Here is a 57671-nt window from a genome sequence, read left to right as displayed (position 1 = left end):
CTACCCGCTGGATGACGATGGCGTCACCGGCAGCTACCAGAATTTTCTTGAGGATGCGCTCCAGGGTCTGCAACTCGCCGGGCTCCAGGGCACCCGCCAATTCGTTCATCGACTGGGCGCCGATGTACGGCAGCATGTCCGCCAGGCGCTTGCCGTCTTCCGTAAGCACCAACCGCACCTGGCGCCGGTCCTGCTCGGAACGCTGGCGCGCGAGCAAGCCTTTCTGCTCCAGGCGGTCGAGCATGCGGGTCATGGAACCGCTGTCCAGGGACAGGTTGCGGCACAGCTCCGCCGGGGTATCCACGTCGAACTGGGCGATGATGATCAACACCTTGAACTGCGCGGCTGTCACGCCGTGCGGCTCCATATGGGTGTCGATAATGCGGTCCTTGAGCAGCGCCGCCCGGCCCAGGAGAAGGCCGAGGTGGCAGTTGCGAAAGCTGTCAGGGGTGAAGTGGGGCATCGGAAGTCACCTTATTACTGCCTAGGCAGTGAATGTATGACAAGATGTTACTGCTTAGGCAGCGAATGTCAAATGGAATTATTAGCTTGCTTGGTATCTGGCGGATGAGTGGCGGTGTTCTAAGGATCGTCTGATTTTTCCTGCGCTCGGCCACCCCTAGAGTGCCGGGATGAGATTAAAGAGCTACCTGCACCAGATCAGCCCCGTACTATCCACGCCCAATGCCGCGCGTCGCCTGTTGCGCATTTTCGCGTTGGTACTGTTGGTGGGCATCTTGGGCGGTGTGTACAGCTTCCTGCTATTCACCTTCAACAATGAGATCTCCCAGCGGCGCAGCTACATGAGCAGCGCCATTGCCGAGGCGCATACGTTTTTCACCACCCGTGAAGCCGTGCTGGAAAGCCTCAGCCTGTCGGCGACACGCAATGTTAAACTGGACCTGCCGGTCTCCGATGAAGAGATCCGCCTGTTGCTGGGAAACACCCCGGGCAAGCAATGGAGTATCTGGCTGACCGAACGCATGCGTGCCTTCTTGAAGTCCAAGCAGCTCAACCTGCTGTATGTCAGCACGGATGCCCAGGTGCTGCGGCTATACGATGCGACGCCCGTGGCTGCGGATTTTCCCGCGGCCATGCTTGAGCAATTGCACGCCCTCAAGCAGCAGAAAACCCTGCAGGAACTCTGGCTGACCCATGCCACGGACGGACACTCACAGCTGTACATCTTCATTCGCCTGGATGAACGCGACCTGAACTCCGGCTGGCTCGGCCTGGAAATGGACGACCGTGAAGTCTCTAACGCCTTGAGTGACCACAGCGCTGGCGACTTCACTATGTTCAATACCCAGGGTATGCCGCTATTCAGCAACAGCCATAGACCACCACCAGGACAAAATCTGCCGCACCTGCGCCAGCAGGACTTCTTCGGCTTTGTCGGCGATGGCTGGCTGCCCGAGCAAATTGTGCTGCGCAAACAACTGAAGTCTTCGGACTGGCAGCTCACCTACTCCATCGACCTGCGCGCGGTCCTTTGGGCACTCTGGCCGCAGATGCTCGGCGCCCTGCTGTTCTGCCTGCTGACCATCAGCCTGGTGTGCCTGCTGACCCGCCGCTTGGAACACCGCTTCATCACCCCGGCGATCCACCGCATCCAGGCGCTGGTGGAAAGCGAGCTGTTCAGCCGCGACGTGATCCAGACGGCCCCCGTAGCGCTGTGCGTGCTACGTCGCACCGATGGCGCAGAGGTACTGAAAAACACCCTTGCCCAACAATGGCTCGGCGAACGTGGCGCACAACTCGGTCCCGGCTGGATCCGTCAGGCGTTCGACCCCGACGCACCGTCCCTCACCGACTACTTCGAAGCCGCCGACGGCCGCCATCTGTACCTGAGCTGCGCGCCCACCCGCTACAAAGGCGAAGACGTGTTGCTCTGCGCCTTCAGCGATATCAGCGCGCGCACGCAGATCGAAGCGGCGCTGGAACAGGCACGCCAGTCCGCCGACGCAGCCAACGAAGCGAAGACACTGTTCCTGGCCACCATGAGCCATGAAATCCGCACGCCCCTGTACGGCGTACTCGGCACCCTCGAACTGCTCGCCCGCACCCGCCTGGATGCCCAGCAGAAAAGCTACCTGCACGCCATCGAAGGATCGTCTGCGACGCTGCTGCAACTGATCTGCGACGTGCTCGACGTGTCGAAAATCGAAGCCGGACAACTGGCCCTGGAATTAAGCGAGTTCTGTGTGCCGACCCTGGTACAGGAAGTGGTGCAAGGCTATGCGGCAGCGGCACACAGCAAAGGCTTGCAGCTGTATGCCTGCCTCGACCCGCAACTGCCCCGGCGCTTGATCGGCGACGCCAGCCGCGTGCGCCAGATCCTCAACAACCTGCTGAGCAACGCCGTCAAGTTCACCGACTCCGGTCGCGTGGTGCTGCGGGTCAAAAAGCTCGGCCGCGAAGGCGAACGGGTGTGCCTGCAATGGCAAATTTCCGACACCGGCAAAGGCATCGCCCCTGCCGACCAGGCGTTCATCTTTGAACCGTTCTACCAGAGCGAAGGCAACTCCCATGTGATCGCCGGCACCGGCCTGGGCCTGCCAATCTGTCTGCGCCTGACCCACTTGATGAACGGCACACTACGCATGGTCAGCGAGCCGGGACTGGGCAGCAGCTTTTCACTGACCGTGCCACTGGAGCAACCTTCCGGCAACGCGCCGCAGAGCTTGCAGGCACTGGCGCCGGAGATCGTGTATGTGCTGTCGCCGATCCGCGAACTGGCCGACAGTCTCTGCGGCTGGCTGCGCCGCTGGGGCGCGCGCGCGCAGGTCGGTCTGCCGACCAGCACGCAGCTGGCGGGGCACTGTGTATTGCTTGAACTCATGGAACGCCGCCTCGACTTGCCCTGGCAGGGGCCACGGGTACTGGCCAGCAATGACGGAGCCCACGAACCGCAGTTCAACGGCGATGGCTGGCAGGTCAACCTGAACGACCTGGACGCGATCCAACAAGCGGTTCGCCACGCCCAGAACGGCCAAGTCGTGCCACCCCAGACGCGCTGCGAAGCGCGCGACCTGCGCCCCTTGCACCTGCACATCCTGGTGGCCGAAGACAACGTCATCAACCAGTTGATCCTGCGCGACCAGCTTGAGGAACTCGGGTGCAGCGTGGAACTGGCCGGTGATGGAGAAGACGCCTTGGCACGCTGGCACGAAGGCACCTTTGACGTCGTCCTCACCGACGTCAACATGCCTAGGCTCAACGGCTACGAACTGGCCGAAGCACTCCGGCGGCTGGGCTGTACCACCCCGATCATCGGCGCCACCGCCAACGCCCTGCGCGGAGAAGAGGCCTTGTGCCTGGCGGCCGGCATGAATCACTGCCTGGTCAAACCCTTTACGCTGCGAGCCTTGTCCACTGTCCTGGCTCCCTACGAACGAGCCACCCATGAAGCCCTGTAGCATTTTGATTGTCGAAGACCATCCCTTTCAGCACCTGTATTTGCAGAACCTGTTCAGCGAGTTGGGCGATTTCGACCTGGTGTGCGCCAGGGACGGTGAAGAAGCACTGGCCTGCCTGAAACAACGTGATTTCGACCTGGTGCTCACCGACCTGCTGATGCCGGGCATGGACGGCGTGCAATTTATCCAGGGCCTCGCTGCGCAACCGTCACGTCCGGCGCTGGCAATTATGAGCGCCGCGTCGCGGCGCATGCTGATGGGTGCGAGCCTGGTGGCGAGCAACCTGCAAGTGAAGGTGATCGGGCTGATCTCCAAGCCGGTGAATGCCGCCGCTTTGCGCTGCCTGACCGATCAGTTGCAAGCGCTGCGTCAGGTCGCACCGGCAGAGATCCAGCCGGGTATTGATTGCCAAAGCCTGATGAACGCCCTGGTCAATGGTGACCTGCAAGCCTGGTTCCAGCCCAAGAAGGCCCTGAGCAATGGCCGCATCGTCGCGGCCGAAGCCTTGGTGCGCTGGGCCCACCCCGAGCATGGGCTGTTATTGCCCGGTGTGTTCCTGCCGGCATTGATTGCCTGCAACCTGGAGGAACGCCTGTTGTGGTGCGTGCTGAAACAGGCGATGGCCGCCCAAGCCACGTGGCGCCAACAAGGCTACGACATCCCGGTATCGATCAACTTGCCCACTCACCTGCTCAACAGCCACGACCTGCCCGACCGCATCCAGGCGTTCGTGCTGGAACACCAGGGCTTGCCCGCGCGCATCTGTTTCGAGCTGATGGAGTGCTCGGTACCGGATGACATCAGCAACTTCTACGCTGGGGCCTGTCGCTTGCGCATCAAGGGCTTTGGCTTGTCCCAAGATGATTTCGGCAAAGGCTACAGCTCGTACATGAACCTGGTATCGGCGCCTTTCACCGAGTTGAAAATCGACCGTGCACTGGTGCAAGGCTGCAACGCCAACGAGGAACTGGCCCAGGCGCTCACCAGCATCGTCAGCCTGGGACGCCAGCTGGGTTTGATCGTGGTGGCTGAAGGTGTAGAAACCGCGCAAGAACTTGCGCTGTTGCGTAAAATCGACTGCACTCAGGTCCAAGGATTCCTGATCTCCCACGCCGTGTCTGCGGATCAGTTCCAGCAATTGCTGACCCACGACGGTCCGGCGAGCGCCTATTGACCCGCCGGCCGGGTGTGGTCGAACGCCGTTAGCTTGCGAGGTCACCGCGTCATGCATCACCCCAACGCCTTCCTGGAGAAACTTACCAGCAGCTCGCTGCGCCTGAACAAAGGCTTGCTGGTGCTGGGAGCCTTGGTACTGTTGCTGCTGGGCATCAGCTATCTGGGGGTGCAGCGCATGGTTCAGGAGCAGCGCGACACCTTGCAGTTCCACTTCGCCCGGCTGATGGAAAACATCCGCGAGCAGGAAGCGTTCCTCGGCGATATCTCGCGGGGCAGCAGCACGGGTAAGTTCAACCCCTCGGCCATGCTGCCGCCCTACGTGCAAAAACACCTGCCTGAAGAAGGCGCCAATATCTATGAAGGCCGCGGGCTGCCGTTTTCCCTGCCCTATAGCCTGAAGATCAACCCGCAAAAGGTCGCCGTCGACCAATACCCCAAAGTGTTCGCGCTGGGCACCTACCTGTCCGCCTACTACAGTGCCTTCTGGGCGGCATCCCACTACCAATCCCCGCAAGTGGTGGTGGTCAACGGCCCGGACAACTTCGACATCAGCGTGCCCGCCACCGGCCGACTGCGCGATGGCGGCCACGTGCAGATCGGTGCACTGGTGGAGGTGATAACCCAAGTGAACAAGCGCCTGCACCTGCAGAACGCGTCATTGCCAGATCATCCCGTGCGCTGGGAACCCTACCATCCCGCGTCCGATGACAAGGGCGCCCCTGTGCTGCTGGGCTATGTCGACATCAACCTGGCCTCGACCGCGCTGACCATCGACGGCGCCAGTACTTGGGTGGTGGTGGCCTCGTTGCTGGACCTGGCCAAGGTCAATAACATCGAGCGGCTGATGCAATGGTCGATCTACGACGACTTCACCCTGATCACGCCCGCCGGTGTAGTGCTGACCGGTGCGACGAAGCCCGGCCAGGTGCTGAACGAGGGCATAAACTTCACCCGTGATGGCCTGGTGTTCAAGTTGACCAGCCAGGGCGAGCAACACTGGACGGCGATCTATGTGATCAGCGTGCAGCGTTTTCTCGACTATGCGATGTGGCCATTACTGTGCCTGGTGGCCGTGGCGCTGGCGATGCTGGGGTGCAGTCGGGCGTTCACGCGTTGGTACACCGTACGGGTGGTCCTTCCCGCCCATCAGGCCCATGCCAGTATCGCCGAAAGCGAGGCCTTCAGCCGTGCACTCATCGACACGGCCCCGATCGGTTTGTGCGTGATCCGTCGCAGTGATCATCACGTACTCCTGCAGAACCAGCACGCCCTGCAATGGCAAGACGCTCGCCCCTTGTACGACTTGCTCAAGCAACAGCCTCACACCGCACCGGGCCAGGCCGACCTGGAAAGCCGCGGCCGGCATCTGCACGTGGCGTTCGTGCCCACTCGCTATCAGAGCCAGGACGCGTGGTTGTGCGTGGTGCATGACGTGACCCGGCATATCGAAGACGCTGCCGCCCTGGAAGAAGCGCGTCAGGCCGCAGACTCGGCGAGCCAGGCCAAGAGCCGTTTCCTCGCGACTATGAGCCATGAAATTCGCACGCCGTTGTATGGCGTGCTGGGCACCCTGGAGCTGCTTGGCCTGACGTCACTCGCGCCACGCCAGCAGGATTACCTGCAGACCATCCAGCGTTCTTCCACCACCTTGTTCCAGTTGATCAGCGATGTATTGGATGTGTCGAAGATCGAGGCCGGGCAAATGACCCTCGAACTCCAGGATTTCTGCCCCCTGGAAATGACGGAAGACTGCGTGCGCACCTACGGCGCATTCGCCCGCTCCAAGGGCTTGCAGCTGTATGCCTGCATCGACGCGAACCTGCCGGACAGGTTACGCGGTGACCCGCTGCGTATCCGCCAGATCCTCAATAACCTGCTGAGCAATGCGATCAAGTTCACCGATTACGGGCGCGTGGTGCTGCGCCTGCGGGGCCTGGAAACCAGCGATGGGCGGGTCGAGTTGCAGTGGCAAGTCAGCGACTCTGGCGTGGGCATTGCCCAAGCACAACAGCATCAACTATTCGACCCGTTCTACCAGGCCGAAGATGCCACCCGACAGGCCGGCGCCGGCCTGGGCCTGGCCATCTGCAAATGGCTGTGCGAGTTGATGCACGGCCAACTGAACGTGGTCAGCGAACCCGGCCTGGGCAGCAGCTTTACCCTGCAAGTCGCGCTGGAGTCCGTGCCCGGCACCTTGGCCGATTGCCCCGTCTTCAGACCCGACACGCCGGCTGTCTACGTGCGCGCGCCGGAAGCGGAGCGGACGCAATGCATGATCGACTGGCTCAAACGCCTGGGGCTCGACAGCCGCGTATGTGCCGCCGACACACCCGCCGCCGCGCTGCTGGTGGATTTCACCCATGACCCGGCATGGCCCGGCACACGCATCATCGCCAGCGCCGGAGGGCCGAGCCCGGCGCAACCGTACGGCAGCGATTGGGCGGTCGACGCCAACGATGTTCGCGCCATCGCCTGGGCGGTCTACCTGGCGCAGCACGGTGCCGAGGCCGACCATCGCCCCGCGCCACCCACCCAGGCACGCCCGCTGAACCTGCAGGTACTGGTGGCCGAGGACAATGTGATCAACGCGGCCATCATCCAGGAGCAACTGGAAGCCCTGGGCTGCTCGGTGGTACTCACCTCCGACGGCGAACAGGCACTGACCCAATGGTTGCCCGGACGCTTCGACCTGGTGCTGACCGACGTGAATATGCCGGTAATGAACGGCTATCAGTTGGCCGAAGCATTGCGCCGACAAGATGCCACGTTGCCGATTATCGGGATAACCGCCAATGCCATGCGCGAAGAAGGCGAACACTGTACGGCTGTTGGCATGAACGGGTGGATGGTCAAGCCGCTGAACCTCGCCACCTTGCGTGCGCAATTGGAAAAACACTGCAAGATCGAAGTGCCCGCCGTCGTCGATATGCCGCCGCTGTCGCCCAAGATGCGCGAACTGTTTGTCACCACGCTGCGTCAGGATGTGCACACCACCCTGGCCGCATTGGACAACCAGGACGCCAGCGGCACGGCGCAACAATTGCACAGCATGGCCGGAGCCCTCGGCGCGGTGCAGCTCGTTGATTTGGCCAACGCCTTTGTCGAACTGGAACTGCGCCTGACCGGCATGGCCATCACGCCCACGCTTGCCCTGGAAGTACGGCGCAACCTGGCTCGCCTCACGGCATTGCTCGACTCCTTTGAATAATTTCACTCTGGATAATCAACCCATGGAAACCCTCAACGTAGTCATTGCAGACGATCACCCCATCGTGCTGGTCGGGGTACGGGAGCTGGTCGAGCGCGACAAGCGTTTTCGCGTGGTGGGCGAAGCCGTGTGCTCCAACGAACTGGTGACGCTACTGGAAAACACTGCAGTGGACCTGGTGATCACCGACTTCAATATGCCGGCGGACTCGCCCTACGGCGATGGCCTGAAGTTAGTGGAATACCTGGTGCGGCATTTCCCCAAGGTACGCGTGCTGGTGCTGACGATGATCTCCAATCCGCTGATCCTCACGCGCTTGCAGGAAGTGGGCGTGCTGGCCGTGATCCAGAAAAACCAACTGCACAATGAGATTCAGGCCGTGCTCAAGGCCATCGCCCGGGGCATCCCGGTACGCAGCAAGGGCCCGCAACCGACCTCGGTACTGGAATCGTCCGATCTCGATGAGCGCTTCACTCGGTTATCCCCAAAGGAACATGAGATCCTGCGTTTGTTTATCTCAGGACAAAGTGTCAATGAAATTGCGCGAGGTTTGAACCGCAGCGCCAAAACCATCAGCACACAAAAAGTCTCGGCCATGCGCAAGTTGGAAGTCGGCAGCGATCAGGACTTGTTGGCTTATTGCATAGAGCGCAACTTGTTCAACTAACACCGGTTTCTAGGGATCGTCTGATGTCCCACTCACCGCTGCAGCCTTATTGTGTTGTTTTAACCCCAACATGGAAAAAACAACATGAAACAGCTGTCTCGCACACTTCTGGCATTGTCGATCTTCGCCGCTGGTAATGCGTTTGCCGCCGACCCACCGGCAACCCCTACCAAAGCCGGTAGCGGCACCATCAACTTCACCGGCAGCATCAACAATGATGCTTGCTCTGTTGAAGGCATCGGTGAGAACAAAACTATCTCGGTCAGCATGGGCGAAGTGTCGATCAAGGACATAGGCACAGCCACCGCACCGAAAGGCAACGGCACCCTGAGCGCCGAGAACTTCGGCATGACGATCAACTGCAACGCTGGCACCAAGGTGGCGATGATCTTCCAACCGACCAAAGGCGCCGGCTCCGGCATCGTGACCGGCACCAAAGTGTTGAAGCTGACCGACGGCCTGGGCGCCGCCAAGAACATCGGTATCGCCCTGCTCGACTCCAATGGCGCGCTGATCGACCTGAGCTCGCCGACCGCCGCGAAGGTCGAGAACACCCTGCAAGACAGCAATACCACGCTGAAATTCTCGGCTGCCTACGTCACCACCGCTGACGCCGCCTCCGCCGTGGCCGGTCGCGCCGATGCCACCCTGCCATTCACCCTGCAGTACGAATAAGCCCAACCTGTTGCGGGGCCTGCGGGCCTCGCATACCTCTCAAACATAGCGGTAGCCATTATGTTTTTTCGCTATTCACTGTCCCTCTGTGCGGGTCTGCTCGGCCTGTTTGCGGTCGGCCAGGCCACAGCCGGCATTTCGTTGAGCAGCACACGCCTGGTGTTCGACGGCCAGCACAAAGAAGCCGGTATCACCGTACGCAACAGCGGCGAGGACATATTGATTCAGTCCTGGGTCGACACGGACGACGCCGACGCAAGCTCCGTACCGTTCGCCGTCACCCCGCCGCTGGCGCGGGTCACCAGCAATGAGCAACAACTGTTGCGGGTGATCTACGAAGGCACGGGCATGCCCACCGACCGCGAGTCCGTCGTTTGGCTCAACGTGCAGGAAATTCCCAAGGCCTCGAAAACCGAGAACACCTTGCAGCTTGCCGTGCGCCAGCGCATCAAGGTGTTCTTTCGCCCAGCCGGCATGAAAAACAACGCCTACCTGGCGCCGACCGAACTGCGCTGGCAACTGGCCGAGCACGGCGGCAAGCCTGTGCTGCGGGTGAGCAACCCTGGGGCTTATCACGTGTCGATTGCCGACATTACCCTGCAGGCCGGTGCCGTCAGCGAACACCCATTCGATACGATGATGATTGCGCCAGGCGAACAAAAAGAGTTCGTCCTCAAACAACTTCCGGTCACTAATACAGCGCACTTGAAGTTCAGCAGTATTAATGACTATGGCGCACAAGATTCCTACAGCGCGCAAATTTCCAACAGCGCTCAAATAAGCGCCAGTTTGAACAAAGAATCACCATAACGCGCCTGCCCTTCGCGCAGCCGCACTTTCACTGTATTTCTCTTCGCTCCGTTAGTTCGTATCGGAGGTGATATAGGGTTCCTGCATGTTTTTATTCAAGCGCGATAGTCTGGCGCCACTTTTGATTGCCGTGGGCTTCAGCTCGGTCTGTCACGCCGACGGCGATGAACACTTCAATACTTCGTTTTTGCAGGGCGCAGCGGCGTCGGTCGATCTGCAGTCGTTGCTCGCCAGCAGCAGCGTGCTCCCCGGCAATTACCGGGTTGACCTGTATGGTAACGACACCCTGGTAGGCCGACGCGATATCGACTTTCGCCGCAACCCTTCGAACGGCCGGGTCGAGGCCTGCCTGACCCTGGAGATGCTGCAACAAGTGGGCGTCGATATCGGCGCCTTACAGGCCAACGGGAAACTCGTCGACACCGATCCCAACGCCTGTCTCGACCTGCCCGCACTGATCGAACACGCCAGCGTTCGCTACGACGTACCGCGCCTGCGCTTGCTGGTCAGTGTGCCGCAACGCGCCATGGAGCGCGGGCGCCGCGGTTATGTCGATCCGGCCCTGTGGGACGATGGCGTACCCGCCGCGTTCATGAACTACCAGTTGAGCAGCAACCGCAGCAGCAACGACGCCAACACCACGCTTTCAAACAACCTGGGCCTGCGCAACGGTATCAACCTCGGGGGCTGGCGCCTGCGCAACGAGTCGAACTTCAGCAGCAGCACCGGCCGCTCCAGCACGTTCAAGAGCAACCGCAGCTACCTGCAACATGACCTGACCGCCTTGAAGGGGCAGTTCAGCGCCGGGGACATTTTTTCGGATGCCGACCTGTTTGACAGCGTGCGCTATCGCGGCCTGAAGATGGCCTCTGATGACGGCATGCGCGCCGACAGCGAGCGCGGCTACGCGCCGATCATCCGGGGCGTTGCGCAGTCCAGCGCCACCGTGGAGATCCGCCAGAACAACTACATCCTCTATACCGCCAACGTGCCGCCGGGGCCGTTCGAAATCAGTGACATTTACCCCAGCGGCTCCAACGGCGACCTTGAAGTGACGGTGATCGAGGCGGACGGCCGTCGCCGGGTCACGGTGCAGGCGTTTTCCAGCTTGCCGATCATGGTGCGTGAAGGCCAGGTGAAATACAGCCTCTCGGCCGGTCAGTACAACAGCAACAGTGACGGGCAGAAAACCCCGCAGTTTGTCAGCAGCACCCTGGCCTATGGCATCAGCAGCAACCTGTCGGGGATCGTCGGGGTACAGGCCACGCAGGACTTCCAGGCGCTGTCGGTCGGGGCCGGGCGCAACACATCGATTGGTGCGGTGTCGCTGGACATGACCCACTCCGCCAGCCGTACCTTCGGCCGGCAGGTCACGGGCAACAGCCTGCGCGCGCTGTATGCCAAGACCTTTACCGGCACCGACACCAACTTCACCCTAGCGGCCTATAGGTACTCGACCGAGGGCTATCGCACCCTCACCGAACATGTCGAGGAATTGAGCAGCGACGGCCGGACACACCTCGGTAACTCGAAAACCCGCACCGACCTGACCGTCAACCAGAGCCTGGGGCGCAACCAGCAGTTCGGCAGTGTGTACCTGAACGCCAGCGACCAGCGCTACTGGGGACGCGGCGGCGCGCAAAGCTTGTCGGCGGGCTACAGCAATTACTGGAGAGACGTGACCTACAACCTCAGCGCCACGCACACCAAGGATGTGGGCAACTACGGGCCGTCGAACAACGACACGTTGATTAACCTGTCACTGTCGTTTCCGCTGGGCTCGAAGCCCCGTGCGCCGAGGGCATTCGTTTCTGCCAGCACGCAAAAAGACAACGACACCACGCAAATGGGCGTCAACGGCTACCTGACGGAAGACAGCAACACCTATTATTCGCTGCAAGCCGGCAACAGCAGCACGGGCGGCAGCACCGGTTCGGCCAACCTCAGCACCCGCACGGCGCTGATGGACATCAGCGGTGGCTACAGCCAGGGCCGTGGGTACAGCGCGCAGAACCTCAATGTGGCCGGGTCAGTGGTGGCCCACGCGGGCGGTATCAACCTGGGACAGACCGTGGGCGAGACCTTTGCGCTGGCGCAAGTCGAAGGCGTGCCCGGTGTGAAGATCAGCAGTTTCTCCGGCGCCAGGACTGGCAGCAACGGCTATGCAGTGATCCCCAATACGCAGCCTTATCGGGTTAACTGGATCAGCCTGGACACCCGCGACCTGGGCGCTGATATCGAAATCGATAACGCCACCCAGCAAGTTGTCCCTCGGCGCGGGGCCGTGGTCTTGGCGCGCTATGCCAGCAAGAGCGGGCGCCGCGTGCAGTTCGCCTTGTTCGACGCCCAACATCGGCCGATCCCGTTTGGCGCGTCGCTGGAAAGCATGGCGGGCAAGCAGATGGCGATCGCCGATCCGAGTGGCAAGGCGTTGGCCTTGGTGGAAGAAGATACGGGTACGCTGGTGATCAAATGGGCCGACCAGCACTGCCAGGCGCCTTATGCGTTGGGCGAACGCAACAAGGCGCTGAACTACGAGCGGGTAGCACTGACCTGCGCGCCGAACCCGTAAGCACCTCGTCAAACACGCTGGCCCAAATCCATGTCGGAGTATGGGCACGCTAAGCCGGGCGAGGTGCCGAGTGGTCGGACTTAAAAGTCGCGCTTGTAGAAGATATCCAGGGAGCTGGCCACACCGCTCGCCACTTCCAGGTACACCTTCTTGCTCAACAGATAACGCAAGGCGATGGTACTCGCCGGTTCGAACACCCCTACGCCGTAACGCAGGCTGAGTTTTTCGGTGATCTTGCCGCTGGCCACGACGGCAGTGTTGTTGCCGCTGCCTTGGGTATCCAGTTCGAAGTCCTGGATGCCCAAGTTCTTCGCCAGGTCCGACGTCACTCCGGCGCTGCCCATCAAACCCAGGCCCAACGCGGCCTGGGCCAGCATATTGTTGTCTTCACCGGTGGTGCTCAGCGGACGCCCCAGCACCAGGTAGGACAGCGCCTGTTCCTGGCTCATGGCCGGCTCCGAGAAGATCTGCGTGGTGGGCTGCTCGGCGCTGCCGCTCAGGCGGATCCCGGCGATCACATCGTCGGTCTTGCGAATCGCTTCGATGTCCAGGTATGGCTGGTCCAGGGGGCCGGCGAACAGCAGTCGCGCACGGCGTACATCAAGCTTCTGCCCGTAGGCGCGGTAACGGCCATCGTTGAGCCACAGCTCGCCACGGGTGTCGAGGTTGTCGCCGATATGCACCTGGCCCTGTACCTTGGCGGTGAGGCCGAAGCCCGAGAAGTTGAGCTTGTCCTCGCCCACCACCACGTCGATGTCCATGGCCATCGCCATCGGCGGCTTGCCCTCTTCGGTCTGGCTGCCGATGATCACCGTGTCATCCGAGACCTTGACGGTGGACGGCGGCAACTCGCGCACCGTGATATCGCCGCGCGGGATGTGCACTTTGCCGGCGACGGCCAGCTTGTCGTTCTTCAGGCTGATTTTCAGATCGGGCGCCACTTCCAGCACCGCGTAGGGCTCCACCGTCACCGGCAGTTGCGAGCCTTGCAGGCTGAGGTCCACCGCCAACGCCTGCCCCCATTCGATCTGGCCTTTGAGGCTGCCCTGCCCGGCCTTGCCACTGCGCCAGCCACCGTTGAGCTGCACGCTCTCGCCGGCAATCACTGCTTGCACGTCCAAACCTTGCAGGCTGATGGGCAGTTCCGGACCGGAAACCTCGCCGCCCACCAGGTTCACGTTGCCGTTGACCTGGGGCGCCAACAGGCCACCAGCAATACGCCCGTTGCCATTGAGCTTGCCGCTGAGGGTTTCCACCATCGGCACAAACGGTCGCGCCACCGCGAGGTCCAGACCGACCAGGCTGAAATTGCCGGTGATCGGTTTGTTCTTCGGCAGCGGGTTGATCTGCGCCTGCACCATCAATTCGCCAAGCTTGCCGCCACGAAAATTCAGCTGCGTGTCGATCCGCTTGGGATTGAGGGTGGTTTCCAGCTTCAAGGTGTCATAGGGGAAGTCCAGCCACTGGTCCTTGTCCCTGACACGCAAGGTGCCGCCACTGGCATCCACCGCGACCACGCCTTTGGGGCCGCTGTCGGGCAAGTCCAGTTGCACGTCGGCGTTGAGCGTGCCCTGCCAGGCGAAATCCTTAGGCAGGAACGCCGCGAGGCTGTCGATGGGGAATTGCTTGAGGTGGTAGCGCAGTTTCGGCTCGGGCATCAGGCGCTGGTCTTCGCCACACAGGCTGGCAGGGCCGGACACCCAGCAGTGCGCGGCAAACGTCAGCTTGCCATCGGCCATGCGTTCGATCTTCGCCGGGGCTTGCAGCTTCCAGTCCTGGCCACCGGCTTGTACATCGCCACTGGCCAGGCGCCCGCGCCAGTTGCCTTTGTCGAGGTTGCCATCCAACGCCAGGGCAAGCTTGACCAGCGGTCCCGCCAGGTCCAGTTGGACTTTCTGGTTTTTGATATCGCCTTGGGCGCTGGCGGTCAGGGTGCCAACCTGGGTGTCGCCGGATTGGATGCCGCTGCCTTTCAAGTCGATCTTGGCGCGCTGGGCACTGTCGAGGGTGGCGTCGAGGGTGAGGCTTTGCAGGCGATTGTCGGCAAACGCCAGTTGTTGGCCCGTGAGGTCGAGTTTGCCCTGGGGAGCCTTGAGGCTGCCGGCCACGTCAAGTCGGCCGTTGACCTGGCCGCGCAATTGCGGCCAGAGCTGGGCCAGGCGCGCCAGCTTGATATCGATCTGCCCGGCCAAACGCTGTTGCAGGCTGCCACTGCCGTTGATGCGGTTGTCACCCAGGCGAATATCCAGGTTGGCCAACGTCCACTGCTCGCCAGCGCCTTCAGCCTTGGCCGCCAACACGGCGGTTTGCCCACGCAGGCGGCCCTTGAGGTCGAGGTCGGCGTTCAGCTTGAGTTGCTCATTCTTGAACTCGCCCTTGCTGCGTAGCGGTCCCGCCAGGGTGCCCGGCAGTTCTGCGACCCAGTACGCCGGGTTCAGCGCCGACAGGTCCAGCGCGGTGTCCCAGGAAATGCCGTCGGCAAATTGCAGGTTCAGGTGGCCTTCAGCCTTGCCCTGGCCGGCGGCGAGTTTCAGCTCGGGCAGGAAGATCTGCTTGAGGTCGCCACTGAAGGGCGTGACCACATTGAACGTGCCCGCCGGGCCGTCGAGGTCGGCCTTGAGATTACCCAGGTAGTTGCCGTCCTTGTAGGAAATCTCGCCGTTGAACGTCCGCAGGGCGACCTGCGGCTCGTCGATCACCGGATAGAGGCGATGCCAGGGGAAATCCAGCCAGTCGATCTTGGCGTCGGCGCTGAAGCCTTGCTGCCAATCCAGTTGGGCCGTCAACTTGAGGCTTTGTTTGTCACCGGCATTCAGGTCCAGGCCAGCGATCTGCGCACCCTTGCCGTCGACCCGGCCTTGCAGCAGCAGATCCACCGGACCTTTTTCCGCCGGCAATACGGCTTTGCCCAGCAGTTGGTAGCCGCGGTTCAAGTCACCTTTGGCGGTGAGGTCCAGTTGATTGAGTTGCAGGGTATCGGGCAGATCGGCGCTCGGTTTGAAGCCGTCGGCAGTGATGTGCAATTGAGCCGGTAGATTTTCCACCAGGGGTTGCAGTTCGCCCGTGAGCTTGGCCGGCAGGTAACCCGTACTGTCAGCGTCAAGCTTGAGGGTCTTGAGCAGGTCGCCGTCGACCTGGAGCGCCACCTTCCACGAAGCGCCGCCCGGCGCGTAAGGCAGGCTCAGGTTACCGGTAGCGTTCAACGGCCAGTCGCCGGTGGGTTGCAGCAGCCCGGTGAGGTCCAGCACCAGGTCATCGCGTTGCAGGTGCACCGAGTCGATCTGCAATCCGGCGGCGGTCCAATGCGCCGCCAATTGCAGGCCCTTGAGTTCCTCACTGCCATTGAACAGCAGGCTGCCGACGCGAACGTCGCCCAACTGGATGGCCAGCGGCAGTTTCAAGTCAGGCAGTTGAATCGGCCCGCTGCTTTCTTCGGTGCTCGGAGGAAATTGCAGGCTGACCTGCTCCACATCCAACGTCTCGATACACAGGGTCATGCGCAATAGGCATGCCGGCGACCAATCAAATGTGGGCGCCTTGAGTTCGACACGGCTGCTGTCCTGCTGCCACAGCACATGGTCGGCGCTCCACTGGCCGCCCAAATGCCCCTGGAAATTTTCCAGGGTCAAACCCGGCACGCGGCCCAACGCCCAGCGGCTGCCCGCCTGGGTGCCGAGCACCGCCCACAGTGCCAGTAACAGCACGGCAAGGATGGCCACCACCGCCAGCCCCGCTATTTTTACACCACGCATCACAGCTCAGGCCCCATGGAAAAGTGCAATCGAATACCGCCCGGGTCTTCCAGGGCATGGGCCAGGTCAAGACGGATCGGACCGACCGGCGAAACCCAGCGGATGCCGACACCCACGCCGGTTTTCAGGCTCGGCAGGTCCAGGTTGTTGAAGGAATTACCCTGGTCGATGAAGGTTGCGATCCGCCATTTCTCGGCAATGGAATATTGGTACTCGGCACTCAGGGCCACCATGTAGCGGCCACCGATGCGGTCGCCACGGTCGTTCTCGGGCGACAGCGTCTGATACTCGTAGCCCCGCACACTCTGGTCACCACCGGCAAAGAAACGCAGTGACGGCGGCACCGATTTATAGCCATTGGTGGCACTGCCACCCACCTGTGCGCGGGCCAGGAAGCGGTGGTTGTCCCACAACGTGGTCAGGCCTTTGACCAGGGCCGTGCCATACAGCAGGTTGGTATCGGAGCCCAGGCCCTCTTTGGCGACCTTGGTGTCGAATTGCAGGCGATAGCCGTTGTGCGGGTCGATGCGATTATCGCTGCGCAGGTAGGAATAGCTGACGCCCGGCATCACCAGGTTACTCAGGCCGGAGTCATTGCCCAGGCGGTATTCCTCACGCTGGTATTTGAGCGAGATCACACGTGTCCAGCCGCTCGGCAACTTGCTATGCCATTCAGGGCCGAGGGTCAGCAATTTACTGACCGTATCGGTGTTGGCGATTTCTTCGTTCTGGTAGCCCCCGGCGAAACGCAGCTTGTCGGTCAACGGCGGGTCGAGCGGGATGTCGTACCACAGGCCGACGTTCTGCCGGGGCGCCGACAGCTCGGCTTCCCAGCCATAACTGTGGCCCTGGGGGTTGACCCAGTGGCGGGTCCAGTTGGCTTTGCCACGCGGACCGACGTCGGTGGAAAACCCCAGGCCGAGCCCCATGGTGCGCGGCTTGCGGGTTTCCAAGCGCACAGCCACCGGAATGATGTCGTTGGTCGAAGCGGCCGGGGCCGCGTCCACGCGCACGCCTTCGAAGAAACCACTGGCTTGCAGGTTCTGGTTGAGTTCGGCGATCAGTTCGGAGTCGTAGGGCGTGCCGCTTTTGAACGGCACCATGCGGTGCAGCAGTTCTTCGTCAAATGGCGTATCGCCGGCAAAGCTCACTTTGCCGAGGGTATAGCGCGGACCGCTGTCGTAGATGAGCTCGATATCGGCGACGCCAGCCTGCGGGTCTACTGCCAATTTCTGACGGGTGAAGCGCCCACTGAAAAAGCCGTAGCGCGAGGCCTGGTTCTGAATCAGACGCTTGGCGTCATCGTAATGGCCGTGATTGAGCACGGCGCCGGACTTGAGGTCGTTGCTGACGGGCACGCGAAAGGCCTTGAGGTCGGCGGCCGGGCCGTCGACCCGAATGGTCACGTTACGCAAATGCACCGGCTCGCCGGGGTCAATGGTGAGGATCAGGCGCGGGTTGTTGCCGCCCTTCACGTCACTCTCGATCCGTGGCTGATAGAAGCCTAGGGCCTGGGCGGCTTTGCGCGCCTGCTCCTCCGCGCCACGGCTGAACCGTAGCAAGGCCTCTTCATCACGATCGCCCACCCCGCCGATATAGCCTTCGATGTTGGCTTTCAACGCGTCGTTTGAAGGTTTGACTCGCACGTCCAATTCGCTTTGCGCCAAGGCGCCGCAGCTTGTGAACAGCAGAATCAAGCCGCTGGTAAATCTTCCTGGAAACTTCATAGGCGCGGATGCTACACGACCTGGGGAGCCTCTTTGAACTCGGAAATGTCTGAATAATTCTGTATTAAGCCGTTGCAGCATGTAACGACTGGGGATTGGGGTGAAAAAACACATGCTCCAGGATGGGGCCTACAGCGACTTCACCGATTTCCTGATAGCCCTGACGCTTATAGAACTCCAGATAGCGCGAGTTGCCCGTGTCCAGTACCACGCCAGACGAATGCGGGTCTTCGGCGCACCAATTGTGCACGGCCTCCAGCAACTGCTCGCCGTAGTGTTTGCCCTGGAATTGCGGGTGAATACCCAACAACGGCAGCACATGCACTGATTCAGTGGGCAGGCACGCCAGCACCGCGTGATGGTAGTCGAGGTAACGTCGCGTACCGCGCACACCCGTGCTCAGCCACATGCGCAGTTGCCAGGCCCAGCTTTCGGTGATGCCCAGGCGCCGCTGCGGCGGTGCGATCAGGGCGATACCGATCAGCCGGTCGTTGACGAACAGGCCGATGGCCGGAAGTTTCTGAAAGAAGTGCTGCTTGACCAGTTCGCGCACGGTGGCGCGTACCCGCTGTTCATAGCCAGGGCGTTCGGCTTCGAAGATGTAGGCGAACGTCGGCTCATGCCGATAAGCCTGGTACAACAAGGAACGGGCTTCGCGTGAATAGCCGCTGTTGAGCAGGCGAATTTCAGCGATTGCAGTTGAAGTGTCCGGCATACCGTCAATCTCCCTGGGCGCCACTGAAAGGATGGCGCTCTTATGGTACGAACCTACACAGCATCAGTCGTTCCCAGACATTAGCAGTGCATCTGTCCTACCGCCACGCTGGCCCCCGTCCGTCTTGTCCGCTAGCATCGCCCTTTTGCCAGGACTGGACTGCCGACCATGAAAATCGTCTCCTTCAATATCAACGGGCTGCGCGCCCGCCCTCATCAGCTGGCGGCGCTGATTGAAAAGCACCAGCCCGATGTGATCGGCCTGCAGGAAACCAAGGTCCACGATGACCAATTCCCACTCGCCGAAGTACAGGCCCTTGGCTACCACGTGTACTACCACGGCCAAAAAGGTCACTACGGTGTCGCCCTGCTCTCGCGCCAGCCGGCGTTGAGCCTGCACAAAGGCTTCGCCAGTGACGAAGAAGATGCCCAGCGCCGCTTTATCTGGGGCACCTTCGCCGACGAGAATGGCCACCCGGTCACCATCATGAACGGTTACTTCCCCCAGGGCGAAAGCCGTGACCACCCCACCAAGTTCCCGGCCAAGCAGCGCTTCTACGAAGACTTGCAGCAACTGCTGGAAAGCCAGTTCAGCAATGACCAGGCACTGGTGGTGATGGGCGACATCAATATTTCCCCGGAAGACATCGACATCGGCATCGGCGCCGACAACGCCAAGCGCTGGCTGAAGACCGGCAAGTGCAGCTTCCTGCCGGAAGAGCGCGAGTGGATGGCGCGCCTGAAGAACTGGGGCCTGGTGGACAGCTTCCGCCACCTCAACCCGGACGTTGCCGATCGTTTCAGTTGGTTCGACTACCGCAGCCGTGGGTTTGAAGACGAGCCCAAGCGCGGCCTGCGCATCGACGTGATCCTGGCCTCCAATGGCCTGCTGTCGCGGGTCAAGGATGCCGGGGTGGACTACGAACTGCGGGGGCTGGAAAAACCGTCGGACCATGCGCCGATCTGGCTTGAATTGAGCTGACACCACCATTCAATGTGGGAGCTGGCTTGCCTGCGATAGCGGTGGGCCAGTGAAAGATTGGTTTGCTGATACACCGCTATCGCAGGCAAGCCAGCTCCCACAATTGGATCCTTGGCTTATCAGTCATATTTCTGCAACCGGCCTGACTTATTCTCGCGGCACTCCCTTTGGCTTAAGAAGGTGCCGGCATGATGCTGCGCGTTCTGTTTCTGCTGGCACTCTTTCCTCTCTACGCTGTTTCCGCCCCCCTACCCGCTCCCGATCAAGGCCCTGCTTTACGCATCCAGGGTTCCAATACCATTGGCGCGGCGTTGGGCCCGGCGCTGGTCAAGGGCTTGATGGAGCATCAGGGTTTGCAGGCGGTGCACGGTGAACCGGCGGAAGGCGCCAATGAACAGCGCGTGATCGGCAAGACCCGCCAAGGCAAGACGGTGATCATCGAAATCGCCGCTCATGGTTCAAGCACCGGTTTCACTGCCCTAAAGAAATCCACTGCCGACCTGGCGGCCTCATCGCGCCCGATAAAGGACAGCGAACTGGTGGACCTCGAACCCCTCGGCGACCTGAAAAGCCCCGAAGCCGAACAGGTGATCGCCATCGATGGCCTGGCCATCATCCTCCACCCGCAAAACCCGCTGAACACCCTGAATACCGAGCAACTGGCGCAGGTCTTCAATGGCGAGATCAGCACCTGGGAGGCATTGGGTGGCGTGGGTGGGCCGATCCACGTGTACGCACGGGATGATCAGTCGGGCACCTATGACACCTTCAAGGAACTGGTACTGCGCCTGCGTGGCAAGTCGCTCGCCTCGGGCGCCACACGTTTCGAGTCCAGCGAGCAGTTGTCCGATGCGGTCAGCCAGGACCCCCAAGGCATCGGCTTTATCGGCCTGCCCTACGTACGCCAGGCCAAGGCGGTGGCGATTGTGGATGGCGACTCGCACCCCATGCTGCCGCTGAACAGCCTGATTGCTACCGAGGATTATCCACTCTCACGTCGACTGTTCTTTTACTTGCCGCCATCCAGTCGCAATCCATGGGCCAAGGCGCTGGTGGACTTCAGCCAGAGCAGCAAGGGCCAGGCGATTGTGGCAACCAACGGCTTTATCGCGCAGCAGGTGCAGGCGATCGCCGTGGAGCCGCGCGCGTCGATGCCTGAGGACTATCAAGCGATCGCACGTGATGCTCAGCGCCTGACGGTGAATTTTCGTTTCGAGGAAGGCAGCGCCAGCCTGGACAACAAGGCACGCCAGGATCTGCAGCGGGTGGTGGCGTATCTCAAAAGCCACGACAAGCTGGATAAACAGGTGACGCTGGTGGGGTTTGGAGATGCCAAGAATGACCCGCAGCGGGCGGCATTGCTGTCGAAACTCAGGGCAATGGCGGTGCGCCGGGAATTGGTCAAGAACGGCGTGTTATTGCGCGATATCCGAGGGTTTGGCGCGCAGATGCCGGTGGCGGCGAATACGGCGGATGAAGGCCGGATCAAGAATCGGCGCGTGGAGGTTTGGGTCTACTGAACCTTGAGCGTTGTGGTGTTCGGGCCGGCCTCATCGCGGGCAAGCCCGGCTCCCACAGTGGATCGAGTCGTTCATGTAAACGCCATCTAATGTGGGAGCCGGGCTTGCCCGTGATGCAGGCGGCTCGGTCTTACTGCCCGCCGCGCATCAGCTCTTTAGGCACATACTTGCCAATCTCGAACTTGCCGATCGCCGCCCGGTGTACTTCGTCCGGGCCATCGGCCAGGCGCAGGGTGCGTTGCATGGCGTACATGTAGGCCAGCGGGAAATCGTTGGAAACACCGGCACCACCATGGATCTGGATCGCGCGGTCGATCACCTTCAAGGCCACATTCGGCGCGACCACCTTGATCTGGGCGATTTCGCTTTTCGCGACTTTGTTACCCACGGTGTCCATCATGTACGCCGCCTTCAAGGTCAGCAGGCGTGCCATATCGATCTCCATGCGTGAGTCGGCGATCTTGTCGATATTGCCGCCCAGGCGCGCCAGTGGCTTGCCGAATGCAGTCCGGCTGACGGAGCGCTTGCACATCAGTTCCAGTGCGCGCTCGGCCATGCCGATGGAGCGCATACAGTGGTGGATACGGCCCGGACCAAGGCGGCCCTGGGCGATCTCAAAGCCCCGCCCCTCACCCAGCAGCACGTTTTCGTAGGGTACCCGCACATTGTCGAACAGCACTTCGGCATGGCCGTGGGGCGCGTCGTCGTAGCCGAACACCGGCAGCGGGCGCACGATCTTCACGCCGGGGGTGTCCACCGGCACCAGGATCATCGAATGTTGCTGGTGGCGCGGTGCGTCCGGGTTGCTCAGGCCCATGAAGATCAGGATTTTGCAGCGCGGGTCGCAGGCGCCGGAGGTCCACCACTTTTTGCCGTTGATCACCCATTCATCGCCCTGGCGCTCGGCGCGGGCGGCCATGTTGGTGGCGTCTGAGGACGCCACATCCGGTTCGGTCATGGCGAAGGCCGAGCGGATCTCGCCGCGCAGCAACGGCTCCAACCAGCGTTGCTTTTGCTCTTCGTTGGCATAGCGCACCAGCACTTCCATGTTACCGGTGTCGGGGGCGGAGCAGTTGAACGGCTCAGGGCCCAACAGCGAACGGCCCATGATTTCAGCCAACGGTGCGTATTCGAGGTTGGTGAGGCCGGCGCCCAGTTCGGACTCCGGCAGGAACAGGTTCCACAGGCCTTCAGCTTTAGCCTTGGCCTTCAGCTCTTCCATGATTGCGGTGGGCTGCCAGCGGTCGCCTTCGCTGACCTGGCGTTCGAATACCGGCTCGGCCGGGTACACGTAAGCGTCCATGAACGCAGTGACGCGTTCACGCAGTTCCTGAACCTTGGGCGAATAGGCGAAATCCATGAGCAGCTCCCTTCTCTGAGAGGTTGTTTAGGTCATGCAATCGATGCTAGAACAGCGTTGATAATTTACCTAGCCTATTCTCGGCGTGTATTAACATTCATCACCGATATATGATCGACGTATGGCCACCTAACAATAAGAGCGCTACGAAATGAATCTGAGCAAGGTCGACCTCAACCTGTTTATCGTCTTTGACGCGATCTACACCGAAGCCAACCTGACCCGCGCCGGGCAGATTGTCGGCATCACCCAGCCGGCGGTGTCCAACGCTCTGGCACGCCTGCGCGAGACCTTCAACGACCCGCTGTTCGTGCGCACCGCCCAAGGCATGGTGCCCACGCCGATGGCGCAGAACATCATCGGCCCGGTGCGCAATGCGTTGTCGTTGCTGCGGGTGTCGGTGCAGGAAAGCCGCATCTTCAACCCGCAACAGGCGGCCAAGACCTACCGCATCAGCATGACCGACCTCACCGAAGCGGTGATCCTGCCGCTGCTGTTTCAGCGTCTGCGCCGCCTGGCGCCTACCGTGGTGATCGAGAGTTTCCTGTCCAAACGCCGCGAAACCACCAAGGAACTGGCCGCCGGGCGCCTGGACTTTGCCGTGGACGCGCCGCTCAACACCGATCCGCAGGTGCGACACGTCAAGCTGATGGAAGACCGCTACGTGTGCGCCATGCGCAAGGGTCATCCGCTGGCGGGCAAGGACAAGCTGACCCTGGATGATTACCTGGGGCTGACCCACATCCATATCTCCAGCCGGCGCAACGGTCTGGGCCATGTGGACCTGGCACTGGGCAAGATGGGCCTGCAGCGCAAGATCGCTCTGCGTTCCCAGCACTACCTGATGGCCTCGCAGGTGCTGCAGCAGACCGACATGGTGATGACCGTGCCCGAGCGCTTCGCCCGCCGCCACGAACTGCATTGGTTCAACCTGCCGGTCAACGACGTGCCGCCGGTGGAAACCCATTTGTATTGGCACGAAAGCACCGACCAGGACCCGGCCAACCGCTGGATGCGTGAGCAGATGATCGAGTTGTGCCAGCAGGTCACGGCGCACGAAAAGAAGCTCGACAAGCAACAACCCTAAGGCTAGCGCCTACAGGGTTGAGCTTGACGCTTACGTCAACCTGCCATTAGCTTAGCGCCAAGACCTTCTTGAGCGCCGCCATGAGCACTACCTACAGCATCTCCGACCTCGCCCGCGAGCTCGACATCACCACCCGCGCCATTCGCTTCTACGAGGAACAAGGCCTGCTGGCTCCGGAACGCCGGGGCCAGGAGCGCATCTACTCGGCGCGGGACAAGGTCAGCCTCAAGCTGATCCTGCGCGGCAAACGGATCGGTTTTTCCCTGGCGGAATGCCGTGAGTTGATCGAACTCTACGACCCCACCAGCGGCAACCATGTGCAACTCAACAGCATGCTCGCAAAAATTGCCGAGCGCCGTGAACAGCTGGAACAGCAACTGCTGGACATCGAACAGATGAAGCTGGAACTGGACACCGCCGAAGAACGCTGCACCCAGGCCCTGGCCCACACCATGCGCCAGGCCGGCCATTGATCAGAAGGTAACTGCCATGTCACTCCCCTCACACGTCCGCCTGGTGGAAGTCGGCCCACGCGACGGTCTGCAAAACGAAGCCCAGCCCATCAGCGTGTCGGACAAGGTCCGGTTGGTGGACGCCCTCAGCGCGGCGGGCCTGAGTTATATCGAAGTCGGCAGTTTTGTATCGCCCAAGTGGGTCCCGCAGATGGCCGGTTCCGCCGAGGTCTTCGCGCAGATCCAGCGCAAGCCTGGCGTGACCTATGGTGCCCTGGCGCCGAACCTGCGCGGTTTCGAGGACGCAGTGTCGGCCGGCGTGAAGGAAGTGGCGGTGTTTGCGGCGGCATCCGAGGCGTTTTCCCAGCGCAATATCAACTGTTCCATCAGCGAAAGCCTGGAGCGCTTCGCGCCGATCATGGCGGCGGCCAAGCAGAATGGGGTCAGCGTGCGGGGTTATGTCTCGTGCGTGCTGGGTTGTCCCTATGAAGGTCAGATCGCGCCAGAGCAAGTGGCGGCGGTCGCACGGGAGTTGTATGCCATGGGCTGCTACGAGGTGTCCCTCGGCGACACCATCGGCACCGGCACAGCGGGCGCCACGCGTCGCCTGTTCGAGGTGGTCGGTGCGCAGGTGCCACGGGACAAGCTGGCGGGGCACTTCCATGACACCTATGGACAGGCCATCGCGAACATCTACGCCAGCCTGCTGGAAGGGATTTCGGTGTTCGACAGCTCTATCGCGGGCCTCGGCGGCTGCCCTTACGCCAAAGGTGCCAGCGGTAACGTCGCCACCGAAGATGTGGTGTACCTGCTCAATGGCCTGGGTATCGAGACCGGTATCGACCTGGAGGCCTTGATCGGCGCGGGCCAGCAAATCAGCAGCGTGCTGGGTAGGCCTACCGGGTCGCGCGTGGCGAAGGCGCGTAACGCCGGTTGAGTAGCTTAGCGGTAAGAATGTGTTACCGCCCTGCTACACATCGAGTAACACGGGAACATATTTTGTCGTATTTGCCGTAGGCCAATCCCTACATAAAAATTATGTTATTGATTTTAAAGCATTTTTAAAAGTTGGCACGGCTTCTGCTATCTCTATGGCATAACAAGAATAAAAAGCGCCAAACCTAATAAAAATAAGACGAAACGACTCTGACATAACAAAAACAACACGGCAGAGACGCAGCTAACAGATTTTTTTGGAGAAGATGTGCTTCGCAGGGTACGGCATGCCGAAACCCGCAACCGGTTAGAGAAAAATAAAACTACCTCAGGTAGCTACCCACTGGTTGGATCGATAACGAAGAAGCAGATCAGCGTTCAAAAAAATACGTTTGCTCTTGACCCCGCATGGGGGTCGCCAAAAACAGCGGTAAAGGGTAACGGTTGCCAAAAACAACAATAGACCGCCCCTCAATAATAAAAAAAGAGCACGCAACGACAAATTAAAGGGGACCCTCGGGTCCCCTTTGTGCTTTCTGGGAATTGATAAACCCTGGCCTGGCACGCGTCAAAAAATGCAGGAGCGGGCTTGCTCGCGAATGCGGTGGTTCAGTCGATACAGGTGGCGACTGAGGCACCCTATTCGCAGCAAGTCCGCTCCACATTGGTAATGCGTCATTAGCTAGAGCGCGTTCTTCAGCTCTTGTATTGAGATCTCGCGCATGCGGAATTTCTGGATCTTGCCCGTTACCGTCATCGGGAACTCCTCCACGAACTTGAAATGCTTGGGCGTCTTGAAGTGCGCAATGCGGCCCTTGCACCAGGTTTGCAGCTCAAGCTCATTGGCCACATGGCCTGGATGGAACTTGACCCAGGCGACGATGGCTTCACCGTAACGCTCATCCGGAATGCCGATGACCTGCACATCCGCCACTGCCGGGTGGGTGAAGAAAAACTCCTCCAGCTCACGCGGGTACACGTTCTCGCCACCACGGATGATCATGTCCTTGTTGCGCCCGGCAATGCACACGTAGCCATGGGCGTCCATGCTCGCCAGGTCGCCGGTGTGCATCCAGCCAGCGTCGTCGATGGCCTCGCGGGTGGCATCGGGGTTGTTCCAGTAGCCAAGCATCACGCTGTAGCCACGGGTGCACAACTCGCCGATCTCGCCTCGCGCCACCGTATTGCCGTCGGCATCGATAATCTTGTTTTCCAACTGCGGCTGGGTGCGCCCGACCGTGGTCACGCGGCGCTCCAGGTCATCATCCGCCCCCGTCTGCAAGGACACCGGACTGGTTTCCGTCATGCCGTAGGCAATCTGCACCTCGCTCATGTGCATCTCGCTGATCACCCGGCGCATCACTTCGATGGGGCACGTGGCGCCGGCCATGATGCCGGTGCGCAGGCTGGACAAGTCAAAGCCGCCCAGCTGTGGATGATCGAGCATAGCGATGAACATGGTGGGCACGCCGTACAGGCCGGTGGCGTGCTCTTCGGCGACGGCGGTGAGCGTCAGCAGCGGGTCGAAGCCGTCATTGGGATAGATCATGGTGGTGCCATGGGTGATGCAGCCCAGGTTACCCATGACCATGCCGAAGCAGTGATACAGCGGTACCGGGATCACCAGGCGGTCTTGCGCGGTCAGGCCCAGGCTTTCGCCGACCAAGTAACCGTTATTGAGGATGTTGTGGTGACTGAGGGTGGCGCCTTTGGGAAAACCGGTGGTGCCGGAGGTGTACTGGATATTCACCGCCTGGTCGAAGTGCAGGCTGGCCTGGCGGCTGTGCAACTGTTCGAGCGGGATGCCTGTCCCGAGCGCGGCCAATTGCGCCCAGGGCAGGAATCCCGGGGGCGGGCTGGGGTCTAGGCTGATCATGCCGCGCAGATCGGGGTTCAGTGCCTGCAGCATCGCGTGGTAGTCGGAGGTCTTGAATGACCCGGCGCACACCAGCCACTGGCAGCCGGACTGCTTGAGCACGTATTCCAGTTCACTGCTGCGGTACGCCGGGTTGATATTGACCAGGATCACGCCGAGCTTGGCGCTGGCGATCTGGCTGATGCACCACTCGGCGCAATTGGGTGCCCAGATACCCAGGCGGTCGCCGGTCTGCATACCCAGGGCGAGAAAGGCACGGGCGTGCAAATCGACCGTTTCGGCCAATTGCCGCCAGGTGTAACGACGCTGCTGGTGTCGCACCACTAGGGCCTCGCCATCGGGGAATTGCGCGACGGTGCGATCAAAGGCTTGGCCAATCGTCATGGCCAGCAAGGTCTTGTCCTGGGAGCCACGGCTGTAGCTCTGGTTCGGTTGATCCATAACGACCCCTGTTTGTCTTTTTTGTAGGTTGACGTAAACGTAAACTACGATTGACACCGCCGTAACGCAAGTTTACGTTAACGTAAAGGTGAGCGCCCTCCCCTGGCGCGCCCTCCACACAAAAACAAAGCTCACATTAAGGTGCCTGTCCATGAGTTACCCGTCCCTGAACTTCGCCCTCGGTGAAACCATCGACATGCTGCGCGACCAGGTGCAGTCCTTCGTGAGCAAGGAAGTCGCGCCGCGCGCGGCACAGATCGACCGTGACAACCTGTTCCCCGCCGACCTGTGGCAGAAATTCGGCGACATGGGCCTGTTGGGCATCACCGTCCCGGAAGAATACGGCGGCGCCGGCCTGGGCTACCTGGCCCACGTGGTGGCGATGGAAGAGATCAGCCGGGGTTCGGCGTCGGTGGCGTTGTCCTACGGCGCGCATTCCAACCTGTGTGTGAATCAGATCAACCGTAACGGCAACCACGAACAGAAACTCAAGTACCTGCCCAAACTCATCAGCGGCGAACACGTCGGCGCCCTGGCCATGAGCGAGCCTAATGCCGGCTCCGATGTGGTCTCGATGAAACTGCGCGCCGACAAACGCGGCGACCATTACGTGCTCAACGGCAGCAAGACCTGGATCACCAACGGCCCCGACGCCAGCACCTATGTGATCTACGCCAAGACTGACCTGGAAAAGGGTCCGCACGGCATCACCGCCTTTATCGTCGAGCGCGACTGGAAAGGCTTCAGCCGCAGTAACAAGTTCGACAAGCTGGGCATGCGCGGCTCCAACACCTGCGAGCTGTTTTTCGATGACGTGGAAGTGCCGGAGGAAAACATCCTCGGCACGCTCAATGGCGGCGTCAAAGTGCTGATGAGCGGCCTGGACTACGAACGCGTGGTGCTGTCCGGCGGCCCTACCGGGATCATGCAGGCGTGCATGGACCTGATCGTGCCCTACATCCACGACCGCAAGCAGTTCGGCCAGAGCATCGGCGAATTCCAGCTGATCCAGGGCAAGGTTGCCGACATGTACACCCAACTCAACGCAAGCCGTGCCTACCTCTACGCAGTGGCCCAGGCCTGCGAGCGCGGCGAGACCACGCGCAAGGATGCGGCCGGGGTGATCCTCTACAGCGCCGAGCGCGCCACGCAAATGGCCCTCGATGCGATTCAGATCCTCGGTGGCAATGGCTATATCAACGAATTCCCGGCCGGGCGCCTGTTGCGCGACGCCAAGCTGTATGAGATCGGCGCCGGCACCAGTGAAATCCGCCGGATGCTGATCGGTCGCGAACTCTTCAACGAAACCCGCTGAAGGAGCGCACCATGGCCACCTTGCATACCCAACTCAACCCGCGCTCGGCGGAGTTTGCCGCCAACAGCGCGGCGATGCGCCAACAGGTCGACGCCCTGCACAGCCTGCTTGCCCACGTGCAACAAGGCGGCGGCGCCAAGGCCCAGGAGCGGCACACCTCACGCGGCAAACTGTTGCCTCGTGAACGTATCAATCGGTTGCTCGATCCCGGCTCGCCGTTTCTTGAACTCAGCCAATTGGCCGCCCATCAGGTGTATGGCGAGGACGTACCCGCCGCCGGAGTGATTGCCGGGATCGGCCGGGTGGAAGGCGTCGAATGCATGATTGTCGCCAACGATGCGACGGTGAAAGGCGGCTCCTACTACCCGCTCACCGTGAAAAAACACCTGCGCGCCCAGACCATCGCTGAGCAGAACCGCCTGCCATGCATCTACCTGGTCGACTCCGGCGGCGCCAATCTGCCGCGTCAGGACGAGGTGTTCCCCGACCGCGAGCACTTCGGGCGGATCTTCTTCAACCAGGCCAACATGAGTGCACAGGGCATTCCGCAGATTGCGGTGGTGATGGGCTCGTGCACCGCCGGTGGCGCCTACGTGCCGGCCATGGCGGATGAAGCGATCATGGTGCGCCAGCAAGCCACCATCTTCCTCGCCGGGCCGCCACTGGTGAAAGCCGCGACCGGTGAAGTCGTGAGTGCCGAAGACCTCGGCGGTGCCGATGTGCACTGCAAGATCTCCGGCGTGGCCGATCACTATGCCGACAGCGATGAACACGCGCTGGCGCTGGCCCGGCGCAGCGTGGCCAACCTCAATTGGCGCAAACAGGGCGGGTTGCTGCAACGTACGCCCGTGGCGCCGCTTTACAGCAGCGAAGAGCTGTACGGCGTGATCCCCGCCGACGCCAAGCAACCCTTTGATGTGCGCGAAGTGATCGCGCGGCTGGTGGACGGTTCGGTGTTCGATGAGTTCAAGGCGCTGTTTGGCACCACGCTGGTATGCGGCTTTGCGCACTTGCACGGCTACCCGATTGCGATCCTGGCCAACAACGGCATCCTGTTTGCCGAAGCCGCGCAAAAAGGCGCGCACTTTATCGAGTTGGCGTGCCAGCGCGGGATTCCCCTGCTGTTCCTGCAGAACATCACCGGCTTCATGGTCGGCCAGAAATACGAAGCCGGTGGCATCGCCAAGCACGGCGCCAAGCTGGTCACCGCAGTGGCCTGCGCCAAGGTGCCAAAGTTCACCGTGATCATCGGCGGCAGCTTTGGCGCCGGTAACTACGGCATGTGTGGCCGCGCCTATGACCCACGCTTCTTGTGGATGTGGCCGAATGCACGCATTGGCGTGATGGGCGCCGAACAGGCCGCCGGCGTGCTGGTGCAGGTCAAGCGTGAGCAGGCTGAGCGCGTCGGCGTGGGTTTCAGCGCCGAAGAAGAAGCCGCGATCAAGCAGCCGATCCTCGACCAGTACGAAACCCAGGGCCACCCCTACTATTCCAGCGCACGCCTGTGGGACGACGGTGTGATTGACCCGCTGCAGACCCGAGACGTGCTGGCCCTGGCCTTGTCCGCTTCGCTGAATGCCCCCATCGAGCCGAGCCGCTTCGGCGTGTTCCGCATGTAACCTGCAGGAGCGAGCTTGCTCGCACCTACAGGAGACCTCTTATCATCATGGAGCTCCCTGCATGAGCGATTTCAATACCCTCGAACTGATCACCGACCGTCGTGGCTTTGCCACGCTGTGGCTCAGTCGCGAAGCCAAGAACAACGCGTTCAACGCCGAAATGATCCGCGAACTGATCATCGCCCTCGACCAGGTGCAAGGTGATTCATCATTGCGTTTTCTGGTGCTGCGCGGGCGCGGCAAACACTTCAGTGCCGGGGCCGACCTGGCCTGGATGCAGCAATCCGCCGAGCTGGATTACCACACCAACCTGGACGATGCGCGCGAACTGGCGGAGTTGATGTACAACCTGGCCAAGCTGAAGATTCCCACCCTCGCGGTGGTGCAAGGCGCGGCCTATGGCGGTGCGCTGGGGTTGATCAGTTGCTGCGACATGGCGATTGGCGCCGACGATGCGCAGTTCTGCCTGTCGGAAGTGCGTATCGGCCTCGCACCGGCGGTGATCAGCCCGTTCGTGGTACAGGCCATCGGCGAGCGTGCAGCACGGCGCTATGCGCTGACCGCTGAGCGCTTTGGCGGCCAGCGGGCACGGGAGATCGGTTTGTTGGCGGAAAGCTATCCAGTCGACGAACTGGATCAACAAGTCGAGCAATGGATCGCCAACCTGCTGCAGAACAGCCCGGCGGCAATGCGCGCCAGCAAGGACCTGCTGCGCGAAGTGGGCCACGGCGCCCTCACCCCGGCCCTGCGCCGCTATTGCGAAAATGCCATTGCGCGCATACGTGTCAGCCCTGAAGGCCAGGAAGGCCTGCGTGCCTTCCTGCAAAAACGTCCACCCAGCTGGCAATCCCAGGAGCCGCGTTCATGAGCACGTTGACAACTCTGCTGGTGGCCAACCGTGGCGAGATTGCTTGCCGGGTAATGCGCACCGCCAAGGCCATGGGCCTGACCACCGTGGCGGTGCACAGCGCCATCGACCGCGATGCGCGCCACAGCCGTGAAGCGGATATCCGTGTCGACCTGGGCGGCAGCAAGGCCACTGATAGCTACCTGCAAATCGACAAACTGATCGCCGCAGCCCAGGCCAGCGGCGCCCAGGCGATTCATCCGGGTTACGGCTTTTTGTCGGAGAACGCCGGTTTTGCCCGCGCGATTGAAGCGGCTGGTTTGATCTTCCTCGGCCCGCCCGCCTCAGCCATCGACGCCATGGGCAGCAAATCGGCCGCCAAAGCACTGATGGAAACCGCCGGCGTACCCCTGGTGCCGGGTTACCACGGCGAAGCCCAAGACCTGGAAACCTTCCGCGCAGCCTGCGAGCGCATCGGCTACCCCGTGCTGCTCAAGGCCACGGCCGGTGGTGGCGGCAAGGGCATGAAGGTGGTCGAGGATGTCAGCCAGTTGGCCGAGGCCCTGGCCTCGGCACAGCGCGAGGCGCTGTCGTCCTTCGGCAACGGGCAGATGTTGGTGGAAAAGTACCTGCTCAAGCCACGTCACGTGGAGATCCAGGTGTTTGCCGATCAGCACGGGCATTGCCTGTATCTCAATGAGCGAGACTGCTCGATCCAGCGTCGCCACCAGAAGGTCGTCGAAGAAGCCCCGGCACCGGGATTGAGTGTTGAACAACGCAAGGCCATGGGCGAAGCCGCCGTACGCGCGGCCCAGGCCATCGGCTATGTCGGCGCAGGCACCGTGGAGTTCTTGCTGGACGCGCGTGGCGGATTCTTCTTTATGGAGATGAACACGCGCCTGCAGGTGGAGCACCCGGTGACCGAGGCGATCACCGGCCTGGACTTGGTGGCCTGGCAGATCCGTGTCGCCCAGGGCGAGGCGTTGCCGATCACTCAAGAGCAAGTGCCGCTGATGGGCCATGCAATCGAAGTGAGGCTGTATGCCGAAGACCCGACCAATGACTTCCTGCCCGCCACCGGACGCCTGGCGCTGTACCGCGAATCCGCACCGGGGCCGGGGCGTCGTGTAGACAGCGGTGTCGAACAAGGCGACAGCGTGTCGCCATTCTACGATCCCATGCTCGGCAAGCTGATTGCCTGGGGCGAAGACCGTGAGCAGGCGCGATTGCGGTTGCTGGCCATGCTGGATGAGTTTGCCATCGGCGGACTCAAGACCAACCTGGGCTTTTTGCGGCGCATTATCGGGCATCCAGCGTTTGCGGCAGCCGAATTGGATACCGGGTTTATTCCGCGCTATCAGGAGGAGTTGCTGCCGGCCCCAGGGGACTTGAGTGATGAATTCTGGCAGGCGGCCGGATCGGCATTCATACAGAGTTTGCCGCCGGAAGATGGGCCTTGGGGGGATAAGCGCGGATTTCGTGCTGGGTTACCTGCCGAGGTGTCGTTGCACTTGAGCTGCACTGGCCAGGATCGATTGGTGACGCTGGCCGCGGATGCGCCGCCATTGCGCGGCGAGCAGCTGCTGATCGAGCGACAGGGCGTGCGTCGCAGCCACCTGGCAGTGCGCAGCGAAGGCAGTGTGTTTTTGCGCTGGGACGGCGAGATGCACGGCGTGACGCTGTTCGACCCGATTGCGGCCGTTGAGGCCAACCAGTCGCACCAGGGCGGCCTGACAGCACCGATGAACGGCAGCATCGTGCGTGTGCTGGTGGAGGTGGGCCAACACGTCGACGCCGGCACGCAACTGGTGGTGCTGGAGGCCATGAAGATGGAGCACAGCATTCGCGCGCCCCAGACTGGAGTGGTCAAGGCGTTGTTCTGCCAGGAAGGTGAAATGGTTGCAGAAGGTTGCGCGCTGGTGGAACTCGAACCGGCCGGTTAGAACTTTGCCATGGCCTGAACCACGACGCCAAGGATGTGGCAGTCGTCAGTGAAGGGCTGCTTTGGGTAGGTGGGATTGAGCGGCACCAGGTAGAGCTGGCCGCTTTCTTCCAGCAACTGGCGGAAAGTCGCGTGGGGGTTCGCAGCCCCTTGGGCGACCACCAGTTTACCGGGCTCGGCCTTGATGGCCGGGTCGACCAGGATCATCATGCCCGCGCTGACGCTCAGGCCGCTGGGCGCGGTCATGGCGTCGCCTGTGACCGGCAGCCAGAAAGCGTCGCCCTGGGCATGATAATCGCTCAATTCGAAACGGGCCGCGCCATAGGTCGCCCGCTCTTCGCGGACCTCGCACAGCCCTTTCCAATCGCTGACCGGGTAGCGGAAATACGGGTTGTAGTTTTTCTCAGGAAGCGCTTCTTCGGCCCGCTCGCGAATATCCAGCGCAACTTCCAGGTACCCCAGCCCCAGCGCCGTCAGTACCCGGTTCATGTCCGTCAGGTTCGGCGCACGGCGCTTGTTGAGCCAGTGGCCAACGCCGCCCTGGGACATGCCCAGGCGTTCAGCCAATTCACCCTGCGTGACCTTGCGGTCTTCCATGTTGGCCTTGACCAACGCTATCCAGTTATCCATGGAGCTGACAATACGTCATGCAGTGTTCAGGGCAATAAACAGTTTGTAGTAATCCATAAAACGACACAAATACGATACGTACTATCATCGAACATAAGGTTTTCGACACCCACAACAGAGTACCGCCCCTTATGACGACCAGCCCGTATCTGCTACCCGAAACCCCAGAAGAACACGACCTGCACGTGCTACGCAGCAGCGGTGCCGCCCGGCGCGCATTGGACTTTTACTTGAAAGAGGAGATGTCGGCAGCAGCCCCTGACGACGCCCTGTTCGCCATCAAGCCAGGCATCAGCCAGGAGGAAGCCCTGGTGCACGCCTCGGACTTGTTGCGCAGTGCCGCAGCTACGGCCTATGAATCAGCGAACAACCATCAGGGCAATCATCGCGACCTGGCGTTTTCGGTGGTGTATTTGATTGATATGGCGAAGGCGATGGTGGAGCGGTCGTTGCAAGTGCCAGCGGCTCACGCGAACGGATAACAGGCACAGAGAAAAATATTTCTATCTGACGGATAAAAACATTTGACTTGCAAATGATAATGATTATTATTGGACCTAGCTGATCGCGAGATCAGTCGATAGACCAAGGGACCTTAGGTCGGACTCTTGGAATATCTCCTCATCAGGCTAATCACGGTTTTTGACCCGGCTCTTTGGCCGGGTCTTTTTTTTGCCAGTTTCCCTGGCATGGCTTCAGGCTAATGAAGACTGTGTGTTGCTTGATGACGCGCATGGTAGCAAAAGACCATCGTCAAAAGAAAGCCAGTCGACCGCTCTAGCCCAGATCTTTGCGAAATAGCGCTTGAGAATCAATCTCATAGATTCTAAGCTGCTGCGGCGTCAAGGATGACGCCCCCTCCCCCCGTGCAACAATTTTGCATCCAGTCTTTACCGGACTCCTGTGTAATATAGCCGCCACAACACTCATAATCAGGCAACCAGACTATGACCGTGGCCTTGACCTCCATCAAGATCAGCACCGACTTCGACAGTGGCAATATCCAGGTACTGGATGCCCACGATTCCCATCAGTTGTTGCTGGCAATCAAACCCGACACCCGTAGCCAACATTACCAATGGTTCCACTTCAAGGCCGAAGGCATGCACGTGGGCCACACCCACACGTTTCGCCTGAGCAATGCGGGCAAGTCGTCCTACCCGCACGCGTGGAGCGGCTACAACGCCGTGGCCTCCTACGACAATATCAACTGGTTTCGGGTGCCCTCGCGCTTTGATGGGGAAATCCTGCATATCAGCCTTGAGACCCGCGAGAAGCACGCCTGGATTGCCTATTTTGAACCCTACAGCCGTGAGCGCCACGACTGGCTGATCGAGCAGGCCCTGACTCGCGCCGGCACCCAATTGCTGGCGACCGGTAAAAGTGTCGAAGGTCGTGATATCCAACTGCTGCGTCGCGGCAAAGGCGGCAAAGGCCGTCGCAAGGTCTGGATCATCGCCCAACAGCACCCCGGCGAACACATGGCCGAATGGTTTATGGAAGGCATCATCGAACGCCTGCAACAGGACGGTGACGCCGAGCTGAAAAAACTGCTGAAAGTCGCCGACCTGTACCTGGTACCCAATATGAATCCGGACGGGGCGTTCCATGGCCACCTGCGCACCAACGCCGCGGGCCAGGACCTCAACCGTGCGTGGCAAAGCGCCAGCCAGGAGATCAGCCCGGAAGTGTTGTTCGTGCAACAACAGATGGAGAAATACGGCGTAGACCTGTTCCTCGATATCCACGGCGACGAGGAAATCCCCTACGTTTTCACCGCCGGATGCGAAGGCAACCCCGGCTACACGCCGCGCATCGAGACGCTGGAAAAACACTTCCGCAGCCACTTGAGCAGCCTGACCCGCGACTTCCAGACCACCTACGGCTACACCCGCGACCTGCCGGGCGAAGCCAACATGACCCTGGCGTGCAATGCAGTCGGTCAGCAGTACGACTGCCTGTCCCTGACCCTGGAAATGCCCTTCAAGGACAACGACGACGCCCCCAACCTGCTCACCGGTTGGTCAGGTAAACGTTCGATGCAACTGGGCAAGGATGTGTTGAGCAGCGTAGCCGATATCGTCGACGTCTTACGCTAAACCGAGTCGGCGGGCACCCGCCGACAATCCTCGGGCCCCAGCAAGCGCCCATCCGCCGAGCGCAACTCCAGCGCTCGCAGCGGCTCGCCGTTGGCGCGGTCCACCATCACCGAATGCTTCTCCTCTGCCCCATAGAAAAATCCCTCGCCCCACTGCCGCAATCCGATGATTACATGGAACAGGCCTCGACCCTTTTCCGTCAGGGCGTACTCCTGATACGCACTGCCATCCGACGCCGGCACGATCTCCAGCACCCCATGGGCGACCAGGCTGCGCAAGCGCGTGGACAAGATGTTCTTGGCCATTCCGAGGCTGCGCTGAAACTCACCAAAACGGCAAATCCCGTCGAATGCATCGCGAATGATCAGCAGCGACCAGCCATCGCCAATTGCGTCCAACGAGCGCGCCACCGGGCATTCGGCGCTTTCAAAGCGGGTGAGCTTGACCATCGGGCTGCCTGTCGTCGACCAGTTATGTAGTTGCAATATAAAACCAGAATCCTTACCGTACAACGAGTTTCATTTTGAAACCACACAAGGATTATTCGCATGTCGTCATCCCCTTTGAGCGGCGCCGTAGTATTGCTGCTCGCCGTCGCCTGTGGCCTGTCGGTGGCCAATGTCTACTACGCCCAGCCGCTGCTCGACGCCATGGCTGAAACCTTTGCCATGGACCACGCCACTGTCGGCATCATCATCGCCCTCACCCAGGTTGGCTATGGGGTGGGCCTGTTGTTGCTGGTGCCACTGGGGGACCTGCTCAACCGGCGCAGACTGATCGTCAGCCAACTGCTGCTTTCCACCCTGGCCGTGCTGATGGTGGGATTGTCGTCAAGCAGTTTCTGGCTGCTGGCCGGCATGGCACTGACCGGGCTGCTGGCAGTGGTCGCCCAGGTGCTGGTGGCACTGGCCGCTCATCTGGCATCGCCTGAACAGCGCGGCCATGTGGTGGGGTTGGTCACCAGCGGTATCGTGGTCGGTTTGTTGCTGGCCCGCTCGGTTTCCGGCGCGATGGCCGACCTGGCGGGATGGCGCTCGGTCTACCTGTTGTCGGCAGGCCTGACACTCTTGATGGCGATCTTGCTGTGGCGTGTATTGCCAAGCACCGAGCCACCGCGCGCCAGCGGCACTTATGGCGCATTGATCCGCTCGGTGTTCAGCTTGTTCAAGGAGGAGAAAGTCCTGCGTGACCGCGCCGTGCTGGCGATGTTGATTTTCGCCGCCGGCACTGTCTTGTGGACGCCGCTGGTACTGCCCCTGAGCACCCCGCCGTTGTCGCTTTCCCACACGCAAATCGGCCTGTTCGGACTCGCCGGCGCCGCCGGAGCCTTAGGTGCCGCCCGCGCCGGGCGCCTGGCCGACCAAGGGCTGGCCCAATGGACCAGTGGCACAGCCCTGCTGCTGATGCTGCTGTCATGGGTCGCAATCGGCTTCACCCAATCCTCGTTGTGGGCCTTGTTGCTCGGCGTGATTGTATTCGACCTGGGCCTGCAAGCCGTGCATGTCACCAGCCAGAGCCTGATCTACGCCGTGCGCCCCAATGCCCAGAGTCGGCTGGTGGCCGGATATATGCTGTTTTACTCGGTGGGCAGTGCGCTGGGCTCCATCAGCGCAACGGCCATGTATGCCTGGGGCGGCTGGATCGGGGTGTGTGTCCTCGGCGCAGCCATCAACCTGCTGGCGCTGGTCTACTGGCTGGCCACACTGCCCCCGAAACCTGTTTCAGTCCTGGCTGCCGGTCATGCTTTGCAACACGCCGTCACGACGGATCAACCCGTGGAACAAGGCCGCCGCCAGGTGCAACAGCACCGTCAGGAATAGCAGATAGGCCAGGAACCCATGGGCCCTGCGCAGCACCGCGAACAGTGGCGCGTTCGCTCCCACCAGCGCTGGCAACTGCACCGAACTGCTGAGCATCACTGGATCACCCGCCGCCGAGATCATCGCCCAGCCCAGCAGCGGCAAGACCAGCATCAGGGCATACAACACCAGGTGGGAGGCCTTGGCCGCCAGCACTTGCCACAGCGGCAAGTCGGCAGGCAACGGCGGTTGGCGAGTAGAAAAGCGCACCACCAAGCGCACGATCACCAATACCAGAATCGCGATACCCAACGGCTTGTGCAGGTGGATCAGCCACTCATGCCGCTGCGAAACAGAAGCCGCCAGCCCCGCGCCGATAAACAGCATGGCGATGACCATCAGCGCCATCAGCCAATGCAGCAGGCGCGCCAGGGGGGCAAAAAACCGTGGTTGGACATTCATGGCTTCAACTCCTGAGGGGCGCTGTGCAACGGGCTGACTTCACCGGCGCGACGCAGGTACGAGCTGGCGTACGCCGCCGAACGTGCCGCCAGCAACGGGTCATTGGAGGCTTCAATGCCGCTGGGCAGAATCAGTGGATCAAAGTTGATATCGCGACAATCCCCGTCCGCTTGCGGCTGGCTGCTTTGCAACACCAGGGTGCCGGCGTTGATGACTTTATGCTCGCCGGTCCAGGCTTTGCTTGCATCGTCCAAAGGATCGCCGGGATTGGCCAGGGTCATGTTCAACTGCCAGCGCAACGGACCGGTAGCGAGGCGCTGTACCAGGTCCTTTTCCAGGAAATCACTGCCGGCAGGCGCAGTATCGCCCGCTGCGTCCTGACTCTGCGGCACTACGCCCCAACGCACGGCCTGGCGCTTGCCATCGGCCCCCACCAGGAAGAACGCGTTGATGCCGTTGTAGGTTTCGGTCGCATAGCTGGCCGAAGGCTTGGCGGATTTGACCCACGCCAGGAACGGCGCGGTCTCGGGATGGGCGGCAAAGAATGCCGGCATGCTCGCCGGGTCCGGTTTGCCGGTGGAGGGCTGCGGCGCACCGGCCTTGAGCAGTTGGTAGAACGCCTCAGGCGTGCCCACTGGGAACACCGGCATGCTGTTCATGCCGGTGCGCCACTGTTGGCCGTTGGCCTGGCTGAACTGCACGGCAAAACTGCGGATCGGTACACTGCTGTCCGGCGCATAGGGGTTGCCGCTGGGCAGCGCAAATCGGCCAATCAGTGGGGTCTTGGCCTCACTGAACACCTGGGCACTGGAGTAGGCACGGGCTTCGGGGCTGCTCTGGAAATACCCGGCCACGCACACGCCCTTGGCGTGGTTACGGCGGAACCCAGGGTGCACGCCATTGTTGGTTTCCAAGGCATTGACCAGGGTTTTAGGGCGCAGGCGCTGCGGGTCGAGGCTGCCATTGACGTAGGCAAAAGCCCCCGCCACAACCGCAACCACGGCACCGATACCCGCCAGGCGCGCGATCAGGCTCGCAGTGCTCAGCGGAGGACGGGGCGGTGATGAGTGATCTACCATGAAGGAACTCCAGGGCCAAAGGCCTTAGGGATGAACATAAGGTCGGAGCATTAAGACGAACGCCGATCGGCTCTATTCCCTGGCCTCGGATTTATTTCCTGGCACGCGGAATAATCGTCAACGCCGCACGTCTCTCTAGTCCCAGCGTAGTGACCAGCCAGATACCCATGCATGAACTCGACGAACAGTTACGTGAACTCATCCCCAGGCTGCGGCGCTTTGCCGTGTCCCTGACCCGTAACGCCAGCAGCGCCGACGATCTGGTGCAGTCGACCCTGGAACGGGCAATCATCAGTTGGGCCGACAAACGCGTCGAAGGCGATTTGCGCGCCTGGCTGTTTTCGATCCTCTACCGGCAGTTCCTCGATGCCCACCGCCGTACCCGGCGCTACGCTCGCATGCTCGAATTTTTCACCGGACGCGACGATGCGCAGCCGTCGGTGGAACGTACGGTGATCGCCCAGTCGACCCTGCAAGCCTTCGATCAACTCAACACCGAGCAGCGTGCGCTGCTGCTGTGGGTCTCGGTCGAAGGCCTGAGCTACAAGGAAATCGCCGAGATCCTTGAGGTGCCCATCGGCACCGTGATGTCGCGCCTGTCCCGTGCGCGCCAAGCCCTGCGTCTACTCAGTGATGGCGAAATTGCCAGCCCTTCCCTGCGGATACTCAAATGATCAGCCTGCCCCCCAGCGAACGCGATTTGCATGCCTACGTCGATCACCAACTGCTGGAGAGTGATCGCCGCGTGCTTGAGACCTATTTGGCGGCGCACCCGGACGTCGCCGCGCAGGTCCATGCCTGGCAACACGACGCGCAGTTGCTGCGTGCAGCGCTGGGCGGCGCCCTGCAGCAGCCGGCCAACCCGGACCTGGACCCGGCCCTGATCCGCCAGCGCATGAAGCGCCAATCGCGTCGACAGTTTGCTACGGCCGCCGTGCTGCTTCTCGCCGTCAGCCTCGGCGGTATCGGCGGCTGGCACGCCCGTGAAGCCACCCAGCCCGCCCAACTGCCCATGGCCGATGCCATGCAGGCGTTCCGCTTGTTTGCCCAGGACGGCATCATGCCCGCCGACTACAAGGTGCAGGGCGGCGGCACGATGCAGGCCTGGCTCGATCGCTACTTCAACCAGGCACACCGCCTGCCGGACTTGAGCACCTCCGGGTTCACTCCGGTCAGCGGGCGCCTGCTCACCACCGAGCAAGGCGCCGCCGCCATGGTGTTGTACGAGGACCCGCAAGGCCGGCGCATCAGTTTCTATATCCGCCCGCCAGGCCCGGAAAACGGCTTCCTGCCTCGGGGCAGCCGCAGCGCCGATGGTTTGCAAGCGCAATACTGGTCCGGTGCCGGCTATAACTATGCGCTGGTCAGCCCGGTGGATCAGCCCGGCCCGCCGCTGCTGAAATTCTAGAAGCCGACGTCGAGCACCACGTTGTCCAGGTAGGTGCCCGCGGGCGGGGTGGGCTGGTCGGTGTAGATCCGGGCGTTATAGTTGAACACCTGGCTGCCAATGCCCAGGCCATTGCCGGGGTTGATCTCGGCGGTGGAGCTGTCGCGACGCGCAGCGCCGACACTGCCCCAGCGCGTGGTACCGGCGCTTTTGAAGAGGTCATAGGCCAAGTAGTTGCTGCCTGAGACCATCCGGCGTCGCCCGCCCACACTGACGGCGTTCTGGCCATCGCTCAAACCTACGCTGTAAGCACTGCCCTTGGTGCAGGAAATGCTGATGGTCTGGCCGGTGACCGGGGTAAAGCCGCTGATGACGGGCGCGCTGCCAAAACTGATATTGGGTGCAGTGATCTGGCAGTCGTTGGTGACGGTCATGCTCACGGTCAGGAGCTTGACTTGGGGGGTGAGGTTCTTGTCACGCAATATGCACAAGTTGCCAACGCCCAGGCCGATGCAATAATCCCAGGTCCACGCGACGCTCAAGACTTCGGTATACACCCCGGCCGCTACATTCGTCCCAGTAATACTGCCCACGTAAAGCGGCAGGTTCTTGCTGCCCGGCCCCGTCAAAAGCCCCGCGCTGGTCGCAATGCCATTGGGACCGAAATCGAACTGGATCCCCCGGTTAATCGGGAACGTGGTGGTGTTATTGCCATAAATCGTATAACCGATCACATCCCCCGTGGGGCCGACCATGCCGCTGGTGGTTGAAGTGATCGTGGCATAGAAGTGGTCATTGGTGCCGAGGGCGATCAATGAGGCCGTGCAGCTCAAACCGCCATTGAGGGTCGAACTGTTTTGCGTCGCGGTGCGCACGTTGATCGAACTCACCGAGCCAAAACTCACCGGAGCAGTCGCCACCGTCGAACACAGCGCCATCGCCTGCCCCGAACACAACAGCCCGATGAGCGACAGCCATCCCAAGCCTCTCATTGGCACACCAACGGCCCGATCAACGGCACGCCCTGCTGCTGCTCGTCGATATCGAATCGCGCTTGACACGTGCGCCCGTCCCCCAGTGTGACCTGCAAGGTGTTATGCGCCGAGAGGTTTTCCAGGTACACCAGGCCATCCCAGCCGACCACCGCCTGCTGGTTGCTTTGCTCGTGCACCAGCAGGCTGCCCAGGGGTAATTCCTGGTGCTGGGTGTCCACCAGCGTGACGCTGGCCGCAAGCACCCGGCGCAGCGGGAACTCCAGCAGATAACCGCTGCCGCGCCGCACGGATACACGCTGCTCCACATTCGGGCTCTGCACGTTGAGCGGCAGGTTCAGCGGATCGATTTCATACTTGGCGCGGTAATACGCGCTGCTCCACGGCACCAGCAGATGACCGTTGCGGTCGGTTTCACCCACCAGTTGGTTTTCATAGCGCACCGGAATCCCGGCGAAGCCCTGAGTACTCACCACCACAAAGGCATCATTGATACGGTTGGCTGCAAAAGTGTCGCCGCCCATCCACACCAGCGAGCCACTGGCATCCGCCCAACGCGTCTCGGCGTCGCTGCTGCCGTACACACCGGCCTGCAACTGCACCGACTGCAAGCGCCAGGTCAGATCGGCCTGCCGGTACGCCGGGCCATCACCCTGGGCATAACCGAGGTTGTAACCCACCCCGCCCTCGCTGGGCACCGCGCTGCTGTAGTTGAGGCGCTGGCGACTGGCGCCATCCTTGCTGCGCTCGGTGCTCAAGGCCAGGCTGCCGTTGAGATCAAACGGAATCACCAGCTGCGCCTGCATCGCCCAGTTGCTGTCGCCGATCTCACGGTTGGCCGACAGGTAGAAGCTGGTGTTGCGCCACAGCGGCTTGCTCCAGCTGAGGTTGAGCAAGCGCGTTCGAGAATCGTCCGCTGCCTGCACGTCAAAGTAACCTACGCCCAGGCTGCCGAAGCGCTCAAGGTTAAGGCTCAAGGTCACTTGCTCGCTGCGTTTGCTGAGGCTGGCATAGGGCGTGTCGACTAGGGTCAGGTCGGCGTACTCGTCGCGCCGCTCGACCCGCTGGTACGACAGGCTGTAGCGCATGCTGTTGTATTGATAGCCCAGGCTCATTTGCTGGCCGCCGCGGCCTTCGAACTGGCTTTGGCTGACGGCGGTATTGAGCACGCCGAAGTTGCCCAGCCGCAGGTTGCCACCCAGTCCGCCGAGGGTCAGGTCACTGGACGCTTCGGCGTGACTTTCCAGGGTCAGGTTGTCGGAATAACCATAACGAAAGGTACCGCTGGCAACGCCAGGCCCGTAGGCGAAATCTTTCAAGGTGTATTCCCGGCGCAAGGAACCAGCAGCCACCGAGAAATCCGTCAGGCCTTTTTGCAGCAGCGTACTCGTCACATAAAACGGCACCGTGGTCGACACCTGGCGGCCCAGGGCGTCGGTGGTCACCACGACCGCTTCGCCTGCACCGTTGATGAACGGGACGTTGGTCAGGGTGTAAGGCCCCGGTTGCAGCAGCGCACTGTCGGATTTGTAGCCGTTGATGAACAGGTCAACCGACGACGGCACCGCGGCTTCACCGGCAAATTGCGGCAACGGGTAGGTCACCAGGTCCGGGCGTACGGCAAAGTCACGGGAAAACTGCACCCCCCCCAGGCGCACCGAACTGCTCCAGGGCAAGGCGCCGCTGATCACGTCACCGGCCTCGTAGGTCAGCAGCCGTTCGTCATCGGAGAAACGCCAGGTGGTGTCATAGCGCCGATAGCCGTTGTTGAACGTACTGCTGCTCACGCCATCGGCCAGGGTCTGGCGATACTGGCCGGTATTGGACAAGGTGCCCCAGTTGTCGAACAGCCGTACTTCGTTCCAGGCGGCGAGGTAGCTGCCGCCTTCGTCGGTGTCGCTGAAATACAGATCATAGTTGAGCAAGGCGCCGAAACTGCTCATCGCCTGGGTGCGCGGATAGGCGTTGCGGTTACCGATGAACTGCTCTTTCAACCACGCAGGCGGCACATCCAACAGCAGGCGCTGAGCGTTGCTGTCGTAGTCACTGTGCAGACCCGGGATCGTGTCCAACGCCACGCTGCCACTCAGTTCACCGGGCAGTTTCATGCCCACATCCTGCAGCGCACTGGCCGGCACATAGAGCTGCCCGGCCCGTTGATCGACCGCGATGACGCGGCCGGTGTCCATCTGGTTGACCACCAGTTCCAGAAACAACTGTGCATCGGCGACAGCCTCCATACTGCTCGGGGGCGGTGGCAGGTCGCCAGCCACGCCCTGCGGCGCAATCATTGCGCCCCATAGCCCGCTTACCATTGCTACCGACGGCCATAGACCTCGAGTCCAACCACGACTCACACATGGCGTTGTGTCCTTCAATGGACATCTCCATCCGTTTAAATCCCGGAGCTTCCCGCCCCGTTACACCCGGTTACCGTTTCGGCGCAAGGTTCTCCAACTGCTGCGCGCCGTTGATCCTGACCTGCAGGGGCTGGTCAGCCGACAGCCCATCCGGCACCGGCCAGCGCATGGTCGCGCCCGGCAAGACATAGCCAAGCAAACCGTCCACCAAGGGCCGTGTCTGCCCGCCCTGCTTGAATGAGGCATCGGTGAGGCGCGCATGCACGGCGCCCTGGTTGCGTACTTCGAGGTAATTGCGCCCCGCCACCGTGACTTTCTGCCAACTCAAGTCCGGCTTGCCGGCGCCCTTGGGATCACGCTGACGTGTGCTGTCTTCCTTGCTCCACAGGCCCGCGCCGTAGGCAAACAGCGGTACCGAGTAACGCATCTGGAAGCGAATAGCCGCCGCCGTATTCTTGCCCTCTGGCGGCGCTGGCACCTGCAGCGGCGAAGGGATTTCATCAATGATGATGCGGTAGGCCAACTCTTGTCCCGGCGGCACTTCGCGGGTGCGGGTCAGGCGCACCAGTTGTTTTTGCCCTGGCTCGATTCGCGCCACCGGCGGGCTGCCGATCACATCGCGCTGGTTCTGGTATTGCTCATCGAAGCCGCTCTGGCTCCACGCGAACACGCGTATCTGCAGGCTCGCGGTTTCGGTCCCACGGTTTTCCAGCCACAGCGCGCTGGCCTGTTGGTCGGCCTCCAGCACTGGATCGATGGGCCAGATCAGCACCGAGCTGGCCGCCTGCACGACCCCCGCCGTGCACACCGCACTCAAGGCAATACCCGCGGCCCACAACCGCCGGGAAGGTGAACGCATAACCCCACTCCTTATACCGATAGCCTTACCACGTCAGCTGCACCTGCAGCGTGTCGCTGTATGTCCCCCCAGGCTGATTGCCCGGCAATTGCACCCGCCCGTAGATGGGCAGGTTGATGTTATTCGCGTCGCTGTAGGCCACGTTGACGCTCTGGCCAATCCCCAGGCTCTGGCTGAACGCCGCATCCCGAAACAACTGGTAAGCCACTCGCGCGCTGCCGCTGTTGAGCTGCAAATTGCGCCCGGTGCCGCTGTGCAGGCCGCCGTTGACGCTCATGCTCAGCGTCACCCCAGGCGTGCATTGCAAAGTCACACCCCCCGTCAGCGCCGCCGTGACCGTGCTGGTAGCCAGGGCCGAGTAACTGCCGTAGGTCAGCGCGCCATAATTGGAGCCTGCGCCCACAACCAGGCAACCTGGTGTGATAGTCGCGCTCACCTGGAAGCTTTGGCTGGTCACCGCCGATAACGGCAGCGGCACCGCCAGCCCACAGGCCAGCAACGCTCTGAGCCACATCGCTAGAACGTCAGTTCCACGGCCACGGTGTCGGTGTAGGTGCCGGCTGGCAGCCCCGCCTTGCCCACCGCTCGACCGTAGAGGTTGACGGTCTGCGCTACGCCGGTACTGGTGGCGAGTGTGATCACGTCGTCAATCGCCAACAGCGCGGAGTGGCCGCTGTCGGTATAGAAGTCGTAGGGCACGAAGTTGCCTGCACCGTCGGCCAACGCACGACTGCCACCCGGAGACGCACCGTCATGGGCACCGGCGCGCACCTTGACCGCTGGGGTGGTGCCACTGGAGCACAGAATCGACAGCGCCCCACCGGTGCCGGTGCCGCCGAGCAACTGGGCATCGGCGTTGGTGAACAGACTGTTGGTGGTGCCGAAGTTCAAGCTACCAAAGTTAAGGCCGCTGGCGGCTCCAGAGCCGTTGACCTGGCAGCTGGCGATCAATATCAGGCTGGACGTGATCTGCCCGGTCACGGTGGTCGCCGCGTTGAGGCTGGAGGCCATGGCCAGGCCCAGTGCACAGACACCTAATCGCGAAACAAGTACATGCATGGTTTTCATCCTCTTGAGTTACCAGTCCAGTGTCACCGTCAACGTGTCGGTGTAGATCCCTGCCGGTAAGGCACTGGTATTTGCCACCACGGAGCCAAACACCGGAATCGGTATCTGGGTGCCCCTGGCCACGACAAAATTGCGTTGTTGGCCGATGCTGTAAGCGCTGCGGCCCTGCGGGTCGGCAGACAGCCGATACGGAATCATCTGGCGCCCATTGCTCAGGCGTCGTGTAGTGCCATCGCCATTGGTGCCGCCGTCGATGGTCACGGTAAAGCTCGAGACCGAAGGGTTGCACGACACCGCCAGCGGCGCCTTGTCGCCGTCGGAGACCGCTGCGCCCAGCGTGCTGTTCCAGGTCGGGCCCTGGCTGCCGAAGTCGAGCATCGCCGTGCCACCCGTGGGGTTGACCGGTGCGCTTTCGACGCCTTTGCTCACTTCGCAACTGGCGGTGATCACCAGCCGCGCCTGGATAAACCCGGTGGCGACAGCCGCCTGCGCGTCATCCGCCAGCACCAGCAGGCCGCCCATGGCCACCGCGGCCAGATAGCGGCTTACCACGTGACCGTCACCTTGAGCAGGTCGGTGTAGCGGCCGACGGCGGGTATGTCTTTGAGCGGCTCGATGCGGCCATACAGCGGCAGGTCGACGAAACCGGCGTCAGGCACCCGGCCACTCAGCGGCACATCCACCGGCAACGGCACGCGCCGCGCGGCGTCGGCATAGATGCGATAGGGAATGGGTCGGGTCGAAGGGGTGGCGCTGAGGTAACGAAGTTCACCGGTGCCGCCATGCAGGCCGCCATCCACGCGCACCTGATACGGCGTGTCGGGGTTGCACTCCAGGCGCGGCTGGCGCTGGCTGATCAGTGCCGCACTCAGGGGCCCGGCCGGGTCATCCAGACGCGGGCCGCTGCCGAAATCCAATACGCCAAGCTGCTCGATGCCCGCCTGGCGGGTCGTGCCCACCAGTTGGCAGCCCCGCTGCACGTCGATACGCACCTCCACCTGAAGCTGTGCACCGTAAGCCGTGTTGCAGAGCATCGCGCCCATGACTGCCAATACTGCTCGTCCCTTCACTGCCCCAGATCCTTTTACAGGGGTGACTGCTGTGTAGAAGGTTAGTCACTCAACGAGAAACTGCCAGTCTGGACAGGATTACCCTCGTGACATGCTTTTTCGAGATAGCTGGCAGTGCCCTTCTCTATTGGTCAAAACGCGGCGGGCGCCCTAAAGTGAGCGACCACTGAAATACAGAGTGACTTGCATTGGCCGCGCTTTCCCTGATCCGTCGCCTGCTCGGTAAGAAAACCGACGCCCTGGACGCCTCGCCTATCCCCGCGTTCTTTCAGCAAAAAGCCGAGCAACAGGGTTATACCCTCAGTGCCGGTCAAACCCGAGCCATTGCTGCCCTGGCCCGAGAAACCCAGCACCTGCTCGCCGGCCAACCTACCCGCAGCCTGTACCTGCACGGGCCGGTGGGGCGCGGCAAAAGCTGGTTGCTGGACGGCTTTTTCCAAGCGCTGCCGATTGCCGAGAAACAGCGCGTGCACTTCCATGATTTTTTCGCGCGCCTGCATCGCGGTATGTTCACGCACCGTGAGCAGGACGATGCCCTGGCTGTGACCCTCGATGAACTGCTGACGGACTGCCGTGTCCTGTGTTTTGACGAGTTCCACGTCCACGATATCGGCGATGCCATGCTGATCACGCGACTGTTCAAAGCCTTGTTCGAGCGCGGTGTGCTGGTGCTGGTGACGTCCAACTATGCGCCGCAGGGGCTGCTGCCCAATCCGCTGTACCACGAGCGCTTCAAGCCGGTGATCGACCTGATCGATGCGCGCATGACGGTGCTGGAAGTCAGCTCGCCCCAGGATTTTCGCAGCCTGCCTCAAGCCCAGAGCGCACAACGCTTTACCAGCGGTCGGTACGTTTGGCCCGCAAACGCGAGCCAGCGCCAAGCCTTGGGGCTTCCCGCTGCCGACTGCCCGCCGCGCCCTCTGGCCGTCGGCAACCGGACGTTGATCTGCCGCCACCACGCAGGCCGCACCATTGCTTTCACCTTCAGCGATCTTTGCGAGCAGTTGACCGCCGTGATGGACTACCTGCTGCTGTGCCAAGACTATGATCACTGGATCATCGACGGCCTGCCGCAACTGGCCGATTGCCCGATTGCCGTACAGCAACGCTTTATCAACCTGGTGGATGTGCTCTACGACCGGGACAAGCACCTGATCCTGATCGGCGAGCAACCCCTCGACCTGGCCCTGAGTGGCCAGGCCATCGACCTCGCCCGCACCGCCAGCCGTCTCGGCCAATTGCAACAGGCTGACCCGCAACCTGCACACGACCCGGTATCATGAGCGCCATTTGCGCCCCTTTACCGAGTAACCGCTGCGTTCATGAATACTCTCGCCCAACTCAAGGCCGGCCAACTGGCCGGTATCACGCGCCTGGACCTGTCCTGCGGGCTGACCGAATTTCCCCAGGAAATCTTCGAACTGGCCGACTCCCTGGAGATCCTCAACCTCAGCGGTAACGCCCTGAGCAGCCTGCCCGACGACCTGCATCGCCTGCCCCACCTGCGTGTGCTGTTCTGTTCAGACAACCTGTTCACCGAGCTGCCGACTTGCCTGGGCCTGTGCGCCAAGCTGAGCATGATCGGCTTCAAGGCCAACCAGATCAGCCGCGTGCCCGCCGCCGCGTTGCCGCCGTTGTTGCGCTGGCTGATCCTGACCGACAACCGCATCCACCATTTGCCCGATGAACTGGGCAAACGCCCGCTGCTGCAAAAGCTGATGCTGGCCGGCAATCAACTGTCGCAGCTGCCGGAGAGCATGGCCAACTGCCGCAGCCTCGAATTGCTGCGCATCGCCTCCAACCGTTTCACCCAGTTGCCGGCGTGGTTGCTGGCCCTGCCAAGCCTGACTTGGCTGGCCTATGCCGGTAACCCGGTGGAAATGGCGGTGGAGGTGACAGGTGATGTCGCCACGCCGGATATTCCCTGGGCCCAGCTGGAACTGGCCGAAGTCCTTGGCGAAGGCGCCTCCGGCGTTATCCGCAAGGCCCTGTGGAAACCGTCAGGCAAACCGGTCGCAGTCAAACTGTATAAAGGCAGCATCACCAGCGATGGTTCGCCGCTGCACGAAATGCAGGCCTGCATCGCCGCCGGGCTGCACCCTAACCTGATCAAGGTAGAAGGCCGCGTTGTCGGCCACCCGGATGACCAGGCCGCGCTGGTGATGGACCTGATCGACCCGAGCTACCGCAACCTCGCAGCCCTGCCCAGCCTGGCTTCGTGCACCCGCGACATCTATGAACCGGGTACGCGCTTCAGCCTTGATGTGGCGCTGCGCATTGCAAGGGGCATCGCGTCGGTCGCGGCGCATCTGCATCGCCACGGCATCACCCATGGCGACCTGTATGGCCACAATATTCTGTGGAATGAGGCGGGAGACTGTTTGCTGGGGGATTTTGGCGCGGCGTCGTTCCATGCCACGGCCGATGGCGTGGAAACCAGGGCCTTGCAGCGGATTGAAGTGCGGGCGTTTGGGGTGTTGTTGGGGGAATTGTTGGAGCGGGTTGAGGAACAGCTGAGTGATGGACTGGCAGCGTTGCAAAAAAGCTGCTGTCAGCCTGATGTGCTGGCACGACCGGGGTTCAACGAAATCGAATCACTGCTGAGCCGGGGCTGAAACCCAATCCAAATGTGGGCGCTGGCGTGCCTGCGATAGCGGTGTATCGATCACTGAAAAAGTGAATGACACGACTTCATCGCAGGCACGCCAGCGCCCACATTTGTTAGCGTGTTTTAGCCCGCCAGACCGACGAACATGTCCTGAACGTCATCATGGTTGTCCAAGCCTTCGAGGAAGGCTTCGACTTCCGCCATTTGCTCATCGCTCAACCCGCTCACCGGGTTCTTCGAGATATAGCCCAACTTGGCCGACAGCACGGTGAACCCCTGCTCCGGCAAGGCTTTCTGTACGGCGTCGAGGTCGGTGGTCTCGGTGATGAACAGGGTGGTGCCTTCTTCTTCACCCTCTTCGAAATCCTGGGCGCCGGCTTCAATGGCTGCCATTTCCGGATCGGCGTCCGGGCTGTCCGGCGAGGCTTCGATCAGGCCGACGTGGTTGAAATCCCAGGCCACGGAGCCGGAAGCACCGAGTTGGCCCTTGCGGAATGCCACGCGGATTTCCGCCACGGTACGGTTGATGTTGTCGGTCACGCACTCGACGATCAGCGGCACCTGGTGCGGGGCGAACCCCTCATAGGTCACGCGATGGTACTGCACGGTTTCGCCGAGCAGACCGGCGCCTTTCTTGATGGCGCGGTCCAGGGTTTCCTTGGGCATCGAGGCCTTTTTGGCCTGTTCCACCACCAGACGCAGGTGAGCGTTGGTCGAGGTATCGGCGCCGTTGCGCGCGGCGATGGTGATTTCTTTCACCAGCTTGCCGAAGATCTTGCCCTTGGCATTGGCTGCCGCTTCTTTATGTTTGACTTTCCACTGTGCGCCCATGACTCACTCTCTTCTATCCATCGCGCCGAAACGTCTACTGGCCGGCGCTTTGGGGGCAGAGTTTATAGGGCAAAAACGCTCTAATCCACCAAAAAACCGGCCATACCCCTCAGGTTCGCAAGGGTTTGACCGCCACGTTACAGTCCGGCACGAAATCCCCGACCTGGGCCAGCACTGCCGGCCGGGCGTTCCAGTACGGCATCAACACCAGCGAAGAAAACAACGCAGCCCCGGCAAACACGATAAACACCGTTACGGTATCGAAGTACCCCGGCAGCAGCCCGCCGAGGATCGCGCCCACCGAGCCGCAGCCATTCACAAAGCCCGCGGCGGTGGCACCGGCCTTGGCGGTGCCGAAGTCGATGGCAGCGGTGCTGCTGATCATCGAGTCCGGCCCGTACAGGGTCAGGCCCATGACAAACAGCAAGGCCATCACCAGCACCACACTACCGGTATGCAGCGCCCCCATGAACAAGGCCAGGGCCACGGTCAGGGCCAGCAGGCTGAGCACACAGGCGGGCATGCGGCGGGCACCAAAGAGTTTGTCGGAAGCCAGGCCGATCAGTACCGGACCGAGCAAGCCCGCCAGCTCGAACGCCGTGGGCACGATCGCCGCCCCCACTTTGCCCACCGACGGCATCTGTTCGTAGACGATCACCGGGCCCCACAACAGGATCGCGTAACGCGCCGGTTTCAACAGAAAATACGCCAGCCCCAGGGTCAGCACCGTGCGGTTGCGCAAGATCGCGCGTAATGGCTCCAGCACGCTGATGCGTTTTTCGGCGGCGGCCTCCTCCGCACTCAACGCCGGCTCCGGTTCGACGGCGGGCAAGCCCACATCCTGCGGCGTGTTGCGCTGGAAGATAAAGAACAGCAGCGCCACCAGCGCCACCACCACCGCACTGGAGATAAACGCCGCGTGCCAGCTGCCTATCAAGGTGTAGGCCCACCACCCTGCAAAGGGCGAGGCTACCAAGCCACCGAACGCGTAGCACGAACTCCACAACCCCAGTACCCGTCCGCGCTGTTGCGCCGGGAAGAAACTACCGAGGTTCTTGCACAACCCCGACCAGCCGGTGGACTGCGCCAGGCCTTGGATCAACATGCATGTGACAAAGATCGGCAAGGTCGCGAACGTGCCCATGACCAGGGCGGCGGCAGCGGAAATCAACAAGCCGCCCAGCACCACGACCCGTGGCCCGAAGCGATCGGCCAACATCCCCCAGGTGAATTGCCCGACGGCATACGCCGCCAGGTAGAGACCGTCCAGGTTGGCCATCATCATTTTATCGAGGGGGAAGCTCGGGTCGTCGCCAATGCCCAGCTTGGCCACCGAAAACGCTTTGCGAGTGAAGTAAAAGGCGGCGTACGCCAGCCAGGTGATGGCGAAAATCTGCACGCGCCAACGCTTGATGCTACCCATAGGGATATTCATGGTGGTTCTGACCTCAGGTTGAGTGTGCCGGCAGAATCGCGAAGCAAATGCCTGTTTTTTTATTGTTGAGCACTGCAACACCGGTCCCTGGGGAACGGCATTGGTCAGATGAGCGCTGTTTGCCAGGGCTCATGGCCACCGCGGTTGTAGGACTCAACCTACGGCGACTGAGGCGTATAAAAGCAACGGCAGACTAATAGGTAAAATCGATTTATCGTATTTCAAATATAAGCTGAGCTTGTAGGAGGTCTGTTCATGTCGGTGTCTCATGCGCAACTCAAAGCCTTTCACGCCGTAGCGGTCCACGGCAGCTTTACCCAGGCCGCCGAACGGCTGTTCCTCACGCAACCGGCGATCTCCGACCAGGTGCGCAAACTTGAAGAGCGCTTTGGGGTGTTGCTGTTTCATCGCAACAAACGTGCAGTGCGCCTGACCGACCTGGGTGAACGCCTGCTCGCCATCACCCAACGCCTGTTCGTGATCCAGGCCGAAGCCGAGGAACTGCTGCAAGACTCGCGCGCCCTGCTCACCGGCACCCTGACGCTGGCGGTGGACGCACCGGTCCACGTGCTGCCGCAGATCGCGCGTTTTTGCGAGCGCTACCCGGGCATCAGCGTGAAGATCGAAACCGGCAATACCGACGAATCACTGTTTCGCCTGTACAACTACCAGGCCGACCTGGCCTTGCTGGGGCGCGATGTCGATGACGAACGGCTCTTGTCGTTGCCCCTGCCCGACGACCAGCTACTGGCTTTTGTCGCGCGCAACCACCCGTGGGCCGGGCGCGAATCTATCTGCCTGGCCGACCTGGACGACACGCCCCTGGTGCTCAGGGAAACGGGCTCTGTCACCCGCCAGACCCTGGAGCAGGAGATGAGCCAGGCCGGGCTGCGCATTCGCCCGGCGATCCAGGTCGAAGGCCGTGAAGCCGCACGAGAAGCGGTGGTGGTGGGGATTGGCGTGGGGGTGGTCTCGGCGGCGGAGTTCGGCGCGGACTCACGGGTCTACGCCATGCCGATCCGCGATTGCAGCCAGCGGATGAAAGAAACCCTGGTGTGCCTCAAGGAGCAGAGCTCACGGCGGGTGGTGGCGACGTTCCTCGACATCATGCGCGAGAGTCTTCAGCCCGGCGCCAGCTCGAAGAACGCCTGAATCAGGCGCAGCGACCGGCGCCGCTCCATGCAACCGAGCACATGCCGGTTCACCAGGCCATCACCCAGCAGCGGTACCGCCCGCACGCGTGGGTCCTGGCTGACCTCCATGGACGAGACCACACCGACGCCCAACTCGGCGGCGACGGCCTCGGTCACCGCTTCACGGCTGTCGAGTTCCAGCAGCACCTTGGGTTTTACACCGGTCGCGGCACACGCTTCATCGAACGTACGCCGGGTGATCGAGCTGGGTTCGCGCAGCACCATGATCACCTCATTCAATTGCGCCAGGCGAATGCCCCCGGATTGCATCGCCCACGGATGCGCAGCCGGCACCAGCGCGCAGATCCGCGACTCACTCAACGGTTGCAGGTGCAGGCCATTGCGCGGCGCCACTTCGGTGAGCACCGCCACATCCGCATGCTCGGACATAAGCGCCGCCAGGGTTTCCTGGGCATTGCCCAGGCGCAGGTTCACGGTGATCCCCGGGTAACGCGCTCGCAGGCTGGCGATCATTGGCATCACCAGGTGCGGGCCGTCCGCTGCCACTTCCAGCCGCCCGGTGAGCAATTGACGGTTGGCCTCCAGCATCGTCTGCGCTTCGTCCACCAGGCCAAAGATCGCCCGGGTGATTGACGCCAGGCGTGCGCCCTCCTCGGTCAACTCAACCCGTCGCGCGGTGCGCCGCAGCAACGGGATCTGGTAGTACTCCTCCAGGGCCTTGATGTGCCCGGTCACCGCCGGCTGGCTGATGAACAGCCGTGCGGCGGCACGAGTAAAGCTGCCCTCGCGGGCCACGGCATCGAATGCACGCAGTTGGAACAAATTCATGGCTATCGGCCTCACTGATAGCTCGCATAACAACAAACAATTTGATTGATAACAAGCCAAACTGCAATTTAAGCGCCGTAGCTTCACCCCCCGATGCCTTGCGAGGACTTGAGATGACCACTGCCGCGCCGATCCTGCTGACCCCTGGCCCCCTGACCACATCGAACCGCACCCGCCAAGCCATGATGGTGGACTGGGGGTCATGGGACGACCGCTTCAACCAACTCACGGCCAGCGTGTGCGAGCAATTGCTGGCGATCCTCAACGGCGAAGGCAGCCACCATTGTGTCCCCTTGCAGGGCAGCGGCACCTTCGCCGTCGAAGCCGCCATCGGCACCCTCGTCCCGCGTGACGGCAAGGTGCTGGTGCTGATCAACGGCGCGTATGGCAAGCGCCTGGCGAAAATCTGCGAAATCTTGGGCCGCGCGTTCAGCACCTTTGAAACCGCCGAGGATGAGCCCACGACCGCCGCCGATGTGGACCGTCTGCTACGCGCCGACCCGGCCATCACCCACGTCGCGCTCATCCACTGCGAAACCAGCACCGGCATCCTCAACCCATTGCCGGAGATTGCCCAGGTCGTTAAAGCCCACGACAAACGCTTGATCATCGACGCCATGAGTTCTTTTGGCGCGCTGGCGATCGACGCCCGCGAAGTGCCATTCGACGCCCTGGTCGCCGCCTCCGGCAAGTGCCTGGAAGGTGTGCCGGGCATGGGGTTCGTCTTCGCCAACAAACAGGCGCTGGCCGCCGCCCAAGGCAATTGCCACTCCCTGGCGATGGACCTGTTCGACCAACACAGCTACATGGCCAAGACCGGTCAGTGGCGCTTCACCCCTCCTACCCATGTAGTCGCCGCCCTGCACGAAGCGCTGCTGCAGTACCAGGAGGAAGGCGGCCTGATCGCGCGGCATAAACGCTACGCCAGCAACTGCCAGGCGTTGCTCGACGGCATGGCCGAACGGGGACTGCGCAGCTTCCTGCCGGCTGACATCCAGGCGCCGATCATCGTCACCTTCCATGCACCGAGAGACCCGCGCTATCAGTTCAAAGACTTCTACGAGCGGGTCAAGGCCAAGGGTTTCATTCTGTATCCCGGCAAATTGACCCAGGTGGAAACCTTCCGTGTGGGCTGCATTGGCCATGTCGACGCGGCAGGGATGCGAGCGGCGGTCAAAGCGATCGCCGACGTGCTGCAAGAAATGGAAGTGTTGGACATTTGATTTCCCCATAACCCACAGGATCTGAATGATGAACTATCAAACCCCCAACACCCTCCAGGCCGTCATCCTTGACTGGGCCGGCACCGTGGTCGACTTCGGCTCCTTCGCCCCCACGCAGATTTTTGTCGAGGCCTTTGCCGAGTTCGACGTACAGGTTTCCATCGAAGAAGCCCGTGGCCCGATGGGCATGGGCAAGTGGGACCACATCCGCACCCTCTGCGACCAGCCACAGGTCGCCGAACGCTACCGCAAAGCCTTCGGCCGCACGCCCACGGATGACGACGTGACTGCCATCTACCAGCGCTTCATGCCCTTGCAGATCGAGAAAATCGCCGAACACTCGGCGCTGATCCCCGGCGCCCTCGACACCATTGCCCGGCTGCGCGTGCAAGGCATCAAGATCGGCTCCTGCTCCGGCTACCCCAAGCAAGTCATGGATAAAGTCGTCGCCCTGGCGGCCACCAACGGCTATATCGCCGACCATGTGGTCGCTACCGACGAAGTGCCCAATGGCCGCCCATGGCCAGCCCAGGCGCTGGCCAACGTGATTGCGCTGGGTATTGACGATGTGGCGGCGTGCGTGAAGGTCGACGACACCGTGCCGGGTATCCTCGAAGGCCGCCGCGCCGGGATGTGGACCGTGGCCCTGACCTGCTCCGGCAATGCCCTGGGCCTGACCTACGAGCAGTTCCGTGCCTTGGACGGCGCCGCCCTGGCCAGCGAACGCAAGCGTATCGAGGCGATGTTCGAAGGCTCGCGCCCGCATTACCTGATCGACACGATCAATGACCTGCCTGCGGTCATCCTCGACATCAATGCACGGCTGGCCCGTGGAGAAATGCCACAGAGCTACTGATCGAGGTCAAAACTACGCCACTTACGCCAGGCAAACCGCTCAAAACCGGCATACAGTAAAAGGACTCCATCACCCAAGAATGGAGGTTTGCCCTGATGAGTGAGGAACCCAGCGATGCCGTGGAAAAACTCCGATACACGCTACAGCAGCATGTCGATCGCGCTGCACTGGTTGATGGTGGTGCTGCTGGCGGTGGTGTACGCCTGCATTGAATTACGCGGCCAGTTTCCCAAAGGCAGCGGTGCGCGAACGTTGATCGTGGAGATGCACTTCATGTTCGGCCTCACCGTGTTTGTGCTGGTGTGGCTGCGGTTGTTCGCACGCAGCCTGGGCGTGGCGCCGAAGATCGTGCCGGCGCCGCCGCAATGGCAAACCCTGTTGGCGACCCTGATGCACGTTGCGCTGTACGCGTTGATGATCGGCATGCCGATTGCGGGTTGGCTGATTGTCAGTGCCGAGGGTCATTCGGTGATGTTCTACGGGATGGAATTGCCGCCGTTGATCGGCGAGAACAAGGACCTGGCCAAACAGATCGAGGGGTGGCATGTGTGGTTTGGCAAGGTCGGTTATTGGCTGATCGGGCTGCATGCACTGGCGGGGATTGCCCATCACTACATCCTGCGGGACAACACGGCATTGCGCATGATGCCGGGCAAGCGCGCTAACCCGTGAAGCCTCGACGGCCCTGAAGGCCGCCGGTGTGAACGAAGATCAGGCGAGTGCCGGGGGTGAAGCGCCCGGCCTCGACCTGCGCCTTCAAGGCCATTAACGCCTTGCCGGTGTAGAGCGGTTCCAAGGGCAGGCCACACGCTTGCTGCGTGGTGTCGATGAAGTCGAGCAGCACGGGATCGACTTTGGCGAAGCCACCTCGGCTGGCGTCCAGCAACTCATAGCCCGCCTGTACGATGGCACCGATGTTCTGTGCCACACCGTGATCATCCGGCACGGCCAAGGCGCCGTAAACCGGATGCGCCCCCGCCTCTGCAAGCACCAACCCCGCCAACGTGGTCCCCGTACCCGCCGCCAACCACCAAGCGTCGTAATCAGCCCAGCCCAGCGCTTGCAACTGCGCGCGAGCCTGTTCGACTAGCACACCACAGCCACTCGCGCCGGCAAGGCCGCCACCGCCTTCGGGCACGGGATGAAGATGCGGATAGTGCTCGCGCCAAGGTAGCCAGAACGCCGGCTCATGCCGCGCACGATAGCCGCCATAACCCAGCCAATGCAGGTGCATGCCGAAGGCTTTCAGGTCGAGGACGGTTGGGGTGTCTTGGGGATGTCCGCGCAGCAGGCCGACGGTAGGAAAACCAAACCGCTTTCCCGCCGCCGCCAGCGCGTGCAGATGGTTGGAGTACGCGCCCCCCAGGCTAATGATGCCGCGAGCATTTTGCGCCTGCGCCAGATGCCCTGTGAGTTTGAACCACTTGTTGCCGCTGATCAGCGGGTCGATGCGGTCCAGGCGCAGCACGGCCAACTCGACACCGCTCAGCCAGTCCAGGCGCAAAGGTTCAAGCGGGGCGTGGGGAAGCCAATCGAAGGGACCCATCGGGAGGAATCTGCATGAAAAACGGGGCGGTAGTCTAACACCGCCCCGCTTCGGGTCTTACAGCTCGGCCGCGAGTCGCGAGCCCTGGTTGATGGCGCGCTTGGCGTCCAGTTCGGCCGCCACGTCGGCGCCGCCAATCAGGTGCACGTTCTGGCCGGCCGCCACCAGGCCGTCCTGCAATTCGCGCAGTGGGTCTTGGCCGGCGCAGATGACGATGTTGTCCACCGCCAGCACCTGGGGCTCGCCCTCGGCACCGATGCGGATGTGCAGGCCTTCATCGTCGATCTT

Annotated in this window: 49 protein-coding genes (2 of these 49 running past the window's edge); 27 read left to right on the top strand and 22 right to left on the bottom strand. The window is 61.7% G+C overall.

Translation table 11 applies throughout. The annotated features are described in order from the left end of the window. Positions 1 to 463: the 5' portion of a MarR family winged helix-turn-helix transcriptional regulator gene (locus tag AC4PS7_RS17045; protein ID WP_010209489.1), read on the bottom strand. It extends 11 nt beyond the left edge of the window; only the first 463 of its 474 coding nucleotides appear in the window; the start codon lies at positions 461 to 463; the stop codon falls past the left edge of the window. A 169-nt stretch (positions 464 to 632) separates the two neighbouring features. Here AC4PS7_RS17045 and AC4PS7_RS17040 point away from each other — a divergent pair, with 169 nt between their 5' ends. From AC4PS7_RS17040 to AC4PS7_RS17010, 7 genes are all read left to right on the top strand, one after another. Next, on the top strand, positions 633 to 3419 hold the full coding sequence (locus AC4PS7_RS17040) for an ATP-binding protein (RefSeq protein ID WP_044287374.1): 2787 nt from the start codon (positions 633 to 635) through the stop codon (positions 3417 to 3419). After that, a complete protein-coding gene (pvrR, locus tag AC4PS7_RS17035) occupies positions 3406 to 4593 on the top strand; it encodes a response regulator cyclic di-GMP phosphodiesterase PvrR (RefSeq protein ID WP_010209487.1) in 1188 nt (395 codons plus the stop codon). The genes AC4PS7_RS17040 and pvrR overlap by 14 nt, the downstream gene beginning before the upstream one ends. Before the next feature lie 51 nt (positions 4594 to 4644). Then, positions 4645 to 7803, top strand: a complete 3159-nt coding sequence (locus tag AC4PS7_RS17030; protein WP_492179636.1) for a hybrid sensor histidine kinase/response regulator — start codon at positions 4645 to 4647, stop codon at positions 7801 to 7803. A gap of 22 nt (positions 7804 to 7825) precedes the next feature. After that, complete coding sequence (locus AC4PS7_RS17025; protein ID WP_010209485.1) at positions 7826 to 8470, top strand: response regulator; 645 nt, start codon at positions 7826 to 7828, stop codon at positions 8468 to 8470. 84 nt (positions 8471 to 8554) lie between these two features. Continuing rightward, positions 8555 to 9145 (top strand): fimbrial protein, encoded by a 591-nt coding sequence (locus tag AC4PS7_RS17020; protein ID WP_010209484.1) that lies wholly within the window; start codon positions 8555 to 8557, stop codon positions 9143 to 9145. 60 nt (positions 9146 to 9205) lie between these two features. Further along, positions 9206 to 9955 (top strand): fimbrial biogenesis chaperone, encoded by a 750-nt coding sequence (locus AC4PS7_RS17015; RefSeq protein ID WP_492179635.1) that lies wholly within the window; start codon positions 9206 to 9208, stop codon positions 9953 to 9955. Between the two features lie 85 nt (positions 9956 to 10040). Further along, complete coding sequence (locus AC4PS7_RS17010) at positions 10041 to 12527, top strand: fimbria/pilus outer membrane usher protein (RefSeq protein WP_021492796.1); 2487 nt, start codon at positions 10041 to 10043, stop codon at positions 12525 to 12527. Positions 12528 to 12607: 80 nt separating this feature from the next. Here the strand turns inward: AC4PS7_RS17010 and AC4PS7_RS17005 are convergent, their stop codons facing one another. From AC4PS7_RS17005 to AC4PS7_RS16995, 3 genes are all read right to left on the bottom strand, one after another. Then, positions 12608 to 16279 carry a translocation/assembly module TamB domain-containing protein gene (locus AC4PS7_RS17005; protein WP_492179634.1) on the bottom strand — a complete coding sequence of 1224 codons (3672 nt, stop codon included), beginning with the start codon at positions 16277 to 16279 and terminating at the stop codon, positions 12608 to 12610. Beyond that, positions 16279 to 18006, bottom strand: coding sequence for an autotransporter assembly complex protein TamA (locus AC4PS7_RS17000; RefSeq protein WP_492179633.1), 1728 nt, complete (start codon positions 18004 to 18006; stop codon positions 16279 to 16281). The genes AC4PS7_RS17005 and AC4PS7_RS17000 overlap by 1 nt, the downstream gene beginning before the upstream one ends. A gap of 64 nt (positions 18007 to 18070) precedes the next feature. Next, a complete protein-coding gene (locus AC4PS7_RS16995; RefSeq protein WP_010209479.1) occupies positions 18071 to 18721 on the bottom strand; it encodes a GNAT family N-acetyltransferase in 651 nt (216 codons plus the stop codon). 168 nt (positions 18722 to 18889) lie between these two features. Between AC4PS7_RS16995 and xthA the strand changes: the two genes are divergently transcribed. Both xthA and AC4PS7_RS16985 read left to right on the top strand, forming a co-directional pair. Continuing rightward, on the top strand, positions 18890 to 19702 hold the full coding sequence (gene xthA / locus AC4PS7_RS16990) for an exodeoxyribonuclease III (RefSeq protein WP_010209477.1): 813 nt from the start codon (positions 18890 to 18892) through the stop codon (positions 19700 to 19702). 188 nt (positions 19703 to 19890) lie between these two features. Beyond that, complete coding sequence (locus tag AC4PS7_RS16985) at positions 19891 to 21222, top strand: substrate-binding domain-containing protein (RefSeq protein ID WP_492179632.1); 1332 nt, start codon at positions 19891 to 19893, stop codon at positions 21220 to 21222. A gap of 130 nt (positions 21223 to 21352) precedes the next feature. On the opposite strand, the gene AC4PS7_RS16980 is transcribed toward AC4PS7_RS16985, so the two are convergent. Continuing rightward, positions 21353 to 22582, bottom strand: coding sequence for an acyl-CoA dehydrogenase (locus AC4PS7_RS16980; protein ID WP_021492800.1), 1230 nt, complete (start codon positions 22580 to 22582; stop codon positions 21353 to 21355). A gap of 151 nt (positions 22583 to 22733) precedes the next feature. Here AC4PS7_RS16980 and AC4PS7_RS16975 point away from each other — a divergent pair, with 151 nt between their 5' ends. From AC4PS7_RS16975 to AC4PS7_RS16965, 3 genes are all read left to right on the top strand, one after another. Next, positions 22734 to 23669: a LysR family transcriptional regulator gene (locus AC4PS7_RS16975; protein ID WP_010209472.1), complete on the top strand. Its 936-nt coding sequence runs from the start codon at positions 22734 to 22736 to the stop codon at positions 23667 to 23669. Positions 23670 to 23749: 80 nt separating this feature from the next. Next, entirely contained in the window at positions 23750 to 24142 is a 393-nt protein-coding gene (locus AC4PS7_RS16970) for a MerR family transcriptional regulator (RefSeq protein WP_010209471.1), read from the top strand. Between the two features lie 16 nt (positions 24143 to 24158). Then, positions 24159 to 25058 (top strand): hydroxymethylglutaryl-CoA lyase, encoded by a 900-nt coding sequence (locus tag AC4PS7_RS16965; protein WP_010209470.1) that lies wholly within the window; start codon positions 24159 to 24161, stop codon positions 25056 to 25058. A 681-nt stretch (positions 25059 to 25739) separates the two neighbouring features. Here AC4PS7_RS16965 and AC4PS7_RS16960 read toward each other — a convergent pair. Then, entirely contained in the window at positions 25740 to 27374 is a 1635-nt protein-coding gene (locus tag AC4PS7_RS16960) for an AMP-binding protein (RefSeq protein ID WP_042572117.1), read from the bottom strand. Positions 27375 to 27525: 151 nt separating this feature from the next. Between AC4PS7_RS16960 and AC4PS7_RS16955 the strand changes: the two genes are divergently transcribed. The 4 genes from AC4PS7_RS16955 (at position 27526) to AC4PS7_RS16940 (ending at position 33098) form a co-directional block, all read left to right on the top strand. After that, entirely contained in the window at positions 27526 to 28689 is a 1164-nt protein-coding gene (locus AC4PS7_RS16955) for an isovaleryl-CoA dehydrogenase (RefSeq protein ID WP_047540818.1), read from the top strand. 11 nt (positions 28690 to 28700) lie between these two features. Continuing rightward, positions 28701 to 30308: a carboxyl transferase domain-containing protein gene (locus AC4PS7_RS16950; protein WP_010209467.1), complete on the top strand. Its 1608-nt coding sequence runs from the start codon at positions 28701 to 28703 to the stop codon at positions 30306 to 30308. Positions 30309 to 30369: 61 nt separating this feature from the next. After that, on the top strand, positions 30370 to 31176 hold the full coding sequence (locus AC4PS7_RS16945) for a gamma-carboxygeranoyl-CoA hydratase (RefSeq protein ID WP_010209466.1): 807 nt from the start codon (positions 30370 to 30372) through the stop codon (positions 31174 to 31176). Beyond that, positions 31173 to 33098 carry an acetyl/propionyl/methylcrotonyl-CoA carboxylase subunit alpha gene (locus AC4PS7_RS16940; RefSeq protein WP_492179631.1) on the top strand — a complete coding sequence of 642 codons (1926 nt, stop codon included), beginning with the start codon at positions 31173 to 31175 and terminating at the stop codon, positions 33096 to 33098. Before AC4PS7_RS16945 ends, AC4PS7_RS16940 begins: the two co-directional genes overlap by 4 nt. On the opposite strand, the gene AC4PS7_RS16935 is transcribed toward AC4PS7_RS16940, so the two are convergent. Then, positions 33095 to 33727: a LexA family protein gene (locus AC4PS7_RS16935; protein WP_492179630.1), complete on the bottom strand. Its 633-nt coding sequence runs from the start codon at positions 33725 to 33727 to the stop codon at positions 33095 to 33097. The genes AC4PS7_RS16940 and AC4PS7_RS16935 overlap by 4 nt on opposite strands. Positions 33728 to 33858: 131 nt before the next feature. Between AC4PS7_RS16935 and AC4PS7_RS16930 the strand changes: the two genes are divergently transcribed. Continuing rightward, complete coding sequence (locus tag AC4PS7_RS16930; RefSeq protein ID WP_010209462.1) at positions 33859 to 34209, top strand: DUF6124 family protein; 351 nt, start codon at positions 33859 to 33861, stop codon at positions 34207 to 34209. A 465-nt stretch (positions 34210 to 34674) separates the two neighbouring features. Next, positions 34675 to 35826: a M14 family metallopeptidase gene (locus tag AC4PS7_RS16925; protein ID WP_021492805.1), complete on the top strand. Its 1152-nt coding sequence runs from the start codon at positions 34675 to 34677 to the stop codon at positions 35824 to 35826. Here the strand turns inward: AC4PS7_RS16925 and AC4PS7_RS16920 are convergent. Further along, positions 35823 to 36275: a winged helix-turn-helix transcriptional regulator gene (locus AC4PS7_RS16920; RefSeq protein ID WP_021492806.1), complete on the bottom strand. Its 453-nt coding sequence runs from the start codon at positions 36273 to 36275 to the stop codon at positions 35823 to 35825. The two genes, AC4PS7_RS16925 and AC4PS7_RS16920, sit on opposite strands and share 4 nt — an antisense overlap. A 99-nt stretch (positions 36276 to 36374) precedes the next feature. Between AC4PS7_RS16920 and AC4PS7_RS16915 the strand changes: the two genes are divergently transcribed. Further along, positions 36375 to 37646 (top strand): MFS transporter, encoded by a 1272-nt coding sequence (locus tag AC4PS7_RS16915; protein WP_021492807.1) that lies wholly within the window; start codon positions 36375 to 36377, stop codon positions 37644 to 37646. Here AC4PS7_RS16915 and AC4PS7_RS16910 read toward each other — a convergent pair. Both AC4PS7_RS16910 and AC4PS7_RS16905 read right to left on the bottom strand, forming a co-directional pair. Continuing rightward, entirely contained in the window at positions 37548 to 38087 is a 540-nt protein-coding gene (locus AC4PS7_RS16910) for a cytochrome b (protein WP_010209458.1), read from the bottom strand. The genes AC4PS7_RS16915 and AC4PS7_RS16910 overlap by 99 nt on opposite strands. Then, entirely contained in the window at positions 38084 to 39166 is a 1083-nt protein-coding gene (locus AC4PS7_RS16905; protein ID WP_010209457.1) for a catalase family peroxidase, read from the bottom strand. The genes AC4PS7_RS16910 and AC4PS7_RS16905 overlap by 4 nt, the downstream gene beginning before the upstream one ends. Positions 39167 to 39333: 167 nt before the next feature. On the opposite strand from AC4PS7_RS16905, the gene AC4PS7_RS16900 reads away from it, so the two are divergent. Both AC4PS7_RS16900 and AC4PS7_RS16895 read left to right on the top strand, forming a co-directional pair. Continuing rightward, positions 39334 to 39840 (top strand): RNA polymerase sigma factor, encoded by a 507-nt coding sequence (locus AC4PS7_RS16900; RefSeq protein WP_010209455.1) that lies wholly within the window; start codon positions 39334 to 39336, stop codon positions 39838 to 39840. Then, entirely contained in the window at positions 39837 to 40574 is a 738-nt protein-coding gene (locus AC4PS7_RS16895; RefSeq protein WP_044287385.1) for an anti-sigma factor family protein, read from the top strand. Before AC4PS7_RS16900 ends, AC4PS7_RS16895 begins: the two co-directional genes overlap by 4 nt. Here the strand turns inward: AC4PS7_RS16895 and AC4PS7_RS16890 are convergent. From AC4PS7_RS16890 to AC4PS7_RS16860, 7 genes are all read right to left on the bottom strand, one after another. Then, entirely contained in the window at positions 40571 to 41545 is a 975-nt protein-coding gene (locus tag AC4PS7_RS16890) for a Csu type fimbrial protein (RefSeq protein ID WP_029529105.1), read from the bottom strand. The two genes, AC4PS7_RS16895 and AC4PS7_RS16890, sit on opposite strands and share 4 nt — an antisense overlap. Further along, positions 41542 to 43860: a fimbria/pilus outer membrane usher protein gene (locus tag AC4PS7_RS16885; protein ID WP_050544793.1), complete on the bottom strand. Its 2319-nt coding sequence runs from the start codon at positions 43858 to 43860 to the stop codon at positions 41542 to 41544. The genes AC4PS7_RS16890 and AC4PS7_RS16885 overlap by 4 nt, the downstream gene beginning before the upstream one ends. A gap of 115 nt (positions 43861 to 43975) precedes the next feature. Beyond that, a complete protein-coding gene (locus tag AC4PS7_RS16880; RefSeq protein WP_042572109.1) occupies positions 43976 to 44764 on the bottom strand; it encodes a fimbrial biogenesis chaperone in 789 nt (262 codons plus the stop codon). Positions 44765 to 44789: 25 nt separating this feature from the next. Then, positions 44790 to 45278 (bottom strand): Csu type fimbrial protein, encoded by a 489-nt coding sequence (locus AC4PS7_RS16875; protein ID WP_010209447.1) that lies wholly within the window; start codon positions 45276 to 45278, stop codon positions 44790 to 44792. 2 nt (positions 45279 to 45280) lie between these two features. After that, a complete protein-coding gene (locus AC4PS7_RS16870; RefSeq protein ID WP_010209446.1) occupies positions 45281 to 45823 on the bottom strand; it encodes a Csu type fimbrial protein in 543 nt (180 codons plus the stop codon). A gap of 18 nt (positions 45824 to 45841) precedes the next feature. After that, a complete protein-coding gene (locus AC4PS7_RS16865) occupies positions 45842 to 46384 on the bottom strand; it encodes a Csu type fimbrial protein (RefSeq protein WP_010209445.1) in 543 nt (180 codons plus the stop codon). Continuing rightward, positions 46378 to 46875 (bottom strand): Csu type fimbrial protein, encoded by a 498-nt coding sequence (locus tag AC4PS7_RS16860; RefSeq protein ID WP_465821691.1) that lies wholly within the window; start codon positions 46873 to 46875, stop codon positions 46378 to 46380. Before AC4PS7_RS16860 ends, AC4PS7_RS16865 begins: the two co-directional genes overlap by 7 nt. A gap of 215 nt (positions 46876 to 47090) precedes the next feature. Between AC4PS7_RS16860 and zapE the strand changes: the two genes are divergently transcribed. Continuing rightward, on the top strand, positions 47091 to 48185 hold the full coding sequence (gene zapE, locus AC4PS7_RS16855) for a cell division protein ZapE (protein ID WP_465821647.1): 1095 nt from the start codon (positions 47091 to 47093) through the stop codon (positions 48183 to 48185). A gap of 39 nt (positions 48186 to 48224) precedes the next feature. Continuing rightward, a complete protein-coding gene (locus AC4PS7_RS16850) occupies positions 48225 to 49517 on the top strand; it encodes a protein kinase (protein ID WP_492179629.1) in 1293 nt (430 codons plus the stop codon). Positions 49518 to 49633: 116 nt separating this feature from the next. Here the strand turns inward: AC4PS7_RS16850 and AC4PS7_RS16845 are convergent, their stop codons facing one another. Then, the gene (locus AC4PS7_RS16845; RefSeq protein ID WP_010209440.1) at positions 49634 to 50341 is read right to left on the bottom strand and encodes a YebC/PmpR family DNA-binding transcriptional regulator; all 708 of its coding nucleotides are present in this window, start codon (positions 50339 to 50341) and stop codon (positions 49634 to 49636) included. 109 nt (positions 50342 to 50450) lie between these two features. Further along, positions 50451 to 51776: an MFS transporter gene (locus AC4PS7_RS16840; RefSeq protein WP_010209437.1), complete on the bottom strand. Its 1326-nt coding sequence runs from the start codon at positions 51774 to 51776 to the stop codon at positions 50451 to 50453. Positions 51777 to 52031: 255 nt separating this feature from the next. On the opposite strand from AC4PS7_RS16840, the gene AC4PS7_RS16835 reads away from it, so the two are divergent. After that, positions 52032 to 52928: a LysR substrate-binding domain-containing protein gene (locus tag AC4PS7_RS16835; protein ID WP_010209435.1), complete on the top strand. Its 897-nt coding sequence runs from the start codon at positions 52032 to 52034 to the stop codon at positions 52926 to 52928. Here the strand turns inward: AC4PS7_RS16835 and AC4PS7_RS16830 are convergent. Further along, positions 52898 to 53758 (bottom strand): LysR substrate-binding domain-containing protein, encoded by an 861-nt coding sequence (locus AC4PS7_RS16830; protein WP_010209434.1) that lies wholly within the window; start codon positions 53756 to 53758, stop codon positions 52898 to 52900. The two genes, AC4PS7_RS16835 and AC4PS7_RS16830, sit on opposite strands and share 31 nt — an antisense overlap. A gap of 113 nt (positions 53759 to 53871) precedes the next feature. On the opposite strand from AC4PS7_RS16830, the gene AC4PS7_RS16825 reads away from it, so the two are divergent. The 3 genes from AC4PS7_RS16825 (at position 53872) to AC4PS7_RS16815 (ending at position 56509) form a co-directional block, all read left to right on the top strand. After that, positions 53872 to 54981: a 2-aminoethylphosphonate--pyruvate transaminase gene (locus AC4PS7_RS16825; RefSeq protein ID WP_492179628.1), complete on the top strand. Its 1110-nt coding sequence runs from the start codon at positions 53872 to 53874 to the stop codon at positions 54979 to 54981. Between the two features lie 28 nt (positions 54982 to 55009). After that, entirely contained in the window at positions 55010 to 55837 is an 828-nt protein-coding gene (phnX, locus tag AC4PS7_RS16820) for a phosphonoacetaldehyde hydrolase (RefSeq protein WP_010209432.1), read from the top strand. Positions 55838 to 55951: 114 nt separating this feature from the next. Beyond that, positions 55952 to 56509: a cytochrome b gene (locus AC4PS7_RS16815; protein WP_021492818.1), complete on the top strand. Its 558-nt coding sequence runs from the start codon at positions 55952 to 55954 to the stop codon at positions 56507 to 56509. Here AC4PS7_RS16815 and AC4PS7_RS16810 read toward each other — a convergent pair. Together AC4PS7_RS16810 and AC4PS7_RS16805 are read right to left on the bottom strand one after the other, a co-directional pair. Continuing rightward, complete coding sequence (locus AC4PS7_RS16810) at positions 56499 to 57383, bottom strand: 1-aminocyclopropane-1-carboxylate deaminase/D-cysteine desulfhydrase (protein ID WP_492179627.1); 885 nt, start codon at positions 57381 to 57383, stop codon at positions 56499 to 56501. The two genes, AC4PS7_RS16815 and AC4PS7_RS16810, sit on opposite strands and share 11 nt — an antisense overlap. A gap of 57 nt (positions 57384 to 57440) precedes the next feature. Then, positions 57441 to 57671, bottom strand: the end of a protein-coding gene (locus AC4PS7_RS16805) for an NADPH-dependent 2,4-dienoyl-CoA reductase (RefSeq protein ID WP_010209429.1). Its footprint extends 1809 nt past the window's final position; 231 of the gene's 2040 nt are visible here — the last part of the coding sequence; its start codon lies beyond the right edge, outside the window; its stop codon occupies positions 57441 to 57443.

Source organism: Pseudomonas sp. DW-iso3, assembly GCF_058725305.1.
Note: the sequence above shows the minus strand (reverse complement) of the source record. Positions and strands in the feature narration are given on the sequence as shown.

Bases quoted from the DNA above. Each gene is read 5' to 3' on its own strand.
- AC4PS7_RS17040 (WP_044287374.1), top strand. From the start codon at position 633: ATGAGATTAAAGAGCTACCTGCACCAGATCAGCCCCGTACTATCCACG.
- pvrR (WP_010209487.1), top strand. From the start codon at position 3,406: ATGAAGCCCTGTAGCATTTTGATTGTCGAAGACCATCCCTTTCAGCAC.
- AC4PS7_RS17030 (WP_492179636.1), top strand. From the start codon at position 4,645: ATGCATCACCCCAACGCCTTCCTGGAGAAACTTACCAGCAGCTCGCTG.
- AC4PS7_RS17025 (WP_010209485.1), top strand. From the start codon at position 7,826: ATGGAAACCCTCAACGTAGTCATTGCAGACGATCACCCCATCGTGCTG.
- AC4PS7_RS17020 (WP_010209484.1), top strand. From the start codon at position 8,555: ATGAAACAGCTGTCTCGCACACTTCTGGCATTGTCGATCTTCGCCGCT.
- AC4PS7_RS17015 (WP_492179635.1), top strand. From the start codon at position 9,206: ATGTTTTTTCGCTATTCACTGTCCCTCTGTGCGGGTCTGCTCGGCCTG.
- AC4PS7_RS17010 (WP_021492796.1), top strand. From the start codon at position 10,041: ATGTTTTTATTCAAGCGCGATAGTCTGGCGCCACTTTTGATTGCCGTG.
- AC4PS7_RS17005 (WP_492179634.1), bottom strand. From the start codon at position 16,279: ATGCGTGGTGTAAAAATAGCGGGGCTGGCGGTGGTGGCCATCCTTGCC.
- AC4PS7_RS17000 (WP_492179633.1), bottom strand. From the start codon at position 18,006: ATGAAGTTTCCAGGAAGATTTACCAGCGGCTTGATTCTGCTGTTCACA.
- AC4PS7_RS16995 (WP_010209479.1), bottom strand. From the start codon at position 18,721: ATGCCGGACACTTCAACTGCAATCGCTGAAATTCGCCTGCTCAACAGC.
- xthA (WP_010209477.1), top strand. From the start codon at position 18,890: ATGAAAATCGTCTCCTTCAATATCAACGGGCTGCGCGCCCGCCCTCAT.
- AC4PS7_RS16985 (WP_492179632.1), top strand. From the start codon at position 19,891: ATGATGCTGCGCGTTCTGTTTCTGCTGGCACTCTTTCCTCTCTACGCT.
- AC4PS7_RS16980 (WP_021492800.1), bottom strand. From the start codon at position 22,582: ATGGATTTCGCCTATTCGCCCAAGGTTCAGGAACTGCGTGAACGCGTC.
- AC4PS7_RS16975 (WP_010209472.1), top strand. From the start codon at position 22,734: ATGAATCTGAGCAAGGTCGACCTCAACCTGTTTATCGTCTTTGACGCG.
- AC4PS7_RS16970 (WP_010209471.1), top strand. From the start codon at position 23,750: ATGAGCACTACCTACAGCATCTCCGACCTCGCCCGCGAGCTCGACATC.
- AC4PS7_RS16965 (WP_010209470.1), top strand. From the start codon at position 24,159: ATGTCACTCCCCTCACACGTCCGCCTGGTGGAAGTCGGCCCACGCGAC.
- AC4PS7_RS16960 (WP_042572117.1), bottom strand. From the start codon at position 27,374: ATGGATCAACCGAACCAGAGCTACAGCCGTGGCTCCCAGGACAAGACC.
- AC4PS7_RS16955 (WP_047540818.1), top strand. From the start codon at position 27,526: ATGAGTTACCCGTCCCTGAACTTCGCCCTCGGTGAAACCATCGACATG.
- AC4PS7_RS16950 (WP_010209467.1), top strand. From the start codon at position 28,701: ATGGCCACCTTGCATACCCAACTCAACCCGCGCTCGGCGGAGTTTGCC.
- AC4PS7_RS16945 (WP_010209466.1), top strand. From the start codon at position 30,370: ATGAGCGATTTCAATACCCTCGAACTGATCACCGACCGTCGTGGCTTT.
- AC4PS7_RS16940 (WP_492179631.1), top strand. From the start codon at position 31,173: ATGAGCACGTTGACAACTCTGCTGGTGGCCAACCGTGGCGAGATTGCT.
- AC4PS7_RS16935 (WP_492179630.1), bottom strand. From the start codon at position 33,727: ATGGATAACTGGATAGCGTTGGTCAAGGCCAACATGGAAGACCGCAAG.
- AC4PS7_RS16930 (WP_010209462.1), top strand. From the start codon at position 33,859: ATGACGACCAGCCCGTATCTGCTACCCGAAACCCCAGAAGAACACGAC.
- AC4PS7_RS16925 (WP_021492805.1), top strand. From the start codon at position 34,675: ATGACCGTGGCCTTGACCTCCATCAAGATCAGCACCGACTTCGACAGT.
- AC4PS7_RS16920 (WP_021492806.1), bottom strand. From the start codon at position 36,275: ATGGTCAAGCTCACCCGCTTTGAAAGCGCCGAATGCCCGGTGGCGCGC.
- AC4PS7_RS16915 (WP_021492807.1), top strand. From the start codon at position 36,375: ATGTCGTCATCCCCTTTGAGCGGCGCCGTAGTATTGCTGCTCGCCGTC.
- AC4PS7_RS16910 (WP_010209458.1), bottom strand. From the start codon at position 38,087: ATGAATGTCCAACCACGGTTTTTTGCCCCCCTGGCGCGCCTGCTGCAT.
- AC4PS7_RS16905 (WP_010209457.1), bottom strand. From the start codon at position 39,166: ATGGTAGATCACTCATCACCGCCCCGTCCTCCGCTGAGCACTGCGAGC.
- AC4PS7_RS16900 (WP_010209455.1), top strand. From the start codon at position 39,334: ATGCATGAACTCGACGAACAGTTACGTGAACTCATCCCCAGGCTGCGG.
- AC4PS7_RS16895 (WP_044287385.1), top strand. From the start codon at position 39,837: ATGATCAGCCTGCCCCCCAGCGAACGCGATTTGCATGCCTACGTCGAT.
- AC4PS7_RS16890 (WP_029529105.1), bottom strand. From the start codon at position 41,545: ATGAGAGGCTTGGGATGGCTGTCGCTCATCGGGCTGTTGTGTTCGGGG.
- AC4PS7_RS16885 (WP_050544793.1), bottom strand. From the start codon at position 43,860: ATGGTAAGCGGGCTATGGGGCGCAATGATTGCGCCGCAGGGCGTGGCT.
- AC4PS7_RS16880 (WP_042572109.1), bottom strand. From the start codon at position 44,764: ATGCGTTCACCTTCCCGGCGGTTGTGGGCCGCGGGTATTGCCTTGAGT.
- AC4PS7_RS16875 (WP_010209447.1), bottom strand. From the start codon at position 45,278: ATGTGGCTCAGAGCGTTGCTGGCCTGTGGGCTGGCGGTGCCGCTGCCG.
- AC4PS7_RS16870 (WP_010209446.1), bottom strand. From the start codon at position 45,823: ATGCATGTACTTGTTTCGCGATTAGGTGTCTGTGCACTGGGCCTGGCC.
- AC4PS7_RS16860 (WP_465821691.1), bottom strand. From the start codon at position 46,875: ATGGGCGCGATGCTCTGCAACACGGCTTACGGTGCACAGCTTCAGGTG.
- AC4PS7_RS16850 (WP_492179629.1), top strand. From the start codon at position 48,225: ATGAATACTCTCGCCCAACTCAAGGCCGGCCAACTGGCCGGTATCACG.
- AC4PS7_RS16845 (WP_010209440.1), bottom strand. From the start codon at position 50,341: ATGGGCGCACAGTGGAAAGTCAAACATAAAGAAGCGGCAGCCAATGCC.
- AC4PS7_RS16840 (WP_010209437.1), bottom strand. From the start codon at position 51,776: ATGAATATCCCTATGGGTAGCATCAAGCGTTGGCGCGTGCAGATTTTC.
- AC4PS7_RS16835 (WP_010209435.1), top strand. From the start codon at position 52,032: ATGTCGGTGTCTCATGCGCAACTCAAAGCCTTTCACGCCGTAGCGGTC.
- AC4PS7_RS16830 (WP_010209434.1), bottom strand. From the start codon at position 53,758: ATGAATTTGTTCCAACTGCGTGCATTCGATGCCGTGGCCCGCGAGGGC.
- AC4PS7_RS16825 (WP_492179628.1), top strand. From the start codon at position 53,872: ATGACCACTGCCGCGCCGATCCTGCTGACCCCTGGCCCCCTGACCACA.
- phnX (WP_010209432.1), top strand. From the start codon at position 55,010: ATGAACTATCAAACCCCCAACACCCTCCAGGCCGTCATCCTTGACTGG.
- AC4PS7_RS16815 (WP_021492818.1), top strand. From the start codon at position 55,952: ATGCCGTGGAAAAACTCCGATACACGCTACAGCAGCATGTCGATCGCG.
- AC4PS7_RS16810 (WP_492179627.1), bottom strand. From the start codon at position 57,383: ATGGGTCCCTTCGATTGGCTTCCCCACGCCCCGCTTGAACCTTTGCGC.